The sequence below is a fragment of the Oribacterium sp. FC2011 genome, assembly GCF_000701645.1.
GTDB lineage: Bacteria > Bacillota > Clostridia > Lachnospirales > Lachnospiraceae > Oribacterium.
In genome coordinates, this window is the sequence record NZ_JNJM01000009.1 from 115344 (window position 1) to 173014 (window position 57671).

Sequence of the window (57671 nt, forward strand, 5' to 3'; positions counted from 1 at the left end):
GCAGCTTCCTTTCTTCCTGACAGAGCAGGACTCCAATTACAGATATGCTCTCGAGCAGGATCTGGCCGCAGACCGCATGCAGATCCGTCCTTTCTTCGAAACCGGAAACACTGAGGTCATCATCCGCCTTGTTAAGGAAAACAAAGGCATCACCTTCCTTCCGGCCTTCTCCGTACAGGAATGTATCCACAACGGTGAACTCAAGGAAATCAAACCTACAGATTTCAGCATGACCATGTACCGTCAGATCTTCTACCACAAAGACAAGTGGGTCACAGAAGAAATGAAAGAACTGGAAAAGCTCGTAAAACAGGGACTGCTGTAATAACCTGCAACAGTTCAACCGGAATATAAAGACCAGAGCGGTCAGGCATCCATTTAAAACCGTTGAGCTGAGTCGTGAAAAATCAAAATCGGACCCCTTAGAACCACTTGGCTCACTTTTTCCTTAGCCCCCTCGCCAAGTCAGATGTTGTCATAAAGAGAACTCTGACATTGGCGAGGGCCTAGTGGTTCTTAGGGGTCCGATTTTAGATTTTTCCGACGAAGCGACTCGGCTTTAAATGGATGCTTGACCGCTCGTAATTAGTTCAACGCCTGATAGTAGTACCAGGCCTGCTTCTTTGTTGTAGGTGTCTCGCTGGCTCCGTTTGAGTTCCAGAGACCGAAGGCGTAGCCCTGAACCGCCTCCACAGGAGCGTCCACAAGACGGCTCAGAAGGAATGCCTCAACGTAAGGATTCTCCTTGGCCTTTTCCCAGGCCTGCATGATTGCCCAGCTCTGGGCCTCTTCACCTCTTATGGAACTGAATCCCTGCTCTGAAAGAATCAGATGTCTCACCTTTCCTTCGGGACTCAGCATTTCCTGATTCTGCATGTAATCGGTAAGAACATGGAGATTCTTCAGGTTAACAATCTTTGAATCAGCATCATCTGTTGCCAGTGGTGAAGTATTCATGAAATCAGGATTTGTAAGATCCTGAGGGTAAGGATGCCATGCTATGCCATAGTCTGTATCTGCAAGATACATATTGAGATAACTTAAAAGATCCCTCGAAGCATAGTACATATCTCCTCCGGACATGGTCCAGTTATAATCAAAGGGGATAAAAACTCTCGCATCGGGATTATAGGTCTTTATGGCATTATAGAAAATGCGGAAACCATCCGCATAAGCCTTGGCATATTTATTTATATCCGACACTCCGAGATAGTTCCACTGAACCTGATTGTTGATCTCATTTCCGATGACCCAGTTGGATATCTTATCTTTATATCTGTTTGCCAGGGCATTGGCCACCTCTTCTGTTCTGTGTATTCCCATTTCAGTTAAAGTATTAAACTGATACAGATTTGAAACCGCCATATCAACAGGCAGTAACTCATCATTAGGCTGGAAATCATTCATGACACCTATAGTAACAGTAAGATCTGCTGCATCATATTCATCTACCAGGGCGTCAATGCTTTGCATTTGAAATTCATCTTTCAGGAAGCTTGCATTGAACTGGAAAATAACCTGCTTGCATCCCAGATCCACCATATCATGAACCATTGTTACGTGAGATGAATGTATACCCTTTATACTCTCCGGTGTGTTATAAAATGCCAATGCCTGTATGCTCATGGAGGCAGTCATGATGCTGCTAAGCGCCAATGCCGCTGCTTTCTTTAATATATTGTTTTTCATACATTACCCTTTCTTCATTCTCTAATATAAATACTCTTGTTTTTCCTGTTTATTTCTGAAATACGGATGTAGATCTGATCAGCTCTGATAACAAAAACCAATTATTCGCGTTTTACCTGTTACCCGCTCACCTTCCACTTATGTTTTTTTCATTATACAATATTCTTAACCAAATAAATTTTACTTATTATTACAGATTTATGCAGATTTATACCCTTTAAATACCTTGCTTTTATGCGGTGTCTCGGATATAATGCCTAAGGTTAATGACATTTAAGAGCGGCTACAATGGCCACTCTTTTTTTACATAATATATATCAGAAAAGGAGAAGCGAATGATTGCAGCAAACAATATTACCTTTCGTGTAGGCAAGAAGGCACTGTTTGAGGATGTTAATATCAAGTTCACCGAGGGAAACTGCTACGGTATCATCGGTGCCAACGGTGCAGGTAAGTCAACATTTCTCAAGATCCTGAGCGGCGCTCTGGAGCCCACAAGCGGTGAGATCACCATGACTCCGGGACAGCGTTTAAGCGTTCTCGAGCAGGATCAGTTCAAGTACGATGACTGCACGGTTATCGACACTGTTATCCGCGGAAACCAGCGTCTTTATGACATCATGAAGGAAAAAGATGCCATCTATGCAAAGCCTGATTTTTCAGATGAGGATGGTATGAGAGCAGCCGAGCTTGAGGCAGAGTTCGCTCAGATGGACGGCTGGAATGCTGAGGCTGATGCAGAGACCATGCTTAACGGTCTCGGAATCGGTACAGACCTTCATTACAAGCTTATGAATGAGCTCAAGGGATCAGAGAAGGTTAAGGTTCTCCTTGCCAAGGCACTTTTCGGAAATCCTGACATCCTTCTTTTGGACGAGCCTACCAACCACCTGGATCTCAACTCCATCGAGTGGCTTGAAGAGTTCCTTATCAATTTCGAGAATACCGTCATCGTCGTATCCCACGACCGTTACTTCCTTAATAAGGTATGTACCAACATTGCGGACATCGACTACGGCAAGATCACAGTATTTGCAGGAAACTACGATTTCTGGTTTGAGTCTTCACAGCTTATCGTTCGCCAGCAGAAGGAAGCTAACCGTAAGAAGGAAGAGAAGATCAAGGAGCTGCAGGAATTTATCCAGCGTTTCTCTGCCAATGCTTCCAAGTCAAAGCAGGCAACTTCCCGTAAGCGTGCTCTCGAGAAGATCGAGCTTGATACCATTAAGCCTTCTTCAAGACAGTATCCTTACATCGTATTTAAGCCAAACCGTGAGATCGGTAATGACGTTCTTGAGGTTAAGAATCTTACAAAGACCATTAACGGCGTAAAGGTTCTGGATAATATTTCCTTCATCGTAAACCGTACAGATAAGATCGCACTTGTTGGTCCCAACGAGCTTGCAAAGACAACCCTTATGCAGATTCTTTCCGGTGAGATGGAGGCTGACAGCGGCGACTACAAGTGGGGCGTAACCACAAGCCAGTCCTACTTCCCTAAGGACAACACAGCAGAGTTCAAGTCTGAGGATACCATCGTTGAGTGGCTCACTCAGTACAGCCCTGACAAGGATACTCAGTTTGTCCGCGGCTATCTTGGAAGAATGCTTTTCAAGGGCGACGATGGCTTAAAGAAAGTTAATGTCCTTTCCGGAGGAGAGCGCGTAAGATGTATGCTCAGTAAGATGATGATCTCAGGTTCCAATGTTATCATCCTTGACGAGCCTACCGATCACCTTGACATGGAGTCTATCTCAGCTCTCAATGACGGTCTCAAGAACTTCCCGGGTGTTATCATTTTCTCATCCCGTGATCACCAGGTTGTTGAGACAACCGCAAACCGTATCTTTGAGATCATTGATGGTCATCTCATCGATAAGATGACGACCTATGATGAGTACCTTGCATCCGACGAGGATATCAAGAAGAGATTTACATTCACCCTTTCTGAGGATGATGCTAGCGATAACTAAATTTCAAAAAAATCCCACCTGCCATTTGGCAGATGGGATTTTTTTTACATTCCGAGCTTGGTGAGGGCTGCTCGTTTCATTTCATTTACCCAGTAGATGTAGTACTGGTAGTTGTAGTGTATCTTCTGGTCTATGCTCCAGCTGTCAGGGAGGTTTCCGTTTCCGTCGCTCATTATTTCCTGGACGTCTATGAAGGTCCATCCGTTTTCGGCACATTTCTGTTTCATGGCTGCATTAAGCATGCGGACTGAGTCATTGTTGTAACCGGTCTTCTGGTAGGCTGCAGTCATATAAGTGGTGGAGATGACATTGATATCTATTCCCGGGTTCGCGGCCTGTATCTCTTTTAGGAGAATTTCGTAGTTATTGGCAGCATTGGGATCCGCAAGATCCTTGTAGCCGAAAAAGCTGTAAACGTGCTTGGCTCCGATCATGCCGATGGCTTCGGGAAGTCTGTATCTCTTTCCCTGGATCATGGGATGGATATTCTTTCCGTCATTTGGAAGAAGAGCATTTGCGATACTGTAACCTGCGACTCCAAGGGAAGTGAAACTATCACTTACAACGTCCCCTGCCCCACCGGCCATGTTATATCTTTGGAAATTCTCTGCAACTGAATCACCGATGATGACAGATCCCTGGAAATAGTTCCGAAGAGCTTCTATTTCATCATTTGTAAGATAGGCCACATCTCTCTGCGCCCATTTCTCTGAAACAGAATTAGCTATATTGACCGCGGTTCCGGCAATTTCATTGACAGCAGCTCCCGGGGTCTCGCCTGATACCGTTCCTGCAGCTTCACTGGCAGCAGCTCCCGGGGTCTCGCCTGATACCGTTCCGGCAATTTCATTGGCAGCAGCTCCCGGGGTCTCGCCTGATACCGTTCCTGCAGCTTCACTGGCAGCAGTACCTGTGGTATCACCTGATTCTGTTCCAGAAACTTCATTTACAGCAGTACCTGTGGTCTCTCCGGCCATAGGTCCCGGCCCCATCATATTGCTTTCCATGTTGCTGACATCAATCCCGTAACCGGCAACTCCTGCCCATACGGGAACTGTCATACTTAATGAAAGTACAGCAGATATTCCTGCAATATAAAGTCTGACTTTCTTCATTACATCTCCTTTTCCACATATATCTCATAACACCAATCGGATGGAAACCCTGCTATATGAACATATGCAAATCATAATCTGTTTACAGTGACTTTTATTATATCGGATTTATCTCATAAATTGTAAATCTATTTCCATAAGAGTGCTTACAATTCTTGCCGATAACTTATACATATTTTCGAAAAATTCGATATAATTATTATTATCTGTTAGAATTGTACTAAGCACACATAAAAAAATCATTACCGTTAACAGTAAAGCCGATCCGACATGCTTCTGTATGTCGGATATTCAGGCTTCAAAAAACAGAACTATAAGAAGCACCAATCAGATCTGTTTGTCAGAAATAAACGGCGAAAAACATGCTTTTACAAGGGAGTATTTATGAGAATCAATTTCAAAAAAAGTTTTGCAACACTATTGCTTTTGACCGGCATCATGGTCACACAGAGTCTTTCTGCTTTAGCCCAGGGAACCCTCCTCGCCATGACACCCTCTAAAGCTGTGGGTGACCCTTCCGTAGCTGCTTCTGTGGCTGCTGCCAATCCTTCTGGAGTATATACTTTTACCGGTACTACCACTGAACATCAAAACCAGCTTCTGAAACAATATTTCAAAAATTCCGTTATCATTGGCGATTCCATAGGCTGCGGCTGGGGATATCAGGCCATTAAGTATCCTTCTGATCCTGTAATGGGAAATTTCCTGTATCTGGCATGTCCCGGATTCTGCGTTCATTCTGCTTTTGACGATACTATAGAAGATCCCGGCACTCCTACATATAAAGGTGTAAAACATCCGGTATGGGAGTCCCTTAAGCTCCTGGCCGAAGATTTTCACCCCGGAGAAACCACTCATATTTATCTTCACTTCGGATACAAGGATCAGAAGTGGAATGATACTCCGGAGCTCTACGTTAAGCTTATCCAGACTCTTCAAGAGTATGTTCCTGACTCAGATGTCACTATCATCGGTGCCAGCTACATGTATCCCGGTAAAAGCGGCGGGCCATACACCAGTAAAAATATCAAAAAACTTAATCTTGCAATGCAAAAATATGCCAATACTTATGGCTGGGGTTATGTGAATGTCGGTGATCCTCTCGCCAATAAAAACGGTGATCTGAATCCGGCATACTGCTGTGACGAGTTTATGCACCTTACCGAAGAAGGCTACGATGTCTGGAAGAAGTCCCTTATGGGCTATGCCTTTGCAAGAATGACAGCTGCAGGAATCAGCTGATATTCTGATATAAATATCATCTGGCAATGTTTCCATTACGGAAATCTGAAAACACGGATTAACATCTCCCTGACAGAGATTTGAAAACACGGATTAACATCTCCCTATCGGAAATCTGAAAACACTGAGTAACATCTCTCTGTCGGGGATTTGAAAAAACTAATCATCATCTCCCCGACGGAGTTCTGAAAAAGCACCGATCTTGATCGGTGTTTTTTTAGTATATTACTTCAAACCTGTAATTATCCGGAACAGTCAGTTTCGGATGTTTCCTTATGTACTCCACCAACAGATCCTGAACATTGTCGGGATCCTCGTACACTGCTTTAGCATTGCCAATCATCTCATAGCCTCCGGTTCCGGTGGCTCTGTAATTTGAAGTAACAAGACGGTAGGTTTCACCTTCCTGAAGAGGGGTTCCGTCAAGCTTCCTTAAACGTACTACTCTGCTGCCTACAGGCTTTCTCAGGTCAAAAGCATAATCAAGCCCCGCATAAAAATCATAATTGTAATGCTCGATCTTCGGCTTCATAAAAACATCCGAAATGTATGGCTTTCCTTCCTCGTCAAGCTCCAGATACTGTGCGCATCTTTCCAGAGCTTCCTTAAGTATATCCACTGTAACTTCCTTCACCACTGAGGTATTGGCAAATGTATATGCCGCATAAATATCTCTTATGCTTACATTCTTCTTAAAGCCTATTTCGCCATTTCCAAGACTGGTGCAGGAAAAATCACACTCAACCGATTCCAGCTGCACCTGGTTAAAAAGAGCTGCAACCTTACTTCCGTGAAGAGCTATCTCAAGTTTATTTTCAGGCTCTATTTCTTTATCAAACTCTCCGACTGTCTCATCAAGCCACTTTTCAGTGCTTTCTTCCAAAGGCATTATCTTTTCTTTGGCGACTTCATCAGTTTCAGAACCTGTTTTCAAAAGTTTTGAAGAAAAACTGATTTTTCCGTCTTCGCTGTACTCTGCCTTAAGACTGATAAATTCCTCTGCATTGGCTGAAGGCTGAACGCTCCAGGTTCCGTAAAGATCAAGTCCCGACACAGACATATGCTGATGTCCCGTAAGCATAAGGTCATAATCAAGCTTCCTGCACATTTCACAGGCAATATTCTCCCTGCTGTCAGTAAGACTCCTGCCGGTTTTCAGATCTTCCTCATATCCGCCGTGATATATCAGTATAGTGATGTCGCATCCCGCCTCTTTCATCTCCTTATAGACATTTGAGGCGGATTCAAATGCATCCTTAACCCTGAGCTCCGTAAGGTTTTCCGGCTGTTCCCATACATTTACGTAATCTGTAACAACGCCTGTGATACCAAGTCTGAGGCCATTCGGAAGAGTACATATAACGAATCTTTTATGTCTTATCTCACCCCGGAGATCCTCCACATTGGCAATGAGGAGAGTTGCGTTCATGGCATTAACATAATCACGTATAACATTGTAGCCGAAATTAAAATCGTGATTTCCCAGGGTGTAAAAATCAAGCCCCATGGCGTTAAAAGCCTCAGCCACAGGATGGCAGGAAAACTTCTGTGGATTCTCCAGATAGTTTGTTATAAGCGGAGTTCCCTGAAGACTGTCTCCTCCGTCCATTACCAGTATCTCTTTTTCAACAGTTACTTCCGTTTCTTTAAGAAACCTTTTGTTTTCCTCAATGCTTACGGTTCTGTATGTTTCCGGCGCATTAGTCAACAAACTGCCATTTTCGATGGATACTTCAGCATTTCTTTTCTGTATATCCCGGGCGACATTTAAAAGTCCACAGTCTTTTTTACTACCTGTGGCATAGTCCACCGGCATGACCTTTCCATGAGTATCAGAAGTAAAAAAAATCTCAAAGCTTTTCATTTACAATTCTCCAAAAACATTATCTATATATGTGCCAAATGGATAGTTTCCTATACGGCATAGCCTGAAGGCATAGGAACTGGTCCGGATATCACATAAGATATTTATCTTCGTATCATAAGTCAGCAAAAGGCGGAGAAAACTCTCCGCCCATCTTTATTAACCTCTTGTTAATTTAACACGAATCTTTGTACTGATCCACTCTACGATAAGAACCAGCACCACAAGACCGATCAATATAGAACCCGCTTCATTCCAGCGATATGCATTCATGGCAAAAATAAGCGGTGCACCGATACCACCGGCACCAACAAGACCAAGAACGGTTGCATCTCTGAGGTTTATATCAAAACGATAAATAGCCGTTGATGCAAAGTTCGGCATGAGCTGCGGAAGGATACCGTAAAGTATCTTCTGCCAGGTTGAACATCCCATGGCATCCAGTGATTCCAGGATCTTTGTATCCAGATCCTCGATGGCTTCGATATACATCTTGGAAACCATACCTATGGAGGTCACAGACATTGTCATAAGACCGGCAAAGGGTCCGGGACCTGTAACTCTGATAAACATAAGTCCGTAAACGAATGCAGGCACAGTACGTACTATCATGATGAGTATACGTCCGATAAATGCAACCGGCTTTGGTGTCAGGTTGCTTGCGGATAAAAATGCCAGAGGCACTGAAAAAATGGCACCGACAACCGTTCCCATAAAGGCTATACAGATAGTCTCCACAAGGAGGTACGGAACGCCTTCCTTTGTAAGATTGAACAAAAGCTCCTGATCCGGGTGAATTATACCGTTCAGGATGTTAATGGCCATTTTTCCGCCATTTGCACTGGCGCCTGAGGTTTCCATGGCACCGAGACTCCATATAAGAAGTCCTATAACAATAACAGCTATGGCAAGCTGCCAGATCCAGTCCTTGGGACGGCTCTCATATGCTTTTACAATTCTTTCATCCATACGAGCACCTCCTTAAACAAGCTTCTTACGCGCATAGCGGCTTACAGACTCGATGATAAATACAGTCACAAAGAGTACCAGAAGGATCATTCCGACATTGGGATACTCTCTCCATCCAAGCTGCTCATTTAGAATGAGACCGATACCACCGGCTCCAACGTAACCAAGTACGGCAGCGTAACGAACATTACCCTCAAAATTGTAGAGACTGTTTGAAAGGAATGCCGGCATAACCTGCGGAACTATGGCATGTATAAAGGCTTCGGTTCTGTTAAAGCCCATGGCTTCCATGGCCTCAAATGCTCCCATATCCACAGTCTCAATCTCCTCATACATGATCTTTCCGATGTAAGAAAATGAGAATATCGCAATGGCTGTGGTTCCGGCTATGGTTCCGAGACCAAATATAAATGTAGCTATAAGTGCGCTGACAAGTGTAGGCAGTGTACGGATGATACTGAAGATAAGTCTCATTGTCGCAACTACGAAACGATTTTTGCAAATGTTGGTGGACGCCAGCATTGCAAATGGTAAACATAAAATAGATCCAAGCGCTGAACCGAGAAGAGACATCTTTACTGTATCAAGGATCGGATTAACTATATTTTTGAAATATCCATACTCAGGCGGAAACATACGGTTTAAGATTACAAAAAACTGATTGCCTCTTTTTGCAAGTGTAGCCGGATCAAAGCCTGTTACCCTTATGGAAACGTAACTCATAATAAGTACAAGGATAACGTAAATTGGTGCTCTGGAGCTCTTCTGCTCCACTGATTTTCCGTTGTCCAGAGTATACTTTTTAGGTGGGAAGATTTTATCGTAAATACTCATTCGTTATCCTCCCGTCCTCCCTTGTAGATCTTATCGAGGACTTCCTTATCAACCTCTGATGCAGGTCCGTCATAAATGATCTCACCGGCATTGATACCTATAACTCTTGAGCAGTACTTGAGAGCCAGGTCTACATGGTGGATATTGATAAGGATACTTATGTTCATATCCTTGTTGATACGTGTGAAATCATCCATAACCTGATTTGCAGTTACGGGATCCAGTGCCGCAACCGGCTCATCCGCAAGGATTATCTCAGGATTCTGTGCAAGTGTTCTTGCAAGGGCAACTCTCTGCTGCTGTCCTCCGGAAAGCTGATCCGCACGGACAAAGGCCTTGTCAAGGATTCCTACCTTATCAAGGGCTTCCAGCGCCTTCATCTTTTCATCCTGGTTGTAAATACCGAAAACAGAACGGAACCATGGCATATCAGGAACGAATGCCGTAAGAACATTATTGATAACAGTAGTACGTGTTATCAGGTTGAAAGACTGGAAGATCATACCTATCTTTCTGCGGAAACGACGAAGACTCTTTCCTGAAAGCGTCATAACATCAGTTCCATCCACAGTAAGCTTTCCGCTTGTTACGTCATGCATACGGTTGATGGTACGGATCAATGTTGACTTGCCGGCTCCTGACAAACCGATGATGGCAACAAATTCGCCCTGCTCTATCTCCAGATTGATATGCTTCAGGCCTTCATAGCCATTTGGGTATCTTTTTCCTACATCCTCAAACTTTATCATGGTTATTTCCTTTTCCTGTTATGAAATAAAATTGTTTATTTAACCCAATGTTCCATGTGAATGTTTAAATCGTTAAGCACTCACATCTAATATCGGATAAAAAATAATAAATAATTAGTCGAATTCAGTAATTATCATTATGTCCCGCTAATCCTGATACTCAATTTTACAAAGAAAGAAAGTCCGCATGAATGCAAGCATTCTGCGGACTTTCCGAATCTTTAACGTGTACCGCTTTTATCAGTTCTGACCAAGACGAAGTTCCTTGATAAGATTCTGAGCATCACGAGCAGAATTGTAGTCAGCGTCATTAGCCTCTACATAACCCTTGTGGCTGTAGATAGAGATGATCTCCTTACCCTCTTCTGTGCTTCCGATGTTGATCATAGCCTGCTTGAATGCAGCCTTGAAATCCTCATCCATCATAACGTCAGATACTCTTGAACCTGAGATAGTGTCATTGTAGATTCCTTCTGTAACACCGATAACATTAGTGTCATCCCAGATTGAATTCGGCATTGCATACTCAGCATTCCACTTCTCAACATAATCACGACGTGCATCAGCATATGTGCAAAGTACGTCGATCTGTCCCTGAGCAAGACGTGCAAAAGCTGTACCATATGAATCACACTCTACAGCATGTGCGAGATCTGTGATGTTCTTTCCAAAGTTCTTCTGGATCCAAAGTGCCGGATAAATGTAACCTGCTGAAGATGTAGGTCCCATTACACCCCAGTTAAGACCGTCAAGGTCTTCCCATGTAAGCTCTTCACCGTTGTTTACCTTCTCTGCAACAGCCTTACCGTTATCTGAAGGTCCTGCAATGATAAGTGCGCGGTAGAATGTTACCTGCTTCTCAACTGCCTCTGTAGGCTTCTGATCGTTCCAGTCCTTTGCGCTGTCACTGTCGATTGAAAGACCGTCTCTTGTAGCTGTAAGAAGAACTTCTGCGTCCTGATCATAAAGAACGTAGGTACCGCCGGGGATGAATCCGATATCGATAGTTCCTGCAGCAAGTCCCTCACCAACAGCCTCATAGCTTGTTCCTACTGTGATGTTAACATCCTTGATATTGTAACCAAGAGGAGCCATCTCCTTCTTGATCATCTCCTTAAGGGGTTCTGTAGCTGTAACGATCTCGTCCGGCTCACGTGATGGAACGAATGCTACATTAAGCACGTCTACGTCCTTTGCATCTGCAGGTGCTTCTACAGCTTCCTTCTTCTCTCCCTCTGCTCCTGCAGCAGTTGTCTCCTGTGCTGCCTTTGTTGACTCAGTTGCAGGTGTTGATGATCCACAACCTACAAGTGCTGATGCCGCAATTAAAGCAGCCATAACTAAAGAAATAGATTTCCTCATTCTTCTCCTCCTGGCTTGAAGCGTTTAGCTTCCTATGAATTTTTACAGCGTTTCCGCTGTCTGTCCAAAACTTTAAAGAGTATATCTAAGGTTTTGGAATGTGGCAATACATTACACAACAATTATATATAAAAATTGAAAGTTTGCCATAGTTTTTGGTTATATAATGGTACAGAAAATGCAAGGGACGGGTGACGGGCCACGAAGTTGAAAGAACAACACGGTCGGAATGTTCGTCCCAGCTGCACTGGCGTGCATCTGTGCCGTACATTCCGACCGTGTTGTTCTTTCAGTTCGCAGCCCTAGCCACCCATCCCTTGCATTTTCTTCACGTTTTCTTTTTATTTAAAAAAATAAGTGCAGATGTCAGAGTTTATTATTCTCTGACATCTGCACTTTTTAGGTTTAAATACGTCACTAATCAATTTTTTCTCATTTTCACAATTGATTATATTAACAAATTTTATCCACACATTTTATGCAACATTTTTTATCCACATAGTTGTCCACAATTATGCAAATTATTCCACATTTTATGTGGAATAAACGTAAATTAAACTGAATTACACCTTCATAAAATCTGCATTCATAATGGTTTTCCACATTTCAATTGCTTCCCGTAATAGCGCTTTGACTCATATCAGATAATTCCAAATTTTCAGTCATCAAGAACAGGCACTTTGAGATTTTTGACTTAATTGTGAAGAATATGAATATGCAGTCAATGTGCTAAACATTTAATACGACAACTTTACAGGATATCCTTATATCGGCCGAGGAAGGTCTGCATGCGCTCGTTTTCGGAGTTGAAGACTTCTTCGGCGGAGCCTTGCTCGACGATTACTCCGTCGGCCATGAAGATAACTTTGTCGGAAATGTCTCTGGCGAAGGACATTTCGTGGGTTACTATGACCATAGCGATCTTAAGATCCTTCAGAGATTTAATGACCTTCAGAACTTCGCCGGTAAGTTCGGGGTCCAGTGCACTGGTGGGCTCATCGAAGAAGAGGACTTTTGGATTAAGGGCAAGAGCTCTTGCAATTGCTACTCTCTGCTGCTGTCCTCCGGAAAGCTGAAATGGATAGTAGTTTGCTTTATCACTTAAGCCCATCTTTTCCAGTAGCTCCATTCCGATCTTCTCGGCTTCGGCTTTTGATTTTTTCTGAACATTTATCACTGCATCAGTAACATTCTGCATAACGTTCCAGTGCGGGAACAGATTGAACTGCTGGAAAACGAGTCCGAATACGGAACTTACTTTTCTTATGGTTTTTTTATCTGCATATGCAGCCTTACCGTTGGGATCATTCTCGGCAACTATAGTATCCTCATACTTAAGTGTACCTGAGTCCATTGTTTCCAAAAGGGTTGCACACCTTAAAAGTGTAGACTTTCCCGAACCGGAGGGTCCGATTATGGATACTATCTCACCGTCTTTTACTTCAAGACTGATATCTCTTAATACTTGCAGATTATCGAAGCTTTTTTTCACATGCTCCATTTCCAAAAGATTCATTTTATTATCTCCGTTATTGAGTTCATCGCCCCATAAAATTTTTGTCTACTTAAGGGCCGAGGATGCATATCAGATTTTCACAAAAAATCCGAATTTTTATTTATAGTAGTCAAGTTTCTTTTCTGCCTTATCCATGAGAAACGCCACTACGAAATTGAACACATAATAAAACAATCCCGCAACAATAAGCGGTGTCATGGAGGTCTGACTTGAGGATAATGCCTTTGCCTTTGTGAACATTTCCATTACTGAGATGGAGAAGGCCAGGGAGGTATCCTTGACAAGTGTTATAACTTCATTGGTAACAGACGGAAGGATTCGTTTGATAACCTGCGGAAGGATGATCCTCACAAAGGTCTGGAATTTGCTGTATCCGAGAAGTGTGGCAGCCTCGTACTGTCCGACAGGCATTGACTGTATTCCTGATCTGTAGATTTCAGCGAAGTAGGCAGCGTAATTGATTATGAAGCCTATATAAACAGCAGAATGTCTGTATGTGGGACTAAGCTTTATATTAAAGAGATAGTAAGGTCCGTAATACACAACAAAAAGCTGAAGCATAAGAGGGGTTCCCCTCATTATGGATATATATATCTTTGTTATGCTGCTGATAATGTTATTCTTCGACATCCTTCCAAAGGCTATAACAAGCCCCAGCGGAAGACTGAAAAGAAGTGTTATCAAAAAAATCCTTACCGATACGGCAAGACCTTCCAGTAATTCTATTATTATCTGTGAAAGAACCATGTTTTCCTCCAACGTATTTCCTTTAACGTGTTTCTGTCTGATTATACATAACGCTTTAGCTCAATGCAATGATAAATCGTTAAATCAAGTGTATCACTGAAAGCCGGAAGGGACAGTTCTCGCCGGCGAGAACCATCCCAATGGATTTACGATTTCGCTATCCCTTCTTCCAGCCTACATCTCGCGATGTAAACCTTGGGATTCGGTCCGGGATTCGCTGGCAACTACGTCCCTTGTGGACTTTTACCACAGATTGACGACATGCCCGACATACAAAAAGATGCTGTGGTGTTATCCCACAGCATCTGCGTTATCGTCATCAGCCTGACCATCCGAATCATTCTCAATGAATTCAAGATTGCCCTGCATCCATATTTTTCCTTTAAATCTTCTTCCCACAGCCGGGATGCCCACGAGATCCGACTCATTGATGGCAACATGGAAGATACAGTCGTTGCAGCTGATCTTCATATCCACCACATTTTCATGGGTGTAAACATTCTCCTTTACTCTGAGAGAAACTATCTCTCCAAGGATGGAATATATATCACACTCCACACCCGTCGGCATGAATGTCGTTTCTACTATGCTGTATAAATCTTCTGTAACTATGCGCTGATGGAGCTCGTTAAACATATTGATATCCGTTTCGGTAAGAGTATCAATTGCTTCCTGGTCTCCCTGCCTTGCGGCTTCAAACAGTCTTCTGCGCTCATTGCTTTGTCTTTTTACTGCTTCAGGATCTTCATCCTTCTTCTCTATCGGTAAAAGGATCTTTCCGTCGCTGGCAAGTCCTGTAAGAAATGCCTGTCTTGCTTTTACACGCATATCCATTTTTTGGAGTTCTCTGAGCTGTACTGAGTTGGTCACATAAAAAATCAGTGTGATACCTGACTTAAAGTCTTCAAGTACTCCTGCATAAGTTTCCTTTTCCAGATGTCTCTCCACAGATCCTGCTTCTGTCAATGTTCCATCATAGGATCTCATATACGGAAAATAATACTTCCTGTGAAAAACACCGTCGGGAGTTCTCTCTCCCACAACCGCAATACCCATAGAAGGTGCCACCGGAAGCTGATACTGCTCAATGACTGAACCCTCGTTACCATTGATGATAAGAGTCCGGTACTTGTCATTAACAGCACGCTCCAAAAGCGGCTCAAGCTGCATGTCCGTTTGTATTTTTGAAAATCCGATCGTTTTCAGAAAATTATGCATCTATAACCCCTTTAGACTGCAATCTGAATAATCTTATATTTTCCCGTAAAAATCAATGCTTTTCAACAGAATGAACGTCTACCAATCTGAAACTCAATTGATTTCATTTAGAAATGTAAGATAATTACATTTACGGGAATAACCAATGAAAGCCAGGTGTTAAATACACCTGACTTTCGTATATTACTATATCAGTTTCTTAATTGCAAGCAATCTCAGAATCCCTGCATCAGTCTATCATAATACCTGCTGATACTCCGTTTACGGGATCGGCGGCATTACACAAATCCATCAGCAAAAAGTAATATTATACCAGTCCCTGAGCGAGCATTGCATCAGCAACCTTCTCAAAACCTGCAATGTTGGCACCAACTACGAAGTTGCCCTCATAGCCATACTTCTCAGCTGCAGCTGCAACGTTCTTGTAGATATTTGTCATGATATCCTTAAGCTTTCCGTCAACCTCTTCGAAGGTCCAGCTGAGTCTCTCAGAGTTCTGAGACATCTCAAGAGCTGAAACTGCAACACCACCGGCATTAGCTGCCTTAGCAGGCATGAAGAGGATCTTTGCTGCAAGGTAAGCATCGATGGCATCTGAATCAGATGGCATGTTAGCACCCTCTGCAACTGCCCAGCATCCGTTGGCAAGAAGCTTCTTGGCATCCTCACCGTTGATTTCATTCTGTGTTGCGCAAGGAAGAGCGATATCGCACTTAACGCCCCAAGGTCTCTCACCCTCATGGTACTCTGAACCGGGAACTCTCTTTGCATACTCTCTGATTCTTGCTCTCTCTACCTGCTTGATCTGGCAGAGAACGTCAAAGTTGATTCCGTTAGGATCATAAACGTATCCGTTAGAATCAGAACATGTAACAACCTTTGCTCCAAGTGCGGTTGCCTTCTGGATAGCATACTGTGCAACATTTCCCGAACCGGAAACAACTACTGTTGCTCCGTTAAGAGACTTGCCTGCTGCCTTTACCATTTCGTCTGTGATATATACGAGACCGTATCCTGTAGCCTCAGGTCTTGCAAGTGATCCGCCGAAGCTGAGACCCTTACCTGTGAGAACGCCCTCATAGAGGTTTGAAAGTCTCTTGTACTGTCCGAAGAGGTATCCAACCTCACGTCCGCCTACACCGATGTCTCCTGCAGGAACGTCTGTGTCTTTACCGATATACTTGAAAAGCTCTGTCATGAAGCTCTGGCAGAAACGCATAACCTCTGACTCTGACTTTCCGTGAGGATCAAAATCAGAACCACCCTTGCCGCCACCGATAGGAAGACCTGTAAGAGAATTCTTTAATATCTGCTCGAAGCCAAGGAATTTGAGAATTGACTGTGTAACTGAAGGATGGAAACGAAGACCGCCCTTGTATGGTCCGATAGCAGAGTTAAACTGCACTCTATAGCCAAGATTTACATGGTTTACACCCTTGTCATCTGTCCAAGGTACTCTGAATGTAATGATTCTTTCCGGCTCTACAAATCTCTCAAGGAGAGCATTCTTTCTGTATACATCCTCGTTCTTCTCTACGATAGGATCCAGAGAATCAAGAATTCTCTTTGCAGCCTCAAGAAACTCCGGCTCATTTGAATGTTTAGCCTTTAAATTTTCGTAAACTTCTGTAACATAAGACATAAGATTTTCCTCCTTCAGGAAATACTTCTTAATTTAAAAAAATCCGGTGCCAGGACAGACCACGCCCCCTCTTCCTGAAAGGCGCCCCCATTGGCTCCGAATCGTTTGCTTTACATGAGATACTATATCACGATATAACTTCAGAGTAAATAAAAAATAGCAGACATAACCAAACGGTATGTTTTGAAATGGTACGGAAAATGCAAGGGATGCGCGACGGGCCACGAAGTTGAAAGAACATCCTGCTCCTAATGTTCGCCCCAGCTGCACTGGCGTGCATCTGGTTCGTACATTAGGAGCAGGATGTTCTTTCAGTTCGCAGCCCTAGCCACACATCCCTTGCATTTTCCTCACATATCGATAACAATTTACTGATGAATTATTCACGTATATTAAAAGAAGGCTGTGTGAGATATAGATCTCACACAGCTTCACTTCATGAACTTGTTGCCACAAGATTCAACATGTATTGAATATCAAAGTAAGGTGGCGTGACGCTGAACTTTACTCTGTATACTCCTTTACGCAACCAAGTATCTCTACAGGGGTTTTGTCGTTCTTCTTGTACTTCTTTCCGTAGAAGGCAAGCATGTAGATTTCCTTGAGGTCTGAGATCAGCGGGTAGCGGGGATTAGCGCCGGTACACTGGTCGTCGAAGGCCTTGACACTCATTTCATCGAGGGTCTTTAAGAAATCTTCTTCTGTTACGTTGTAGTCCTGTATTCTTTCCTTAACGCCTACTGTCTTCTTGAGTTCTGTGATCTTCTCGCAGAGCTTCTCAACAGCCTTTGCATCATCCTTCTCGTTAATGCCTACGAAACGTGCACACTCAGCATATCTCTTAAGTGTGTGAGGATACTCATACTGAGGGAATGTTCCCATCTTTGGCGGCTGCTCTGATGCGTTATATCTGATTACAGCATTAAGAAGCAGTGCGTTTGCAAGTCCGTGAGGGATGTGGTGGAATGCGCCAAGCTTGTGAGCCATGGAGTGACAGATTCCAAGGAAAGCATTGGCGAAGGCCATACCTGCCATGCAGGAAGCATTAGCCATCTCATCACGTGCCTTGATGTTTGTAGGCTCGTTGTAGGCTGTAGGAAGGTAATCAAATACTCTCTTCATAGCCTGAAGTGCGAGACCGTCTGTATATGGTGAAGCCATCATACTTGCGTATGCCTCAAGAGCGTGTACAAGTACGTCGATTCCGGATGCAGCTGTAAGTCCTCTTGGCTGTGTCATCATGTTGTCTGTGTCAACGATGGCAATGTTAGGAAGAAGCTCGTAGTCAGTGATAGGATACTTTGTTCCTGTCTCCTCATCTGTTATAACCGCGAACGGTGTAACCTCTGAACCTGTTCCAGAAGATGTAGGGATAGCTATAAACAGAGCCTTCTCGCCCATCTTAGGGAACTGGTAAACCTTCTTACGGATATCTATGTAACGCATAGCCATGTCAGCGAACTTTACTTCAGGGTGCTCATAAAGAACCCACATGATCTTTGCTGCGTCCATTGCTGAACCGCCACCGAATGCGATGATGGTGTCAGGATTGTAACGTGCCATCTGCTCAGCACCTTCAGTTGCATTTGCAAGTGTAGGATCCGGCTGAACATGAGAGAATACTCTGTAGTCGATTCCCATCTCATGAAGCTTATCTGTTATAGGCTTGATGTATCCTGCCTGATCAAGGAAGGAGTCTGTTACCAGGAACACCTTCTTCTTATCGTAAACGTCCTTAAGCTCACTGAGGGCTACAGGCATACAGCCCTTCTTGAAATAAACCTTCTCAGGTGTTCTGAACCAGAGCATATTCTCTCTCCTCTCTGCAACTGTCTTGTAGTTTAAAAGATGCTTGATACCAACGTTCTCAGATACGGAGTTTCCGCCGTAAGAACCGCATCCCAGTGTAAGAGAAGGAGCAACCTTAAAGTTATAGAGATCACCGATTCCACCATGTGAAGACGGCATGTTGAGAAGTATTCTGCAGGCATGCATTGCAACTGCGTGCTTATGAATCTTCTCAGTCTCTCTGGGATCAATAAAGATAGATGCTGTGTGTCCGGGGCCTCCGTCCATGAGAAGGAGCTCTGCATTCTTAATAGCAGCATCGAAATCCTTTGCCTTGTACATTCCGAGAACCGGTGAAAGCTTCTCGTGTGCAAATGGCTCTGCCTTTGTGTTATCTGAAACCTCTCCTATGATAACCTTCTTATCGTGAGGGATCTTTACGCCGGCAAGCTCAGCGATCTTCCATGCAGGCTGTCCAACGATCTTGGCATTGAGTGAGCCGTTGATAATGATGGTCTTTCCAACCTTCTCACGCTCCTCCTTGTTAAGGAAGTATGCGCCTCTGTACTCCAGCTCTTTCTTTACCTTATCGTAAACGTCTGCAACAACGGTTATTGACTGCTCTGATGCACAGATCATACCGTTATCAAATGTCTTTGAATGAAGGATAGAGGAAACTGCCATCTCGATATCGGCTGTAGAATCGATGATACATGGGTTGTTTCCTGCACCAACTCCGAGAGCCGGTGTTCCTGATGAATAAGCTGCGTTAACCATTCCCGGTCCGCCGGTAGCAAGGATGCAGTCAGCATCATGCATGATCTCTGATGTCATCTCCAGTGACGGCTCATCGATCCATCCGATGATGTTCTCAGGTGCACCTGCTGCAACTGCTGCGTCAAGTACGATCTTTGCTGCAAGGCTTGTACACTTCTTAGCTCTTGGGTGCGGGCTGATGATGATACCGTTTCTTGTCTTAAGGCAAAGCAATGTCTTGAAAATAGCTGTTGATGTAGGGTTTGTTGTAGGAATTACAGCAGCGATAAGTCCTAAAGGCTCGGCAACTGTCTTTGTTCCGAACGCAGGATCCTCGTCGATAACTCCACAGGTCTGTACATTCTTGTACTTATTGTAGATATACTCAGCTGCGTAGTTGTTCTTTATAACCTTATCCTCAACCACGCCCATTCCTGTTTCTTCTACAGCCATCTGCGCAAGCTCTATACGCATCTGGTTTGCTGCTGTAGCTGCTGCATTGAAGATCTTGTCAACCTGTTCCTGACTGTAAGTCGCGAACTTCTCCTGAGCCTCACGAACTACCTGGATCTTCTGAAGCAATGAATCCATGTCATTTACAACTTCCGGATTTTTTACTTTACTCATGTGATTTCCTCTTTTCTGTGGCAACAATAGTTTCTGAAAAATAATTTCACGAATCTGTTCTGATTCGTTTGTTATTTTTTTATCAATCTATGGACATAGTATATTTCCTAAATCTCTCCTTGTCAATACAAATTGACATTTTTTTAACATTCTTTTAATAATTTACAGAGCTTCCATATATCCACAATACATCAAAATCATCTGAAATGGTGAAATATTGACCGGCTGTTTCAATGCCAGAAAACCCATATAAAAAGGTAGCCTGTTGTAGCTGCAACCAATGTGAAAGGAAGCCCTATCTTCATAAAATCTCCAAAAGACACTTCATGACCGCCCTTCTTCAGCATACCCACTGCCGTGATATTGGCACTTGCACCTATCGGTGTAATGTTTCCTCCCAGGGTAGCTCCTGTAAGAAGACCAAAATAAAGCACATAGGGCTCTATACCAAGAAGGGATGTTATACCCGTCAGTATAGGAAGCATGGTAGCAACATAAGGAATATTGTCTATAAAGGCAGAGAACACTACGGAACCCCAAACAATGATGGTGTACAGTAAAAACAGATTATCGCCGCCTGCATCTACTATGAGTTTTGCTGCATCATCTATAAGTCCCACATCGGTTATTCCGCGTATAACCACGAAAAGACCGCACAGAACAAATAATGTTTCGAAGTCAACTGACGCAAGGGCACGTCTGAGATTTGTAATGCTTCTCCTGGTAACGTAATCGTAAATCAGACATATAACCGCGATGACCATACATATGGCACCGTTTGTTATTGACGGAGTATCCGGAATGAAAGATGCGATAATGAGACATACAACTATTCCGCAAAGTGCGATAGTGGGAAACTTATCCTCCACAACGGTTTTTTCATTTGCCTCAACCGGCTGGGTGAGCTTATGAAAAAGAAACATCATTACAGGTACTGTCATGATCGCTCCAAGCTCAACAGCCCAGAAAATTCCGGGACGTCCCTTCATCCAGAAGAATTCCATGAAGTTCATGTTTGCGTAATCACCAAGCATTATGGAGGTTGTATCACCTACCAATGTTGCAGCGCCCTGGAGATTGGATGAAACAGCCACCGAAAGGATCATGGATACCGGTGAGATGTCCAGCTTCTTACATATGGCAAGACCCACCGGCGCTATCATGAGAACCGTAGCAACATTATCGATAAATGCCGAAACAGCACCCGAAAAGAGCGACATGAGTATGATCACCCACATTACATTAGGACATTTATCCAGGATGATGTCTGCCATCAGGTTAGGCATCTTCGATTCGATAAAGAAGAAAACCACTAACATGGTTCCGCCTATCATCATGAGAACGTTCCAGTTAACAACGGAAAGAATGTACATAAAATCTCTCCGCATTATTCCAAGGACCACAAAGGCTGCTGCAACCGCCCAGATCGTAAATAACTTCCATTCGGATTTCACGATCATAACCACATACATCAGGATAAATAATGCTAACGCAACATATTTTATTTCCAAAATTAACCCCCTTCAAAAAAATACAAAGAAGGAGACTGTTGATCCTCTCACCAGTCTCCTTCTGCATTATAATATTTTATTCATAGCATGCATGTCTTCAGGAATCTATGAGACCACTATCTTCCCTGTATCATCCGATCTTCAGCCTGAACTTCTGCGCGGCTCTGTCTGAATTTACAAGAGATATCTCTGCACCCAAGGTCTGAAGCTTCTTCTCGAAATGCTCATATCCTCTCTGGATATAACCGATCTCGTTAACTGTTGTTATACCTTCAGCACAAAGTCCCGCAATAACAAGGGCTGCTCCTGCTCTTAAGTCAAGGGCATTGACGCTGGCACCGGTAAATTTCTTCACACCGTCTATAACAGAAACATTACCCTCTACCTTTATGTTTGAACCCATACGGGCAAGCTCATCAACATACTTGAATCTGTTTTCAAAGATAGATTCCGTAACCACAGATGTTCCCTCTGCAAGTGCAAGGGTAACTGACATCTGAGGCTGCATGTCTGTAGGGAATCCCGGATATGGCAGCGTCTTTACATCTGTAGGATGCTGTACCTCCGCACCGATGACACGTACCGCCTCATCGTACTCATAAATGGTATTTCCCATTTCCATAAGCTTTGCTGAAATTGATTCCAGGTGCTTGGGAATAACATTCTTGATAAGTACATCGCCTCTGGTAGCTGCTGCCGCACACATAAAGGTACCGGCTTCTATCTGGTCAGGAATAACCGCATAGGTGGTGCCGTGAAGTCTCTTTACACCCTTGATACGGATAGTATCCGTACCGGCGCCCTTGATATTGGCTCCCATGGAATTCAGGAAGTTTGCAACATCAACTATATGGGGCTCCTTGGCAACATTCTCAATGATAGTTCTGCCTTCGGCAAGAGCCGCTGCAAGCATGATATTGATGGTAGCTCCTACAGACACAACATCCAGGTAAATATGTGACGCCTTAAGTCCATTAGGTGCATCCGCCTGAACGCATCCGTTCTTGATCTCAACATTGGTTCCCAGAGCCCTGAAGCCCTTGATATGCTGATCGATAGGTCTCGAACCTATGGCACAGCCTCCCGGAAGAGGAACTATGGCCTTGTGATATTTTCCAAGCAATGAACCTATAAAATAGTAAGACGCTCTGATCTTACGTATGTATTCATCATCTATGGAAACATCCTGTACCTCTGAAGCATTGATTAGAGCCGTATGCCGGTCTATTCGTTTAACTGTGGCGCCGACTTCCTTCAGTGCCTCCAGCATAACGTTAATATCTCTTACGTCCGGCAGGTTCTCTATCGTAACATCTTCATCTGTTAAAAGCGCTCCGGCAATGATGCCCAATGCAGCATTCTTTGCCCCGCCTATCACGACTTCTCCGTGAAGGGGTTTTCCGCCTTTCATGATAAACTGTTCCATATATCTCCTTAAGTCAGTAGTATAATCAGCAAAAGAGTATACTAAACCTTTATATCCATAATCCCTAGAATTATAAATGAAAGCTTCCTTTTTTGCAACCTACATTAAAATTAAGAAAAAATACTCAAAATCATTCCTGACACTTTTTCCGTAATTGCCTGAACATTATTTAAAAAGATTATATCACTTACACCATGGTCAGTGATAAAGTCAGAAAGGTTACCTTTATAATATCTGTAATCCACCACATAAACATTTTCATAGTGATCCACAAGGAATGGGACAAAGGCATTGCCATAGGACTCCTTCACCAGCACGCAGCTTGAACCATCTGTTATATGTGGATTTGTAATCTGTGTAAATGGGTTATCACCATTGATGAAGCAGTTATACTTTCTTCCCGCATTGGCTTCTGTCACATCATTTATGACCTTGCTGTTCACCACCTCACCACTCTCAAGTGTGATTACAGCATCATTTGTACCTAAAGGTATCCATGCTTCCACATGATCCGGATTGGCCTTTAACTGTTCGGATCTGTTTGTGGCAAAATAGAATGTTCCGTAAAAGCCTTCATAATCCACATACTGATAATCACTTAGTTCATGGGGCTCAATGCCTTTCTCCATGCAAAAATCTCTGTAAGCATAGTAAGCACCCAGGGCAGTCCAGTGATGGTCAGTATTATAATAGATGTACTCGTCCTTGTGGGCTACCATGGTGTCAAACACGGATATCCTGTGTATGGAAGGATCCATCAGACTGTAGATATAGTTAAAGGCATCCGGCATGTTTCCTGATCCAAGCTCCTCCTGAAGAGAAGGATCCAGATCCACTCCGAAGCTGTTGGGTACCAGCATGTCATAGACATTGGCATCCGGGAACAGAGCTTTAACCGTATTTATAACGGATGCATACTTAACGGAACCGCCCTGATTGTAATAAAAGATCTCATAGCCTCTATTGTTGTTGACATAGATATTTCCGGCCTGTTCGCCCGCGATCTCCACCTTTTCCTTTGGAGTAGTGTCAACCTTGAGAGTTCCGTCTTCATTGGTTTCTATAAGCTCATCGAATTCAATGACTGTTTCAGCTGGAGCTTCTTCAGTCTCCTCAGGACTTTCCATAAGAAGCACCGGTGCGAGAGATTCTGCAGTTTCCGGTATGGTATCTTCCACCACCGATGCCTTATTGCCATAATAGGCTTCTCCGCCCACTCCGTAATAGTCCTCTATTCCGGCTTCCAGAGAGAGCAGTTCCTCCCTGTAAGGAAATGTATCAGAAAACCACTTATTGAGATCAGTGAAGAATTTTCCATTCATCACAGTAAGCATCTCCGGAGCAGGCCTTTTTGCAAGAGGTCGTTTCTCTGACTCGGAGTAATCCGGTCTTGAAATCACAGTTCCCACAAAAAAGAGTCCTGCAAAGGCGACCATGGCGACACCTGACATAAGCCTGGCTCCGTTGCTTTTAAAGACCTTCTTCTTTATTTCCCTGCTGATCTTATTCTTTTTTGATTTTGGTTTTGTGTTATCACTCATTTATAAATACTGATTTTCAGCCGTAATATAAGACCTGATGCAGATCCAATCGGCTCATTGGACCTGCCTCACGATATTTAAAACTGGTTATACAAAAATGGTGAATAACTTGCTCCCACCATAGCTAAAATCGAAACGAACAAAAAAATAAGCATTAGAATGGTTCTCATTCCGTAAAACAGGGTTTCCCTCATTACACGCTCGTTTTTTCTTTTTTTGATGCGGTTTTCAAGTCTTGTAACCATTCGTTCATGGCTTTCTATGTCCTGTTTCTTTACTTCATCGATTATGCCGGTACTTTCTGAACTGAATTTTTCAACCAGCTCGTGATCCTTTGCTTCCTGCTCATGAAGCTGTCTTTCATCCTCGAGATTCTGCATTTCCAGAGCCTCTCTGTGCTGGCTGCTGTATAACCTTTTCCTTACTGTCAATGCTATATTCTTCCATAACGGGGTGCAAAAGCTTACGGCAAGAATCACAAAGTAAACATTACCCCTCAGGGTAAGAACTTCGGATGCTGTATAAAGAGCTCTTCCGCTCCTTCCAAACATTACATTTATAACTTCCCATAGCTTATGGAAGTCCGTTATTCTGAAAAGCACCCATCCGAAAAAGACTATCGCCAGGGTATAGAGATGTCCCAATGCTCCCATTATCACACTGAGCCCTCCGGTTTTCTTCTCTTTACCTGCTTTTTTCAGATACAGGTTCTCAATAACTATAAATATAAAATAATACAATCCCCACAGAATGAAATTCCAGCTGGCGCCATGCCATAAACCTGTAAGAGCCCACACGGCAAAAAGATTAAGCATCAGTCTTCCGAAACCCACACGGCTTCCTCCAAGAGGAATGTAGACATAATCCCTGAAAAAGCTGCTTAAGGATATATGCCAGCGTCTCCAGAAATCCCTGACAGAGGCAGCGATATATGGATAGTTAAAGTTTTCCTGATATTCCAGTCCCAGGATTTCTCCGAGACCGATAGCCATATCAGAATATGCTGAGAAATCCAGATACAGCTGCATCATGTAGAACAACGACCCCATATAGGCTCCGAAAACAGAATATGATACATTTTCAGTCAAAGGCAGAAATACATCACACAGCTTTCCGCAATGATCGGCTATCAGAGTCTTTTTTGCCATTCCGATACTGAATCTCCATATACCGTTTGAAATTCCCTCATAGGAAACTTTTCTCTTATCAAACTGTGTACAAAGCTCTCCGTATCTGGAGATAGGTCCCTGAGTAACCTGGTGAAATATCACCGTATACAGAAGCACATGGAAGAAATCTCCCGCTCTGGTCTTCTGATTATAAACATCGGAAACATAACTTATAAGCTTAAAGGTGTAGAAAGACACTCCGAGAGGCATACCGATTCTTAGGATCTCTTCGTCAAGCTTTCCATCAAGTTTATAAGCAAGTACATCCTGTAATATGAATCTTGTGTATTTAAACACCGCAAGGATTATAACCAGAACAACTATACCTGCGATCAGCCAGGTCTTTGCAATCCTTTTATTCTTTTCGATAGATTTCTGGGCCAGAGGACTCATAAATTCCTCATCTCCCTTTTCGTAGTCGGGATTTGAAGCCTTTGCTCTGTCCAGAGCCCCCTGGATCATCCTGCCTGTAAGACACGCGTATGCTGCCAATGCTATGATCAGAACAAGATAATTAAGGCCTCCAAAGGCGTAAAACACAAGGGATGCCAGAAGAAGCCATATATTTTTTTGTTTTATTCCCGGCATAAGGAAATAAATCAAGGTAAACGCCGGAAAGAATATTGTTACGAAAAACAAGCTTGTAAAGCTCATAACTATATTCCTCTCCTTTTAAAACAACAATACTTCCGTGTGTCAGGTGCGGGAAGATTTTTTCCTGTCATGTACCTGAGTCACCGGTTAAGTTCAAAAGATTACTTTCAGACTTCTATTGCCAATTACATCGTTTTCATGTATACTTCAACTTGCTTCGGGGTTGTTTGGGCCCCACGCAATGGGTCCCTCGAACCGTGTCAGGACGGGAACGTAGCAGCACTAAGAGGATCCTCCCATGTGACGTGGATCCACCTACTCAACTCCGGAGCTTTTTATTTGACATAATGCAGCTTTTGCCATATCTCCGATATCGGTATAAGCTGCCTCTTTTTTTATTCTGTCCACGCGGCTCTCAGGAATCCAAAAGAATCCGTGAGGATTTTTTTATCCTATCCTGTAAACCCTTTTTGCATTTTCCGTGGTAATCCGTATAACCTCATCCGAGGTCATATTCTTTAATTCAGCGATCTTATCCGCCACATATATAAGATTTCCCGGATCATTTCTGGTTCCCCTTAAAGGCACCGGTGCCATATAAGGACAGTCCGTCTCCAAAACTATATTTTCAATCGGGATGTTTTCCACAACCTCTTTTATCTTTCTGGAGTTCTTAAAGGTCACAACACCGCCTATTCCCACACACATACCAAGCTTCACATAAAGCTTCGCCATTTCAAGAGAATAACCGAAACAGTGTATTATACCACCGTTTTCATACCCTCCTTCGGAAACGATCATATCGTAGGTGTCCTTCGCAGCATCTCTTGAATGTACATTTATCGGCATTTTAAGCTCTCTTGCAAGCCTAAGCATCTTCCCAAAGGTTTCCCTCTGTATCTCAGGCTCAGGATCTGCACCCTCAAGCTCCTCCGGTGCAGCCTCTTTTCCTGCTTTCAAAGCCCTTTCAGCGATGCCTTCCCTGGTGTAATGATAGTCGAGACCTATTTCACCAATGGCAACTATCTTTCGCTGCCCGGAATCTCCCTTAACTCCTGAGACCCCTACTCTGTCTTCTTCGACCATTTTCCTTAATTGTATAATGTCTTCCTCCCGGCATCTGTCACTGTGGTCGGGATGAAAACCTACTGCCGCGAAAACATTGTCATATCTTCTGGCCAGTTCCACCGCCTTAAGGCTTGATGGCATGTCGAAGCCTATTTCAGTGAAATAACCGATTCCGGAACTCCCAAGATTCTCTATAACAAGGCTTCTGTCTTCCTCAAAGCTCTCATCATTCATATGAGCATGGGAATCAAAAATCATAACATCTTTTATCATATATTAACCATTGCTCCGATATAGATCATTGCATAAAAAGCTGTCAGCATAAGAGGATAGTAAATATAGTAGAACCATTTAAAATCAAACCTTCCTCTTTCTCCGTTATAAAGCATTATGGGGATAAAGCTCAATACCGGAAGGAAACGGGATGATATGCTTCCCACTGCAATAGCCGCAGCACCGCCGAGCATCTGAAATATCTTCTCTCTGTTAAAGTTGTACATGAGAGAAACTGCCAATACCCCGTACCATCCATACTGGAATCGTCCGAGATATGCGATTCCGCATCCCACAGCCACCACCAGCCATTTAAGAAGGGGCCGCTTCCACCATTTTTTCATAAAAAACATTACAAGCAGGGCTGCTGCCAATGTAAACACCGGATTCTGCTGATGAAAGTTGTAGGTCTCGTTGTAAAATGACAGATCGTAAGGAACCTCTGAGATAAGCGCAACAATAAAAACTCTGATGAAATATTTCCGGAAATCGGAAGTATGTATAAAACCTTCTACTAAGAGAAATGCAAAGATAGGGAAACTGAAATGACGGAATATTACCAGAAAATCATATAATCTGAGCCATAAGGCTCCTTCTTCGGTGGCGATGGCCATCTGATAGTACTCATCAACAAAACCGTAAAGTTTTCCGTTATGGATAATGATGACCGCAAAATAATATGCGGTCATCATAAGAGCAGCCAAAAACTTTAGTGTCCCACCTGAAATACCAATATTCTTTTTTGTACTCTTGAGTACACTATGATGTCTTGCCATAATCCTTAAATTTTTCTATCAGCAAATGATAGAGCCCGAAGGCATCTTGCTCATCGGTGTCATAAGAGCGATATTCTCGTCATCATCCTCTGCTGCAATGATCATGCCCTGTGATTCCTCACCTGCGATCATACGTGGAGCAAGGTTTGCAACGATCATAACACGCTTTCCAACCAGATCCTCCGGCTTATAAGCCTTCTTGATACCGCTTAAGATGGTGCGTGTCTCGGATCCCACCTGAACCTTGAATTTGAGAAGCTTCTTTGACTTCTTTACTTCCTCTGCATGAAGGATCTTTCCTACGCGGAACTCGATCTTTGCAAAGTCATCGTAGGTTATCTCTGCCTTCTTTTCAGGATCTGAAACCTTTGTATCGGGAGCACAGTCACCATTCTCATCGATGGTCTCCGGCATTCCGTCGCCTTCCTGAGCTTCCTCTGTAGAAGCCTCCTCTGCCTTTTCCTCCTGAACACCTGCTGCAGCCATCTGCTCAGCTTCGATCTTCTCAACCTCCTGCATAACATCCTCTTCCTTCTTGCGCTCAAAGAGTGTTGCAGGCTCAGCTGTTACCTTTGTACCGGACTTGTAGAGTCCCCACTTATCCATATCGGAAAGAGCACGCTTTTCAGCATTGATCTCCTTAAGGATGGACTCGGCTGTCTCAGGCATAAAGCTTTCGAGAACAGAAGCTCCAATGTTGATAGCCTCTGTAAGGTTATACATAACCGTCTTAAGTCTGTCAGCCTTCTCAGGATCCTTTGAAAGTACCCATGGCTCAGTCTCATCGATATACTTGTTTGATCTTCTGAAGATATCGAAAACAGCTGTGAGTGCGTCGGCTACTCTAAGCTGATCCATCTTCTCTGTTGCTGTCTTAACCGCATTAAGGATAGTAGTCTTCAGATCCTCATCAACAGGCTCTGTGACACCCTTATCCTCAACCACACCATCAAAATACTTATTGCTCATGGAGATGGTTCTCTTAACGAGGTTTCCGAGGATATTGGCAAGCATTGAATTATAACGCTCTACCATAAGCTCCCAGGAGATAACGCCATCGTTCTCGAAAGGCATCTCATGGATAACGAAAAATCTTACGGCATCAACACCGAAAAGCTTTGCCAGATCGTCAGCGTAGATAACATTACCACGGGACTTTGACATCTTGATGCCTTCCTGTGATTTTCCTGCCGCTGTAAGGAGCCATGGATGTCCGAATACCTGCTTTGGAAGAGGTATATCAAGGCTCATAAGGAAGATCGGCCAGTAAAGTGTATGGAAACGGATGATATCCTTTCCGATAAGGTGAAGGTCACAGGGCCAGAACCTGTTGAACAGTTCCTCGTTGTTTCCGTCAACATCATAGCCAAGACCGGTAATATAGTTTGTAAGGGCGTCAAGCCATACGTAAACAACGTGCTTTGGATCGAAATCAACAGGGATTCCCCACTTGAAGGAGGTTCTGGATACGCAAAGATCCTGAAGACCCGGCTTAAGGAAGTTGTTTACCATCTCATTCTTACGGGAAACCGGCTGGATAAACTCGGGGTGCTCCTCGATATGCTTCATGAGACGATCTGCATACTTGCTCATCTTGAAGAAGTAAGCTTCCTCTCTTGCCTTCTCAACATCTCTTCCACAATCGGGACACTTTCCGTCCACAAGCTGTGAATCTGTCCAGAAGGACTCACATGGTGTACAGTACCAGCCTTCATACTCAGACTTATAGATGTCACCCTTGTCATACATTTTCTTGAACATCTTCTGAACCTGTTTCTCATGGTACTCATCTGTTGTTCTGATAAACTTATCATAAGAAGTGTTCATAAGATCCCAAATGGTCTTAATGTCTCCGGCTGTCTTATCAACATACTGCTTTGGTGTTACACCTGCTGCCTCAGCCTTTAACTCTATTTTCTGGCCATGCTCGTCGGTTCCGGTCTGGAATCTTACGTCATAACCCTGAAATCTCTTGAAACGTGCGATAGCATCCGCAAGAACGATCTCGTAAGTATTGCCGATATGCGGCTTTCCTGAAGCATAAGCTATCGCTGTAGTGATATAGTACGGTTTCTTTTCCATGTTTCACTCTTTCCGGTTACCCGAATGAAAGGTAACCTGATTTATTATATATTTGCTTATTTACCCGAAAAACATTGAAAAATCAACATTTTTCTGTGTTTTAACTTAACTAATATAAGATATGAACTCTTAAAAAGCAAGTTTACCGCCATTTTCATGCCCCAAGGAATATTTTCCTTAAGTTTTCCACCTCTGTTATAGCCTTGCCGTCAATAAGATTCTGGTAGGCATAAATTCCGAAGCCCGATACTTTTCCGGTTCCCAGGGCAGTAAGCACTTCTCTTGCCAGAATGTCATTGTATCTCAGCCACTCGGGGATATCATTTCCGTCCCAGCTGTCGGTATTGCACTTATAAAGAGCAAGTCCCACATAAAGCTTTACCTTGCTGTTGTTTTTTTCCATGAGATTTATCCAGTCATTCAGGCATACCTCATAGGCTGCGTCAGATATCGCTCCGCTTCCGGTCTTCTGCTCAAAGCCGAAGTAGATCTGGGGTAATATATAGTCCACGTACTTATCTGATGAAAGCCACTCATCTATATCCACAAAGTAGCTTCTGTTACTCTTAAGGTATTTAAGCTGTGCTACGGGACTCACACCGAACACTGCACCCGGTTTTATCTCATGAACCTTCGCGTAAACCGCTTCGATAAGGGCGGAGACATTATCCCTTCTCCATTCCGATATAGGAAGGGTACTTCCTGATTCAACATACTCCTGATAATCAAAGTTTGTGTCAGCCCCTGTTCCAAGCCCCGGATAGAAATAATCATCAAACTGAACTCCATCCACATCATACTTTGTCATAACTTCCTGAACAGCTGAAACGATAAGGTCACGCACCTCTTTTTTGGAAGGATTCAGGTAATAGCTTCCGTCAAATAAAAGAACGTTTCTGTTGGTTTCCGGATTGTTATACCATCTTTTGGAAATGGAATCCTCTTTCTCTTCTTCCCATTTTTTCATGGACCCGGTGACTCTGTAGGGATTAAGCCAGGCATGGAACTGAATCCCGTGCCTGTGTGCAGAATCCACCATATATCCCAGTGCATCAAATTTATCGGGATTTATGTGGAGAAACTTTGAAACCGGGAATATATCCGATTTATAGTAAGCATCCGTATGGCTGTGGACATGGCAGAAAATGGCATTCAGGCCGTTTGCCGCTATGGTTTCCATCACCTTGTCTGCCTCTTTTTTAAAAGCCTCTTCATCCGATGGCATTTCATCCCAGTTTATATATGAGAACCATACTCCCCGAAGCCCGCCAGTTGCATTGGACAATGCTCCTATTCCGTCTGATACGCCGGCAGCCTTTGAACTTATAACCCCGCACATACATACGCAAAGGATAAGTATTATAACATAGCTTAGAACCAGCTTATGATTTTTGATTCCTGACCTTTTTTTACAATTCATTTTTTCTTTTCCTCTCACCTGAATTTTTAAAATACCTTTCTATTTTACCACATACCCCTTATCACAATCGAGTATTATGGTTTTTTCAATCTTTTGACGGCTGAATCATTTGAACGGACTCAACGCCCGGTGGATAACTTCACATAGTAAAAACGAGGTCTCCCTAAAGGAAGACCTCGTCACATTTTTATAATTTACTGAATAGTAACTTCACACTCTGAAAGCTCATAGTTCAGTGCGTATGTATCTGCAACAGCCTGCTTTGCGGTTTCCTCATCGAAATTCTCGCCTGCTGCAAAATCGCTGAGTACAAGCTTACCCTTCTTGATGGTCATGGTTTGCTGACCTTCTGTAGCTCCGGGACCTGCAGGCTGTGTCTCTCCTGTTTCCTCTGTTTCGAAGCTGACAAGCTTTGTAGTTGCTCCTACAGTTCCAAGCTCGATGAGCTTATCAAGAAGCGCCTGCTCTGTAAGTTCGTCAACTGAATCCATAACCTGTGACATGCTTCCGTTAACCATGGCATAAACAACGACTGTATCTAAAACAGGAGCATTGGGATCAGGCTGCTTTGAAAGAGGAAGTCCGTTTTCAGGGTTTGTTTCCTCTGCTGTAGATTCTTCTATGATACTTCCGTCAGGTGCTGTTTCCTTAGTCTTTTCTTTTGCAGTCTCATCATGTTTTGAATTTGACTTACTGCCACAGCCCACAACTGAAAGCACTGCTATTGCAAGTAAAAGCATCGCAATAAATTTCTTCATAATCTATCTCCTCAAAAACTCTTCTATCCTATAATTTTTTTAAATATAAAACGAAAGACTCTCACGAGCCTCTCGAAAATACAGAGTGTAATATAACAGAGCTAAACTATAATTGCAAGCATAGTGCGTAAATCTTAATCTTTGCGCAAAAAAATCCTAGTTAATGTGCTATGATGGGCATATGAGTCATGACATCAGTAAAAGCTCCTGTCATGCTGATAAAAAATACAGAACATATCGGAGATAACATTATGCCGGGAACCTTATATATATGTGCAACACCCATAGGAAATCTTGATGACATCACCTACAGAGTCATCAACTGTCTTAAATCTGTTGACATCATAGCTGCCGAAGACACCAGAAATTCCATAAAGCTTTTAAATCATTTCGACATTCATACTCCCATGACCGCATATCACGAATTCAATAAATTCGATAAGGCAAAAACTCTGGTTTCGGATATGCTGAACGGAAAAAACATTGCCATCATAACAGATGCAGGTACACCCTGTATTTCAGATCCTGGAGAAGAGCTTGTGAGACAGGCAGCTGAAGCCGGTATTCAGATAACTTCACTTCCGGGGCCTGCTGCTGCCATCACCGCTCTCACCATGTCCGCGCTTCCCACCAGAAGATTCGCGTTTGAAGCATTTTTGCCTACAGAAAAGGCCGATAAGAAAGAACGTTCCAGGATTCTTTCGGAACTTAAGACTGAGACCCGAACCATGATCCTGTATGAAGCACCTCATAAACTTAAGGCAACGCTTAAGGATCTTTGCGATACTTTGGGAGGAGACAGGCACATTTCTCTTTGCCGTGAACTCACAAAGAAGCATGAAGAAGTAATCCGGACCACTCTTTCAGAAGCCATAGCGAAGTATGAGGCCGAGGAACCGAGAGGTGAGTATGTCCTTGTCCTGGAAGGAAGAAATCCCGAAGATATCCAGGCGGAATCAGAAGCCAGATGGAATGAAATGCCTTTAGAGGATCACATGGATCACTACCTGAAGCAGGGGCTTTCGGAGAAAGACGCCATGAAGGCTGTGGCAAAAGACCGCGGCGTTTCAAAGCGTGATATATATAATGAACTTAAGGTGCAGTAAACGTCCAAACCGCCCGCTTAACAAAAATCCTCAGCACGAGGCTCCTTGTTAAGCGGACGGTTATTTTTTCGTACTAATCTCCGTGCCGTCTTCAGCAGTCGGCACAAATTGTGATGAAAAGGATTTTTCAAACTATTTTTTTGGGGTTTTAAAAAACTCCCCGGTCCTGACTATCACTGCACTGGCAGCAAGTGAAAGGATGAACACTGTAGGTACACGTATCAGAATATGTAATATCTCCTTAGGCAGGGTATCGTAGCCATTGTTAAGGTCTATGAGCCCCAAACTCCAGTCCGGTCCCATTCTGAAAAATAACATATGGTATATTCCATAATGAAGCAGATATATATAGAAAGTATACTTTCCGGCTCTTGCCATAGTCTGAATCAGCTTGTTATCTCTAAAATCAAAACTTAGAACAAATATGATGAAACTAATGCTTTCAACTGTGGCAAAAGCACAGTTCCAGTAAATGTAGAAATCCTGAGTACTGTTAAGCCTGAATACTTCCCTCTGCATAACAAATCTCAGTACCAATGTCACAGCAAAGACGACAACCGCACCAATCCTGACTTCCTTAAGCCTCGTGGATTTTTTCAGCACCGGCATCATCATGGACAGCTCAGCCCCCGCCATAAGAAGCATGGCAGGTGTCGTATACAGCATAAAGGGTGATACCTGTACAGGTAAAAGACTGATAAGCCCTGTCATATTGAGATCCATTATTATCTGATTGATAAATATAAAGACCATTATGAACCATCTGTATTTACGGTACCGGTCATCTTTTGTGTATAAAGGTTTTAAAAGCGGATAGGCGAGAACCAGCTGAAGATAAGTAAATATATACCAGAGGTGGCTTGCCAGGCTCTCACGGATACCTCCACCCCAGGAAAAAACATCCGTGATGAATCCCGGGAGATCCAGTTCCGGATAAGTGAGACATTGAATAATGCTTTTCTCCCCCCTGATGAATGGTGAAAACAGATAAGTCAGAAACATTACCACTATTCCGGGAAGCACTATATTTGTTAATGAGCGTTTAAGTGTTTCCTTAAACCCCTTTTTAAAAAAGAAAAATCCGCTGATCACAAAAAACAGCGTTACTCCGTCCGAAAGCAATAATCTTATCAGGAGCTTTGTGGAGTCCCCTGTTCCCATAACGTCCACATGTGTGCCAATGACTATAAGGCAGGCAATCACTCTTATAAAATCTATCCCCGGATCCCTTACCTTCTTAACGCCATCAGATCCTGTCATCAATTACCTCCATAGTTCATGCGCCAATGTCTCTGCCGTGATTATCTTCACAAACTGCCGCGAAGGCTCAAAGCAAACTCATGACTCATCGTTTAAATAAATAATTCCAAAACAAACACCACAACGGAGCAGGCAACAGCCGTGGGAAAAAGTCCTCCTCCAAACCATGCTGTTATGATCCCAACTATAAGTGCAAACAATCCCGCAACCGGTTTTTCCACATCCTCCATAATGGCAGGAAATGTCATAACCGCAAGTGTCACATAGGGCACATAATACAGGAAAGATCGTATGGTTATATTCTTTATCTGTTTACGTATAAGTGTAAGAGGAAGCACTCTGATGATAAAGGATACCGCAAACATGATAAAAATATAAATATAATTACTGCGCATTCTTTACCTCCCCTGCTTCATGAGAAACATCTGCCCCGGTCTCCAGCTTGTCTTCATCCCCTTTTATAGGGAATATCAATGCTGCCGCACCGGAAATCACGATTGTGAGAATAGTTATTCGGATGGCATTACTGATGGATGATAAAACCGGAAGCTTTGAAAAAGCAAAGCTTGAAAACATTGCAATGATGATCAGAAAACGTAAAATCTTGTTTTCTCTGGCCGGAGGAATGATTATGGCCAGGAACATACCATATAAAAGAACCCCCAGGGCGCTTACCACATTATCAGGCACTACATTGCCCACAACGGCTCCAAGACAGGTGCCCAGGGCCCAAAAGCTAAGAGAACTTATGGCAAGGCCATAACTGTAAAAGGGATTAAGTTTACCAGGTACTGAAATTGAAGCTGCAAATATCTCATCAGTTATCCAGAAACCCACAAGAAGTCTGTGAGGAAGGCTTGTTTCCTCAGGCAGCTTCTGGGAAAGTGACGCCGACATAAGGAGATACCTGATATTAACGATAGCTATCATAGCTGCCATAGTCAGATATGAAACCTTTGAAGCTATCCCTACAAATCCCGCATATTCTCCTGCAGAAGCATTGCAAAGAAGACTTGAAAGGGTTGCCTGAAACACTGTAAGTCCTGCGTTACTTGCAAAAAATCCCAGTGCAAAGGATACCGCAAAGTACCCTATAGCTATAGGGATACCATCCTTTAACCCCTTTAAAAACCAATGCCTGTTGTTCTTCATTTTCATAAACTCCCTAATCCGGTGCCATCATATGAATCCCACACAAATGTCCACCATTCGGTAATGCTGATTTTTCACGTCATTATAGTATATCCTTAATCATCAGGAATGTTAACCATTATTCCCATTATAATAAATTATGGCAGAGATACATAATAACTATTCAGTCGAGTATAGGACGGCCAGAGCCGGAGGGCATCCATTTGAATGCCCTCCGGCTCTGACATGACTGATTCTCATCTAGTAATTCAGACAGATTCCGTTATCACCGAAAATGTAGGTTTTGCCGTTAATATCTCGTGTGCCTGTTACCATTACTCCGGTAGAGGATCCGACTTTTGATTCTAGGTAGTATCTTGCGCCGTTCAGCTCAAGCCATCCGGTATGCATGTAGCTGTCAGGGTCAAAATAATACCACTGACCATTTATCTGCTTCCAGCCCTGGTTAAAAGCAACACCATCTGTAATATACTGCCACTTGTAACCGGTTCTCTTCCATGATGCATTGGCACTTCCGGAACCTATGGTCTTCGGATCAGCACTGTTATATGTACCACGGCTCTTTATATTTGTTGCAAAGTTCCCCTCAACGGCAGCCTTATAATCACTTAAGAACTCCCATTTATCGTCTATATCATAGTCACCGGTGTCTGCTGCATAACTCCCGGCATAACTCCAGTCAGAAAAAGCGATATTATAGTACTTTGCATCATTCTTCTTAGGTATTGCCCGGACAGTCACCTTAAATGTTCCTGCCTGGGCGGAATTCATGTAACCCGATACATCATGATAAGTATCCCTGGTACGGAATTTAGTAGTTACCTTCTTTCCGTTTGTACCCGTATAGCTTACCCTCACCTCGTATTCATCTGCAAATGTTGTATCAAAGCCGGTCCAGCTTGCCATACCATTTTGATCCACTGCTGCATCCTGGTATCCCTGCTCATCGGTAGGTATGGCTCTCACTGCAACTCCGAAAGTTCCCAGATAAGCATTGGCTAAAGCAGTACTTATGGAATGATACGTCTTTTCTGTTGTGGCATGGCTCGTCTTTTCATTTCCGTTTTTATCAAGATAAGTGATTACTACCTCATACTTTCCGGCGTAAGGAACCTCACTCCAGCTGACCTGCTGATTTGCTGCGTCTATGGTTAGATTCTGTGGAGCCACCAGCTCATAAAGAGGATAAACCAAAAGTCTCCCCGTTGCCTCTGTATTATCCACAGAAACCATATCCACATAAGTTGACCTTATGCCGGTTCCGGAAATCTTAAGGTCATCGTCCAATGCTCCAGCATCACTTGTTATGGTTATATTAACTGTTGCCGGAATTGTAGGATTGTTGTTTTTAATGCTTGTAGTATCTGCTGCTACATTAACCTCTAAATCATCATCCTCAACTTCGTAATCGGGAAAGAAGCAAATCCCCGCGTCAACTTCATTGATGGAATCAAGGTCCGCATTTATCTCTACATTTTTTATCATAGCCAGGGACGTCATTGAAGTGCTTAGACATGCCGCAGCCAAAGCACTGATTAATTTAATCTTGGTTTTCTTCATTTACTCCCCTTTCTCCACTATATATTCAGGTCTTTCACTGTTTTTCACTTAATTCCAAATATAGAACAGATGGCATCCCACAGCTTTTTAAATACAGCCATAACCCTCTGCATAAATGTTGTGGCAGGTTCACTTACTTCGCTGTCAAGAACCTTTGCCTCATTGTCATCCGCAGAGATCTCTTCGGATCTGCAGACAATGGAAATGGAGGTTGGCTCCTGATTCTTCGTGCTTGTAAGTGAAACCTTGGGAGCATCGGGATCCATATTCAGGAAATTGTTATCAGCTTCTTCTTCATCAAGTTTGTTGTTTATGGTATCCCTTAACTTCCTGCCTGTATTTTTCAGATGCTTTGTGCTGTCCACAATATCCTCTGTGTTTTCAACAGCCTGTCTTCCTATCTCAATTCCCTCGTCGGCAGCATTACTGAAATCCGGCTCTGCAGAACGGAGAGTATCATTCACTCTCTGGAGTGCGGAAGCAGCGTCTGCTGATGTCTTCTCCATCTCAACTATGACATTCTCGGAATCTTCGAAGGTTTTCTGAATGTCTTCGTAGTAGGCATTCATGATACCTATAAGTCCGTCTATATCTCCGATTGTGGTTCTTACGGTATTTACCGTTCTCGCTGTCTGGAATGCCACAGCACCGCCATCATCAAGGATATCATCAAGATCTGAGATTACGGTGTTTATGGAATCAATGAGTTCCTCAGCACCCTCGGAATCAAACAAATTCCCATTTTCAGTCTCAAGATTTGATATTGCATCGGTAAGATCATAGAGACTGTCCGCAAGACTGCTCATCTCCTGATCCGTTGCAACGGTGTCATTTGCCAGTTTTTTGGCACTGTTTTTTAAGGAAAGGAGGGTATCAAGGTGCTTAGCATAATATGAAGCCCGCTTTCCGTATTTAGCTGCGTTACCGTCATCGGTCATAACAGCTGCATAGGCCTGAACCTTTTGGGGATCAAGTCCTGATGCCTGAAGAATCTGCGGAGCTTCAGCAGTCTGAAGCTTACTGCCGTATGCCTTCACAAAGGCGATGTACTTCGCCTTAACTTCATCTGAATCGGAACTTAATATATCTGCATTGGCAACCGCCAGTATCCCCACAAGATCCTTAGTCTCAATACTCTTTAACTTGTCCCCAAGCTCCTCGGAAACTGCAGAAATAAGGCTCCTTTCATTCTCATCCAAATCCTCATCGTAGCCCCTGTAATCACGGGCATTATCAATAGCTGCATCAGTTATTATCTCTGATGCGCTGGCTTTGATCTTGTCTCTGTTTGTCTTATTTGTGGCATTATTCGTAGCCTTATTTATATCGCTGGCTACATCCTCAAGGCTGTCTATAGCATCCTTCGCACTCGGTTTAAGCTCATCAATGTCAAGATTTGAAAGGTTTGTACCACTCAGAGAATTACCAAGCTGCTTTAATCTTGTATTAAGAGTCTTAAGCTTTGAGCTTGCATCCATCAGGTCACTGTCCAGGTAATTAAGATTTGAGTTAATGTCATAGACCATCCACTGTGTGGTCTTCAGATCCTCATTCAAAGGCTCCAATGTGCTCTGCAGATCTCTAAGATCCTGTATTGCCACATCATTGCCATTGAATATAACCTGAGCATTATTATGTATCTTGTCCTTACCTGACTGGAGGTTTTCAAGCATTTGATTTGTAAGATCAAGCTGTGACTGGACATTGGTAACACCGTCCAGAACGTCCTCAAAATCATCAAGCATTGCGTTGGTGTCATCCCTGAAATCATCCTTGATCTTCTTCAGATCCTTTATTTTTGAGAGATCTCCCACGGTTCCCGGGCTCATCATAAAAATGGCTCCAACGGTTTCAAATTTCTCGGTTCCCAAACGAAGGACAAAATGTCCCTCCTGTCCGGGAAGGGCGGCAAACACTATTCCTGAGTACTGTCCAAGATTAGTAGTCTGGGCCCCGGGTGCATCCACCGAATAACACTTCTGCAGATCAACCGGCACCGCAACTATAAGCATCATGTTGTTCTTCATATAGTCCGAAACCTTATCGTTTGGATATGCATCTATATCCATTTCCACAAGTCCGGACTGCCCGCCCATCTTGTCGGCATCCATTGCAACACCGTTTAACTTATAGCTTATATCAAAAGTCCATGGCACCTCCACGGATGACGGTTCCAATGTTCCTTCAAAGTAAAACTTTCCAGCATTGAATTTGTTCCAGGTGACAGAACCGTTATTATAATCCGGCTTCTGACCGTCAGACATATTTATGATATTTGTATATTTTCCGAAGTCGGTATAACTTTCCGTACCGTTAAAGTTTATCCCCTTTACAACATTAACCTTATTTACGGAACCATAGTAATCCAGATTCACATACATGGTTTCATCCACATCTGCATGTGCACCTGCTGCAAAGGCGGTAATGGTCGCTGAAAATATATTCGTGGACAAACAGCTCAAAAGTACTGTATGAGCTATGGCCCTCCTGAATATTTTTTTTGCGGAATGTTTTCTCATTTATCTTCACCCCTCCACCCTGTCAATAGTTCTTCTTTCAGCAATTTTTTCATGTAATCTCTGCCTGAACTGCCTGATCTTTTCTTTTCTTCTTTCATGTCTTGATTTAAAAGTACCTGTTATAAGCCTGTCGGAAAGCTTGAAAAGGAAAGGCATGAGAGTTGTAACAAAGATAACAGAAAAAATAGCTCCTCTTCCAACCAGATGTCCAACCTGTCCGATGGCCGGAATAGCAGAGATAATGCTTATGGCGTAACCACATACAACAAGGATGAAACCCGATGTCAGAATCGAAGGAAAACTTAACTCTGTCATCCTGATGGCAGCCTCCTTCTTTTCAAGGCCCTTTGCCCTGCACTGAATATAGTTCTCCGTCGATGAAATTGCATAGTCTATGGTTGATCCGAGCTGTACACAGGACACAACCGCATAGGCAATAAATATAAGCTCATTCCCGGCAAAATACGGGAATGACATATTCAGGTAAATCGCCATCATTATAGGTACCATTGCCACAAAAGGCAGTACCACCGACTTAAATGATATAGCTACAACCAGGAATATACTGATCATGGCAAGCGTATTGACCAGATTGTAGTCCGGCACAAGTACATTTTCCATGTCCTTTGTGGTAGGTGTATTTCCTGTTATATAAGCTTCTTCCGGATAATACTTTTTAATGATGCCCGATATTTCATCACTACACTTAAATCCGGTGGGAGATTCAGGCTTGGTTTTTATATAGATAAGGAGTCTTGCATAACCCTCCTTATGAAAAAGATCAGTCACAGAACCGGGAAGAAAATCCTCCGGTGTACCTTCAGGAAGATACGAACCCATACCCATTACCTTTTTTACATACGTAAGGTCATCAAGCTCGTCACACAGCTCCTTCTCTTTTATCCTGTCTGTATCGGGAAAAATAGCTACTATAAGATTGGAACGTCCGAATTCATTGTCTATTTCCTGGGAATGCTCATACATTGAGGTTCCCGGCCCCGCTCCTGTTGCATCGGGACCATACTTGAAATCATTCATGCTCTGGGCAAAATATATGGGACCCGCAATAGCAAGGGAAGCGATCAAAACAAACGGACTTACTCGATTTACAAAAACACTGAATTTATGAAAGTCAGGGAAGAAGGATTTATGCTTCATTTTTTCAATCTTATCTGACCAGCTAAGGATCAATGAAGGCATAAGAAAGATAACCATCAAAAGAGAACAGATGATTCCCTTTGACATTACTATTCCCATGTCCCATCCGATACTGAATCTCATAAATATAAGCACTATGAATCCAAAGAATGTGGTAAGGGATGAGGCAAGGATAGTGGTAATGGTGCTCATCAGTCCAAGCTTCAGTGCCGATTCCTTATCCATTCCCTTCTCTCTTTCACGCTCATAGGCATGGAGCAGAAATACGGAGTAGTCCATAGATGTGGCAAGCTGTAATATGTCACAGATGTTATTGGTTATGTAGGATATTTCTCCCAAAAAGATATTGGTTCCTTTATTTATGGCTATGGCACACCCTATGACCGTAAGGAACAGTACCGGTTCAAACCATGAAGTGGTTGTCAGAAGCAGGATCAGGAAGATAAGTACAACTACAATGACCATTATTTCAGCTAATGCAGACTTAACACTCTCTTCTGTGAACTTGTTGGTAGGAGACATTCCCACAAGGTAACCCTTGTCACCTACGATGCTCTCTATCTCATCTATTGCCTTATGAGTGAGTTTTGATGTATCTCCTTCCTTAAAGGTTATATCCATAACGGCATTTCCGTTTTTATAATAATCATCAATCTTATCGTAATCGATAAATTCAGATGATCCATATATCTGGGTAGTCATATCGCACCATACTACCTGATCAACCCCATCCACTTTTTCAATCTGATTTTTATACTGCTTGGCCTCATAGATTGTTACATCCTTCAGCATAAGTCTGCCGGTGCCCGGATAGCCAAAGATATCCCTCATTTTATTAATGGCACTCTTTGATTCAACTGCATCCGGCAGATACTTTGTAAGATCGTAATTGACGGCCACAAAAGGATAACAGCAGGCAAAAACAACAACCAGTACCATGATAAGGTTTCTGATCTTTTTATTATGGTCAACTATGAAATCCGCCAGTCTTGCACTCTTGGATATATTCTGCGGCTTTATCTGATCATTGCTATCAGAACTGTTTTTTTTCTTTTCAAAAAAGCTCATACTAACTGCCCTGTTTATTAAATCTAAAGTATTAATGTTTACACTGTTGTCCGTCTAATGTTTAAGGACTCTCTTTATCGAAACGACCTCATTTATATCATACCACAATATTGAATATCTGACACATTTCTATTTATTGACACGTGTTGATTTATGTGGTAATTTTATTTTAGAAACAAGTTCACTAATTGGCAATAGTCAATTTTTGAATAAGAGTTTGTTTTTAAACAAATCGGCATATTGTGTTGATTAATAATTGTTTTAGAGGTTATACAATGTCAAATCCGGCAACTAATTCAGTATCTGTAGACAGACGGATACGAAAAACCCAGGCTGCATTAAAATCAGCTCTTTCACAATTAATGCATGACAAACGCATAAAAGATATATCCGTAAAAGAACTCACAGAACTTGCGGACGTAAACCGCGGCACCTTTTATCTTCACTATAAAGATGTATTTGATCTGCTTGAACAGTCGGAAAAAGATTTATTGACAGAACTTCATGAAACCATAGGTCGTCTTAATCCCGATGAAGTTTCAAAGGACCCAACCTGTATTTTTGAAGGAGTTTATGGTCTTTGCAAAGAGAATGCAGGACTTGTGCACATACTTATCGGAGAAAACGGTGATATCAAGTTTTTAAACCGTTTAAAAGAACTTGTCCGCGAAAAATGCCTTACCGACTGGTCATTTATAGTGAAAGACCGCGGAATTAATCATTTCGACAGTTACTATTCGTTTGTTGCCGGAGGATGTATAAGTCTACTTCAGTACTGGTTTTCAAGCGGAATGAATGAAACTCCTCACGAACTTGCTGCAATAACCGGAGAATTACTGAGCGGCGGTTTATCAATGAAAACTAAAATGTAGTAATAAAAATAACACACTTCCTGATTCCATAAAAACCGTCACCGGACGCGTGAAGGTTTAATCAAAAATAAACAGAGAAAACCCCGGGCTTTCGGCCCGGGGTTTTTCTCTGAACACTAAGTTTTGTTGAGTCTATTTATTTCAGGAGATTTCCACAGTTACACGCTTATGGTCAGGAGGACGTGTCTGTGGAGTACGTCTCGGTTAGTCTCATCTAACCGATGAACATAATATATCATCGGAATTCCTACCCGTCAAGTATAAATTTAAAAATAGCAAAAAAAATTTCCACTTGTACTTATATAATCCCATCTCCCACATAACGGTTTTAATACAAAAAGACCGGGAATATTTCCCGGTCCTGAAAAATCCATAATCGCTTTAGATAAACATTTTATTTCTGAGCTTCCTCATATTCACGAAGAATATCATTAAGGTCTGCTGTGAGCATATCGCTGTCCAGTCCATGAACCATGCAGGCCTCCTCGAGTGACTCACCTGCTGATGACGGGCAATAAATGCAGCCCATTCCATTCTGCATAAGGAATGGTGCAACCATTTCATTTAACTGAAGAAGCTCTCCGATCTTCATATCCTTTGTTACTGTTACCATAATTACTTATCTCCTTATCGTTTTTTATCAAATGTTTCTTAATTTCTGAATGGCATCAGATTCGATTATCACATCATAATGCTCTCTGAAATATGCTTCATAAAGATCATTATCCTTAAGTTTACTGCCGAACTCATTAAGTAAATTGGAAGCCCTGTTTATAGCTCCGATTTCTTTTTCTTCAGCATGTAAAACAAGATAGAACTTGCCATCTTTGTTATCTTTATACAATGTGTTCTCACCGGTATAAAGATCCGAAACGGCTTCAGCCGCCCTTATAACTCTGTCAAGTGAACTAAAAACATAAATCTTTACAGCATCCAAAGACTGTTCTTCAGACTTATCAGACTCACTGCCGGAAGTTTTCCCTGTTGCAAGCTCTTCTGAACCGAGGAGTTCCTGTCCTCTGCTGCCGGACTGACTGTGAAGTCCGCTTTCCTTGATTTCCTTTATAAGATCCTGAGCACCCTCAAGAATCTCACTTGCAAGCTGAGATATCCATCCGCTTTGAGATGAACTTGCCTGAGAGAATTTTGAAAAACGGGTATCCAGCTCTTCCGGATCATCAACCTTCGATATAACAAGCTGTATGGATCCGCCCTGTAAAGGAACCGCCTCTATCATCAAGGGGCCGTTATCGGCCGAAAATCCCACCTCATTCTGAGCTTTCTGCATCATTTCCGTGAACAGACGCTTTGCAGCATCCGAACCATAGGTCATGTCACGCAGATTTATATTTCGTGAACTAAGATCTAAACTGGTTAAAGTACACCTGATGGAGTTGTCATCTATTCTTTCTATCTTCATAATGGCTCCTCCTTTTTTAATATCTTCTGATAATATATTACAGCTAATCAAAAATCAAACCTGTGGATACGAATTTATAAAAGTTTAATTAATGTCTGCTTTTCGAAAACATATCCACCTACTCATAATATCGGCATTTTATCATCCTTGATAACCATTATCTCTGCCAGAATGATCCTGATTAACAAATCTTGTGTACTGAGGCTGCCATAACAGAGTTACCGTGCCTATAGGACCGTTTCTCTGCTTTGCTATGATGACTTCCGCCTCATTTGGATGCTCTGTATCCTTGTTGTAGTAATCATCTCTGTAAAGGAACATTACTATATCTGCATCCTGCTCTATGGCTCCTGACTCTCTGAGATCAGAAAGCATCGGTCTGTGATCAGGTCTTTGCTCGCAGGCACGTGATAACTGTGACAATGCCAGAACCGGACACTGCATCTCTCTCGCTATAGCTTTAAGGGATCTCGATATCTCAGAAATCTCCTGCTGACGACTGTCACCGCCTTTACCTGATCCTGACATAAGCTGAAGGTAATCTATAACTATCAGTTCAAGACCCTTCTCAAGTTTTACCTTTCGACACTTGGAACGCAATTCGGTAACAGTAATACCCGGAGTGTCATCAATTATGATGTTGGCATCAGAAACCTTATCCACAGCATTGATAAGCTCTCCCCAGTCTCCATCAGTCAGTGATCCCTTTCTGAGCTTGTCCGCATCTACCAGAGACTCCATGGAAAGCATACGGTTTACCAACTGCTCTCTTGACATCTCGAGAGAAAAGATCATACAGGGTTTATGCTGACGGACTCCAACCGTATCCAGAATATTTAATACGAATGCAGTCTTTCCCATTGAAGGTCTGGCTGCCACAAGTATGAGGTCAGACTTCTGAAGACCGGCCGTTTTATAATCAAGATCGTAAAACCCCGTGGAAATGCCGGTGACCTGTCCCCCGTTTTTAGCTGCTGCCTGTATGTTTTCAAGCACCTTCAATGCAACCGATGCAATGGACTCTGAGTCTCCGGTATTTCTGGTCTCAAGAAGTTTAAATATCTTCTGCTCAGTCTGTCCCAGAATATCATCAACTTCTTCATCGCCGGCGTAACACATATTGGCAATCTCTTCATTAACCTTTATGAGTCTCCTGAGGATGGACTTCTCTTTTACGATGTTGCAGTAGGATCTGACATTGGCACTGGTGGGCACTGTCATAACGATATCTCTTATAACAGAAATATCATAAACTTCAGCAGGGACATTATTCGTCTTTAATTTTTCTGATAATGTTACAATGTCTACCGGCTGATCATGATTGTACAGATCCCGCATCGCGTCAAACATCAAACTATACTGTTTCTGATAAAAATCATCCGGTATAAGAATCTCTGCAGCAGTGGAAACTGCCTCTTTATCTCTGAGCATTGCACCTATTACGCTCTGCTCTGCCTCCTGGCTGTGAGGAACGACCCTCATCAGAACATTATCTTTATTCTCTGCCATTTTTTCTTCCTTATAAGACTTAGGTTATGCGCTTATAACCGAAACATGAAGTACAGCTGTCACGTCCTTGTGAAGTTTGACATTTACATCGTAACCACCAAGATTCTTCATAGGAACATCAACAGAGAATTTCTTTTTGTCAACTTCAATTCCTGCCTGAGCCTTAAGTGCCTCCTGAACTTCCTTTGTGGAAACAGACCCAAAGGTTCTTCCGTCACTTCCGGACTTAACCTTTAAAGTAAGCTTCACCTGTTCGATCTTCTCCTTCAGAGCCTGAGCCTCCTCAAGCTTCTCCTGAGCTATCTTCTCTTCATTCTGTTTCTGTAACTTTAATGTATTCAGATTTTTATTATCTGCAATTACACCCGTTTTTGACGGAATAATGAAGTTTCTTCCGTAGCCTTCAGATACCTCAACAATATCACCCTTTTTACCAAGCGCTTTTACATCTTTTAATAAAATAACTTTCATTATGAAACTTCTCCTTCCTTTATCATCTGATCTATAGCGTCTTTAATCGATGCTATGGCCTCAGATACTGTGCCCTCTTTGAACTGCACTCCGGCGATGGTGCGGTGACCGCCTCCTCCAAGCTTTTCCATGAGAACCTGAACGTTCATTTCGTCTATGGAACGTGCAGAGACATATATTATATCATTATACAGCGTAAGCACAATGCTCGCCTTTATACCTCTTATATTCAGGAGTTCATTGGCAGTTTGAGCGCATACTACAGTCGGACTTTCAAGACCCTTTGAATCTATAGTGCTGAAAGCATAGGAATTTCTATAGATTTCAGCACTTGAAATAGCTGCAGCTTTGGCCTGATAGTCTGTAAAGTTCTCTCTGAAAACCTTACGTATTCTTGTGATATCCGCACCGCATCTTCTAAGGTAAGCTGCTGCCTCGAAGGTACGTACACCGGTCTGATTGGTAAATTCCTGAGTATCGATAACTATACCACCATACATAGCATCAGCTTCTGGACCTTTAACCTTTATACCGCCTCCTATGTACTGCATCATCTCTGCTATCATCTCACAGGCACTTGAAGCATAAGGCTCGCAATAACTAAGTACTGCGCCCTGAACAGATTCACTGGCCTGACGATGGTGATCAAATACTACGATGGTCTTGCATACTTTCAGAAGCTCCGGTTCATCAATAATGGATGGTCTGTTACAGTCGACCACCACCAGAACGGTATTGTTATCCACCATCTGGACAGCCTGGGGACCTGTGATAAACATATCCTCAGGATAATCATCACTTTGAAGAAATCTTTCCTTAAGAGGAAGGATTGTTGACGTGATAGTGTTTTCCACAATATAAGCTCTCTTACCGAGGGTAGTGGCCATACGGTATACACCTACAGATGCTCCCAGACAGTCAACATCGCTGTTTGCATGTCCCATTATGATAACCTTGTCCCTGGACTCCAAAAGCTCCTGGAATGCCTGGGCCTTCACACGGGCCTTTACTCTGGTGGTTTTCTCCTGTGTCTGAGCCTTGCCACCGAAATAGGTAATGTTTTCATTGGACTTAACCACAGCCTGGTCGCCTCCGCGTCCAAGGGCCATATCCATTGAGGTTCTGGCAAACTCATAGTTCTGAACATAAGATTCGGCACCATACCCAAGTCCTATACTTAAGGTTATGGCAAGTTCATTTCCGATATTTACCTGCTTAACTTCCTCCAAAATAGAAAATCTGTCATCCAGCATTTTGGATAAGAACTGCTCTTTCATAATGAAAAAGTACTTATCCTTTTCTATCTTTCTTATGAGTCCGCTAACCGTTGAAATATATCTGTTTATCTTTCTGTCGATAAGCGCGGTAAGAAGTGACCTTTTAACATCCTCTGTCTGTTCAAGGACTTCTTCATAGTTATCTATATATATAAGTCCTATAACGATATGTTCTCTGTCCAGAGCGAACCTGAGCTGTGTTTCCTCAGTCTCATCCCTGAGATATACAGCAATAGTCTTCATCTCCGGATTGTACAATGAAGGCATACTGCCGTCTTCTGTAGTAACCTTGGTTCTTATAAGATCCACAAGATACTTTCTGCCCTGATAGTCCGAGTGTAATTCCAGTGTGACATCATCTTCCAGAAACATATCTTCATGAATATTAGGAAACATCTGCATGATATTCCCTGCTGCAGCTTTGTCATCTCCGACTATTTCCTCAAAGCGCCTGTTGCCCCAAAGGACATAACCCTTTTCATCAACCATACAATAAGGAGTAGGCATTTCATTAAACAGTTCTGAATGAATCGCACTTGCACCCATGGCGTAAGCCTGTAATGCAGCATGAAGCCTTGTCTTGCTGGTAATGTATATATACAATGCAAGAGCAATATAAATCATGAGAAAAGGCGCAAGTATCAAAGCTGCATGCGGTTCAAGAAAAGCCAATATAATGTTGGCGACCACAAGGATCATTGCCAGTATAAATGGCCATGAGAAATATTTTTCTATTACAAACTGTGGGTTTTTCATCTTCATTTTATATCTCCAAAAAAGCTAACGCTTTGGGAGGTATTATATCATAAACATTTTGATATGAAAATAAGACCGCGATGCAGGCGTATGCCTGCACAACGGTCTTATTATATCGCTCTTTTAAATCAGGTATAACCGGTCTGCACCGGTATATAACTACTGATTAGTCAACCTGATATGGAAGAAGTGCTACGTGTCTTGCTCTCTTAACTGCAAGTGTGATAGCTCTCTGGTGTGTTGCACATGTTCCGGTAATTCTTCTTGGAAGAATCTTACCTCTCTCAGAGATATACTTTCTTAATGTAGCTACATCCTTATAATCAATAGGCTTTGACTTCTCGCTGCAGAATACACATACTTTTCTTCTGCTGCGGAAACCGCCGGCTCTTCTGGGTCTTGAGCCACTTCTATCTGACTTCTGAAATGCCATGGTTAATCCTCCTTGTATAATACCACAAGGGTTTCCCTACGATCAATTAAATGGGAGTCCCTCGTCCTCTACCCCATCAGGTATATTCATAAAACCATCACCGATCGAGCTCATGTCCTGCTGTGAAGACATCTGGTTTCCGGAGCCAAAACTCCTTCCACCTGAAAAGCTTCCACCATTTCCTGATGAAGCATTCTTACTCTCTGCAAATTCCTGATTCTCTACAACGATATCTGTAGTATAGACCTTCTGACCATCCTTGTTTGTATATGAACCGGTCTGAATACGGCCTTCGATGCAGATCTTGGTCCCCTGATGAAAATACTTCTCTGCAAACTCTGCAGACTTACCAAAAGCAACACAACCGATAAAATCAGCTGTCTGCTGGTCCTGAGCACCTCTATCGGTTCTACGTACGCGACGATCAACTGCTAATGTATATCTCGCAATCGCCATAGAGTTTTCACCCTGTGAATATCTCACATCCGGATCTCTGGTTAATCTACCCATTAGGATAACTTTGTTCATTTTTTGTTCTCGCTTTCCGCTTGCTTACTCAGCTTTCTCTTCTGCAGCAGCTTCTGGAGCTACAGCCTCTGTCTCAGCTTCAGGCTTAACAACAAGATATCTGATAACTGGTTCCATAATGCGAAGACGGCTCTCAAGCTCATTTGGAGTTGTAGAATCACCTGTAAATGGAATGAAATAGTAGAAGCCTTCCTTCATATGCTGAATCTCATATGCAAGTCTCTTCTTGCCCCACTCCTGGATGTTCTCTCCAACAGTGCCACCGAAACGGGTGATATATCCCTTAATCTTTTCGAGAGCAGCTGTTCTCTCCTCATCTTCGAGCTTCGCACTCAGAACAACACATAACTCATATTTGTTCATCTGCTTTTACCTCCTTTTGGTCTCTGGCTTCCGCATCACGCAGAAACAAGGATTTTTATAGATACGGTAATGTATCGTAACAAAAAAGCTCTTAGTTTGCAAGCATTTTATTTAAATTTTTGTTTTACTGCTTATTAGTTTCTGCTTTTATTAATTTTTTAATCATGGAGTTAACTTTGGATCTTGGCAGCATCAAAATATGTCCGCATCCTATACATTTTATACGAACATCAGCCCCTGTCCTCATGATCTCCCATTCTGAGGATCCGCAGGGATGCTGTTTTTTTACTGTTATGATATCGCCTTTCTCAAGATTATCCATTGCTTTCCCCTTTTTTATTTGATTCTCAACTATAATAACCGAAACAGGTATGAAAATCTATATGGCTGATTAATCCATGCCATTTTCTTCTATCTCGCTGGCAGTACTTATATATTCCCCGGATATTCTGTTCAGTGTACTTTCAGTTGCCATATCAATGGATTCAGCTGTCTTTTCATAATTATCCGCTGTACTCTCAGTTGTCACATCAAAAGATTCATGTATTTCTTTATCATTATCTGTTGTATTATCTTTCACCATGGCATATTCTTCAGAATTATCCGAATACAGTTTTAAATCTTCGATGTTAATGTTTACCGTTTCAGGCTCCGTAACAAACCCGAAACTTCCATCGGGACTTGTGGATGCCGTATATTTAATACTTCCATTTATACTTATTGATCCTTCCGGTATTTCCTGAACGCCTGAAAATCTTATCCTGTATAATATATCCGTTGTTTCCTTACTTCCTAACATATCATCGGAATCCAATGTTTCTGATCCGGTTTCACTCACGGCCTTTTCTATTATTATATTTGCAGAATCAAATCTGTGGTTTATCTCATAAGTTATATTCTCTGACAGATATACAGGTACAGATCCTGTATTTTCAACATTTACAGAAAAATCAATTTCACTGTCATTACTGATTTCTTCAGGAAAGCTGTAAAAAACAGGTTCCGATACCTTTAATCCAATGTTGGCAGAATTTACTTTTATCTCCTCCTGCTTTTTATCAACATATACAGCGCCTGTACCACATATCATCATGAGAAATATTGTAAGGATCAATAGAGTACTTTTTATACTCTGTCTCAGCATTACAATCCTTCACTCTCTTCGTTCACCAATGCCGTTTCTTTAATAAACTCCCATGAGAGTGTATCATCTATATTTTTTGTCTGTATTCCATATACATCAGCTGTAACCAGGCAGGTACTGTCCATAAATTTGTTTCCGGCATTTAACCCGAGCATCAGCATTAAATCAACTGTACTTGTCTTATCTGAATTTGCTTCCAGAACACCGTTATTAACAACAAATTTTGCCTCCGTATTCTTTTTGGTCAAAGAAACAAACTTTATGTTATTCTCCTGAAGTTCCTGTATGCTTACATCATCAACAAAGTTCTTTCCGACAAATTCCGGATCAACCCTTCTGTCTTCTTCGTTTACGCTTCCGTCAGGATCCTGTATGAACCACTCAACCGTATCTGACATAGGTACTGAAGAAATAAGTGTGATTTCCGTAAATACCATTACATCTGCATCTCCGGTATTGCTGATCGTATAGCTTAACTCTTTACTGTCCCCCGGAAGCATATTATAAACCAGTTCTTCATTAAAATTTGTGGCATCAACTGTTATACCTAAATTCGCCGCAGTTGCCATAACAGAAACAGATTTCAAATCTGTAAAATATGCATATGTCCCTGTTATTGCTGAGATTATTGCCATTATCCCGACGGCTGCTGCAATTCTTTTCTTTTTCATATTAATAATTAACTCCTTTACAATGATAAAAAAATTTATAATCTGATATCCATTGTTTTATGCCCTCATCAATAACCTTCCGCTTTATGTCAGCTAATGAAAGGACTATTCATGACCGGCATTTTCAGGATCAGAACAGAATAATTTTCACTGTTCCAAAAATATCATTTTCCTGAAGCCTTCCCGGATCCTCACAATTGTTGGCATCGCCTTTTGTTATATATCCACCTTCGTCTTTACCAACGATCCGGTGAGTAACGTATTCATTCAATCCGAATTTATTTTGCCTGAACATAACGATGTCATTCACCTCCGGTGATCCTTCCTTCTCCTTGATCAATATTATCTTTCCTGAAGTAAATGTGGGCTCCATAGAATTTGATAAAACGACCACCGGTTTCCATCCGAACAGAAAAAATGGTTTACCCTGACCGGTTTCACGATAGGAGCAAACAATAACATATAGAGCCGTTAAAATCAGGAACACTGAAAAGCCCGATGACAATATAGACAATATCCTGCAAATATTTACTTTTAATACTCCTGAATTCATTTGATTAAACTCCTTTTATCTATTACTGAAGATTCCATAAATCGTGATCCTGTATGCAGGTGTACCTTTATCCGGATATTAACTCCTGTTTTCGTACACCCGTGAATATTATTAAGAACGATTTCGATCCGGAAATCACAAGATCGATCATTTTATTTTTCTTACTATTGATATCTGTATAATCCTGCTTTAAGCGATCTCCTTTCTTTATTACCGCTTTAACCCTTAAAGCTTAAACCATCACTATTACGAGAGTGTCAGAAGTCGACATCAAATCATTCCGCACCCCAGGGCCGCTAAAGCTTCCTTACTTATGTCACTTATTTAACACACTTCCTTCTACAGACTCGCGCTTATAATCTGCAAAGTAGAATCATTTTTACAGTTAACATCCATCTTCCGATGAACAAGTAAATTAAACCTGTGCCTTGTTATAGTTTTGTTTTAGGGATTATCCGCCTCTGTTCGATCGTCAGGAATCAGATTTCCTGTTTCAGAGACATTAAGACTATATTGAAATACATTCTTCTCAATATAGATATGAGATCTTACAAATACCTCGTAAGAAAAAAGCACGAGAAACTCAATAAAACAAAAAGTTTATTGATACTTCTCATGCTTGAAGATTATCACATTATATGTTTTTTTAAAATTGTCTAAAAAACGACCATAGTTCTTTTTCAGACTACATTTTTGTCAGTAAACCGCATAAATACGTAGTATTTCATCTGTATAAATATTTTTATCTTTATATACGATAAGCGGTTTTTCCACAATCAATTGGGTTTTTCCACCCTTTACAGCTTCCAGCAATACCATATTGGCTTCACTGTTTTCATAGGGATATACCAGTCTCATCCTCTTAGGTTCAAGCTGAACCTTCCTTAGCTCATTAAAGATATCCACCAGACGGTTAGGTCTGTGCACCATGTAGAACCTGCCGTTTGACTTCAGGGTCAATGCTGCTGCCGAACAAACATCAGCCAGCGTGCACATAACTTCATGCCTTGAAATAAGCTTTCTGTCTGTGGTATTCCGAAGTCCTGCGTTCATATAAGGAGGATTACAGGTTACAACATTCATACTGGAATTCATCCCCAGCTTACGTATCTCCCTGAGATCACCCTGTATTATCTTCATGCGTCCTTCCTGCTTATTCAGCTTCACGGATCTTTCAGCCATATCCGCAACATCCTTCTGCAGTTCAAGACCTGTTATATCTTTACAACCTGTTTTTGCTGCAAGTAAAAGCGGTACTATACCGGTACCGCTGCATAGATCAAGGAGCTTTGCGTCCTCATTAACCGATTGAAGTGCATAATTTGCCAGAAGGACAGCGTCCATTCCAAAGCAAAAACCATCGGTATCCTGGATTATCTTATAACCGTTACATTGAAGATCATCTATTCGTTCAGCCATTATTAATCATCCAGTCCTGATTTGGGATCACTTTTCTCAAGTTTCTCCAATGCCTCTATATCTTCATCTTCCTTTGTTTTCTGGGCATTTCTGTTCCCTTTACCGGATCCGTTTTTGGTATCCGGTTTTTTATCATTTCCGTTGCCGCCTTTTCTGCGCGGCTTAAACTTAAGCTCAGAAACCTTGTATTCCCTTAATTCCTTTTCATCCTCTTTTTCAAGATTTACTATTACCTTAACCTTCTGGTTAAGAACGGATACGGACGTAACCTCACCCTTCAGACCATCGGGAGTAGTAACCGTATCTCCCATCAAAGGGAGTCTGGAATTTAAAAATTCATATACTTCTTCTTCATTTTTCAAGCAGCACATGAGTCTTCCACAGACACCGGAAATATTTGTTGGATTCAGGCTGAGACCCTGCTCCTTTGCCATACGTATGGAAACCGGAGCGAAATCAGAAAGGAATGTATGGCAGCATAAGGGTCTTCCGCAGGAACCATATCCACCGAGTATTTTTGTTTCATCCCTGACGCCTACCTGCCTAAGCTCGATTCGTGTTCTGAATATAGAGGCAAGATCCTTTACCAAAGCCCTGAAATCCACTCTGCCATCTGAGGTGAAATAGAAAAGTACCTTACCTCTGTCAAAAGTATATTCCACATCAATAAGCTTCATATCAAGGTTATGTTTTCTGATCTTTTCCAGACAAACTTTAAAAGCTTCTTTTTCTTTTTCGCGATTTTCCTCGTGGTGCAGATCATCTTCTTTATCAGCTTTTCTGATAACAGGTTTTAACGGCTGAATGATCTTTTCATCTTCAGCATCACTGTTCCCCATTACCACAAATCCATACTCAACACCTCTCGCGGTTTCGACGATGGCGTGATCGCCTCTGTTAAACTTTATTGTTCCGGGGGCAAAATAATAAACCTTCCCCGCTGTTCTGAATCGTACTCCTATAACTTCTGTCATATATTCTCCCGGAATATTCCAATATTCCTTACTTTCTTAATCTATTTTCAATTTCAGCTGTACATCTGAGGCTCATCTAAAAATAAAGTTTTCGAGCTTAATACACTCATACACATATCTTATTGGATCTAAGCATTTTTCTGTCTGAGACTGAGCAAGAAATCTTCCAATAGTAACTCTCTGTTAACGTTAATAGATAAATCTCTTATGGCTTTTTCTACCAAATCTGTAGCCATGCCAATTTTTTCATAGCTCATAGAAAGAGACATTCTTATAATATCCTGTGATATCTCCTGTCCATACAAAAGCTCAATTTTTGACGTGCTTTTATAGCATAACACATCCCTTAAAAAAATTTCAATAAAGTGAAGGAATGTGTTCATGGGTACTTTCCACTCCTTACATACCTTATCAACAAAATCCAGTATCTCTTTGCCGTTTTTGAAAGTGATCTCAGATAGAAAATGAGCTGTATCCCTTGACCAGTCTTCCTTAATCATCTCTCCGAAAGTCTCTTTGATATCCTTTTCTCCGGCTTTTATCTCTATAACTCTGGAAAGAATAGTTTCAAGAAATGCATCCGAGTTTGTGGCCAGAAGCATTATCACCACATATTGAGGAGGTTCCTCCAATGTCTTCAGTAATGCATTCTGAGCCTGTTGATTCATACCTTCAGCATGTTCGATGATATATATCTTATAACTTGCCTCATAAGGTCTTATTTCAACTGTGCCGTTAACATTATTCCTTATGTTTCCTACCGATATCATTGTAGGATTATCCTCAGGTCTGTCAGGAATTATCTTTATAAGATCCGGATGCTCGTTATTCTGAACCCTTTTTTTTACACTGCTCTCCCATTCCTCTCGTGAAGAAAAATTTCTATCCTTAAAAATCGGTACTGAATCATTGTTATCTTCTAATGCCGGGTCCGTCAGCAGAAGTTTTTCAGCAAAAGCAATGGCATCGGCTTTCACCATTGCCATGTCTTCACCCTCTATCAGGTAAGCATTATATATTTGGTTTTCCGGTATCCTTAATGATTTCATCTATACAATCTTCCAGCACTATATTCACGTATCTTCTGGTAATATCTGCCTCTTTTAGTTTTTCTTCGGAAAAATCCTCATTATCAGCATTAAAACGTCTCATCATTTCATCAAGTTTTGGTTGATCTTCACGAAGCTCTCGTTGTTTTGCCCTCTCAAGCCTTATATCATCCGGAACCTCAATATATATAGGCATCACATTTTCTTTTCCAAAATAATCACGGGTGCTGATGTAGCTTTGAAGAACACCTATCATTAAATAATCGTTTCCGGATCCCAAATCAATCTGACCGTCATCCATGGTTCCATAGGTCCAGGGTCCGTACACAGTATTATAGGTTCTTTTTTCTATGATCTTACCGGCTTTTCTGAATTCTTCTATCCTGGCATCATTTACAAAATGATACTCTACTCCCTCAGATTCACCCTCACGTATAGGTCTTGTGGTATATGGCGTAACTTCTTTCCATGAGGGATTTAATTCCTTAAGACGTTTATATATTGTATCTTTGCCACTGGCTGATTTTCCAAATAAATAGTAGATCATTTTACCTCATAAATGCATTCTTTTCGCAGTTTATTTCTGACATACAGGTGTTAATCTGAATGGCTCCAAAAAATATCCAGATTAACATATAATTATGATCCTGGTTTTATACGTTGATACCTGACAGCTTCATTTTCAAACACGATAAATGAAGCATGATACTATTACAATGTTATGCCGTCGGTCCGTTATTGCTTATCTCTACATTATCACCGATAACTGCTATTGGACTTTCATTAATATTATTGTCTCCGGCTACCGGACCATCTCCTATAACACCATTTCCGGTATTTTCAGGCATAACTCTTGGTTTTTCAGCCTCATCAGTATAATCAGATTCTTCATAATCTCTGTCTTCAATAGTCTCAGTCTTTTCTTCCTTTTTCGAAGGCTTTGATGAATCCGGTTTTTTTTCTGATTCAGATATCTCTTCTTTCTTCTCGTTTTCGGATTTTTCAGGATTATCTTCTTCCTTCTCGGTGCCTGGTTTTTCAGGACCATCTTCTTTAATTTCTTCTTTATTTTTAGATTCTATTTCCTCGATTGAAGCCTCTACTGACTCAATTAATTCTTCCACCTCATCAGCAGTAGTTTCCACAGCCTGAGTCTCTGTAACCTTAACTCTCACACTTGTTGTCTCAGTCACAGTTTCTGATTTTGTATCCGCAACAGTTACTGTGATAGGTTCATTAGATTCTGTTTCAGATAAAGTAACTCTTAAATCCGGAAGGGAAAAACCATCAACATTCTTGAATACAAAAAATGCTATCAATATTGCGACTATCAACATAGAAACTGCAAATAATATCTTAAACAAATCTCCAACTAAAGTCGCTTCCTGTTTTTTCTTTCTTTTTGTAACTCTTTTATTGCTGCTCATTTCTTTCCTCAACTATTATTCATATGAAAATAAAATGACAGAATATTGGTAAACCATAGTATTTGCAGGAGCCATCCCATATTATAGAACAACCGATTCATCCAGTCTTACCGAAACCTCACCAAATACTAATGTATTTACACTTCCATCTGCTTCAGTTATTTCCAAAGTTCCATCTTTTCTTATACCTGTCGCTCGCGCCTTTCTGATATTCTGACCATCTATAACAAGAATATCTTTACCCGGGACGATATTTTTCTCGATATATTCACC

General features: G+C 42.1%; 49 protein-coding genes, 1 other RNA gene and 1 pseudogene (2 of these 51 cut by a window edge). 6 read left to right on the forward strand and 45 right to left on the reverse strand.

The genetic code is table 11. The features are described from left to right. On the forward strand, positions 1–325 hold the final stretch of the coding sequence (locus tag T357_RS0108980; protein ID WP_031551265.1) for a LysR family transcriptional regulator. It extends 572 nt beyond the left edge of the window; 325 of the gene's 897 nt are visible here — the last part of the coding sequence; its start codon lies beyond the left edge, outside the window; the stop codon is at positions 323–325. Positions 326–585: 260 nt separating this feature from the next. On the opposite strand, the gene T357_RS0108985 is transcribed toward T357_RS0108980, so the two are convergent. Next, positions 586–1689 (reverse strand): DUF5722 domain-containing protein, encoded by a 1104-nt coding sequence (locus tag T357_RS0108985; protein ID WP_049962359.1) that lies wholly within the window; start codon positions 1687–1689, stop codon positions 586–588. Positions 1690–2024: 335 nt separating this feature from the next. On the opposite strand from T357_RS0108985, the gene T357_RS0108990 reads away from it, so the two are divergent. Beyond that, a complete protein-coding gene (locus tag T357_RS0108990) occupies positions 2025–3662 on the forward strand; it encodes an ABC-F family ATP-binding cassette domain-containing protein (RefSeq protein WP_031551271.1) in 1638 nt (545 codons plus the stop codon). Between the two features lie 44 nt (positions 3663–3706). Here the strand turns inward: T357_RS0108990 and T357_RS20245 are convergent, their stop codons facing one another. Continuing rightward, positions 3707–4777: a GDSL-type esterase/lipase family protein gene (locus T357_RS20245; protein WP_031551274.1), complete on the reverse strand. Its 1071-nt coding sequence runs from the start codon at positions 4775–4777 to the stop codon at positions 3707–3709. Between the two features lie 384 nt (positions 4778–5161). On the opposite strand from T357_RS20245, the gene T357_RS0109000 reads away from it, so the two are divergent. Continuing rightward, the gene (locus T357_RS0109000; protein WP_031551276.1) at positions 5162–6019 is read left to right on the forward strand and encodes a GDSL-type esterase/lipase family protein; all 858 of its coding nucleotides are present in this window, start codon (positions 5162–5164) and stop codon (positions 6017–6019) included. Between the two features lie 217 nt (positions 6020–6236). Here the strand turns inward: T357_RS0109000 and T357_RS0109005 are convergent, their stop codons facing one another. The 14 genes and pseudogenes from T357_RS0109005 to T357_RS0109070 all read right to left on the reverse strand — a co-directional run bounded on the left by T357_RS0109005 (position 6237) and on the right by T357_RS0109070 (position 26392). Continuing rightward, entirely contained in the window at positions 6237–7883 is a 1647-nt protein-coding gene (locus tag T357_RS0109005; RefSeq protein WP_031551280.1) for a bifunctional metallophosphatase/5'-nucleotidase, read from the reverse strand. A gap of 159 nt (positions 7884–8042) precedes the next feature. Beyond that, positions 8043–8852 (reverse strand): phosphonate ABC transporter, permease protein PhnE, encoded by an 810-nt coding sequence (gene phnE, locus T357_RS0109010; protein ID WP_031551283.1) that lies wholly within the window; start codon positions 8850–8852, stop codon positions 8043–8045. Between the two features lie 12 nt (positions 8853–8864). Beyond that, the gene (gene phnE / locus T357_RS0109015; RefSeq protein WP_031551291.1) at positions 8865–9686 is read right to left on the reverse strand and encodes a phosphonate ABC transporter, permease protein PhnE; all 822 of its coding nucleotides are present in this window, start codon (positions 9684–9686) and stop codon (positions 8865–8867) included. Beyond that, positions 9683–10435 carry a phosphonate ABC transporter ATP-binding protein gene (gene phnC / locus T357_RS0109020; RefSeq protein ID WP_031551294.1) on the reverse strand — a complete coding sequence of 251 codons (753 nt, stop codon included), beginning with the start codon at positions 10433–10435 and terminating at the stop codon, positions 9683–9685. Before phnC ends, phnE (T357_RS0109015) begins: the two co-directional genes overlap by 4 nt. Positions 10436–10675: 240 nt before the next feature. Beyond that, positions 10676–11797 (reverse strand): phosphate/phosphite/phosphonate ABC transporter substrate-binding protein, encoded by a 1122-nt coding sequence (locus T357_RS0109025; protein WP_031551297.1) that lies wholly within the window; start codon positions 11795–11797, stop codon positions 10676–10678. A 751-nt stretch (positions 11798–12548) separates the two neighbouring features. Next, a complete protein-coding gene (locus tag T357_RS0109030) occupies positions 12549–13313 on the reverse strand; it encodes an amino acid ABC transporter ATP-binding protein (RefSeq protein WP_031551300.1) in 765 nt (254 codons plus the stop codon). Positions 13314–13409: 96 nt separating this feature from the next. After that, positions 13410–14060 carry an amino acid ABC transporter permease gene (locus tag T357_RS0109035; protein ID WP_031551303.1) on the reverse strand — a complete coding sequence of 217 codons (651 nt, stop codon included), beginning with the start codon at positions 14058–14060 and terminating at the stop codon, positions 13410–13412. A gap of 291 nt (positions 14061–14351) precedes the next feature. Beyond that, positions 14352–15278 carry a DUF3881 family protein gene (locus tag T357_RS0109040; RefSeq protein ID WP_044916604.1) on the reverse strand — a complete coding sequence of 309 codons (927 nt, stop codon included), beginning with the start codon at positions 15276–15278 and terminating at the stop codon, positions 14352–14354. Between the two features lie 307 nt (positions 15279–15585). After that, positions 15586–16920 carry an NADP-specific glutamate dehydrogenase gene (gdhA, locus tag T357_RS0109045; RefSeq protein WP_031551309.1) on the reverse strand — a complete coding sequence of 445 codons (1335 nt, stop codon included), beginning with the start codon at positions 16918–16920 and terminating at the stop codon, positions 15586–15588. 570 nt (positions 16921–17490) lie between these two features. Then, positions 17491–20091 (reverse strand): annotated as a pseudogene (gene adhE, locus T357_RS0109050) (bifunctional acetaldehyde-CoA/alcohol dehydrogenase); the annotation flags it as partial. Between the two features lie 230 nt (positions 20092–20321). Beyond that, positions 20322–21563 carry an ArsB/NhaD family transporter gene (locus tag T357_RS0109055; RefSeq protein ID WP_442944864.1) on the reverse strand — a complete coding sequence of 414 codons (1242 nt, stop codon included), beginning with the start codon at positions 21561–21563 and terminating at the stop codon, positions 20322–20324. A 169-nt stretch (positions 21564–21732) separates the two neighbouring features. Then, complete coding sequence (locus tag T357_RS0109060; protein WP_031551317.1) at positions 21733–23028, reverse strand: UDP-N-acetylglucosamine 1-carboxyvinyltransferase; 1296 nt, start codon at positions 23026–23028, stop codon at positions 21733–21735. A gap of 110 nt (positions 23029–23138) precedes the next feature. Next, positions 23139–24569, reverse strand: a complete 1431-nt coding sequence (locus T357_RS0109065; protein WP_049962360.1) for a DHHW family protein — start codon at positions 24567–24569, stop codon at positions 23139–23141. A gap of 77 nt (positions 24570–24646) precedes the next feature. Further along, on the reverse strand, positions 24647–26392 hold the full coding sequence (locus tag T357_RS0109070; protein WP_049962361.1) for an MBOAT family O-acyltransferase: 1746 nt from the start codon (positions 26390–26392) through the stop codon (positions 24647–24649). A gap of 165 nt (positions 26393–26557) precedes the next feature. Between T357_RS0109070 and ffs the strand changes: the two genes are divergently transcribed. After that, positions 26558–26656: signal recognition particle sRNA small type (gene ffs / locus T357_RS20840), an RNA gene on the forward strand. 123 nt (positions 26657–26779) lie between these two features. Here the strand turns inward: ffs and T357_RS0109080 are convergent. The 5 genes from T357_RS0109080 to T357_RS0109100 all read right to left on the reverse strand — a co-directional run bounded on the left by T357_RS0109080 (position 26780) and on the right by T357_RS0109100 (position 32709). Then, positions 26780–27673 (reverse strand): TatD family hydrolase, encoded by an 894-nt coding sequence (locus T357_RS0109080; protein WP_242840088.1) that lies wholly within the window; start codon positions 27671–27673, stop codon positions 26780–26782. Next, complete coding sequence (locus T357_RS0109085; protein WP_031551328.1) at positions 27670–28449, reverse strand: TraX family protein; 780 nt, start codon at positions 28447–28449, stop codon at positions 27670–27672. Before T357_RS0109085 ends, T357_RS0109080 begins: the two co-directional genes overlap by 4 nt. A gap of 18 nt (positions 28450–28467) precedes the next feature. Continuing rightward, a complete protein-coding gene (gene metG / locus T357_RS0109090; protein ID WP_031551331.1) occupies positions 28468–30531 on the reverse strand; it encodes a methionine--tRNA ligase in 2064 nt (687 codons plus the stop codon). Positions 30532–30685: 154 nt separating this feature from the next. Beyond that, complete coding sequence (locus T357_RS0109095) at positions 30686–31951, reverse strand: glycoside hydrolase family 10-like protein (protein WP_044916609.1); 1266 nt, start codon at positions 31949–31951, stop codon at positions 30686–30688. Between the two features lie 194 nt (positions 31952–32145). Beyond that, entirely contained in the window at positions 32146–32709 is a 564-nt protein-coding gene (locus T357_RS0109100; protein WP_031551338.1) for a hypothetical protein, read from the reverse strand. A gap of 251 nt (positions 32710–32960) precedes the next feature. On the opposite strand from T357_RS0109100, the gene rsmI reads away from it, so the two are divergent. Beyond that, complete coding sequence (gene rsmI, locus T357_RS0109105; RefSeq protein WP_031551341.1) at positions 32961–33815, forward strand: 16S rRNA (cytidine(1402)-2'-O)-methyltransferase; 855 nt, start codon at positions 32961–32963, stop codon at positions 33813–33815. Between the two features lie 132 nt (positions 33816–33947). Here the strand turns inward: rsmI and T357_RS0109110 are convergent, their stop codons facing one another. The 6 genes from T357_RS0109110 to T357_RS0109135 form a co-directional block, all read right to left on the reverse strand. After that, positions 33948–35075: an acyltransferase family protein gene (locus tag T357_RS0109110; protein ID WP_031551344.1), complete on the reverse strand. Its 1128-nt coding sequence runs from the start codon at positions 35073–35075 to the stop codon at positions 33948–33950. Positions 35076–35167: 92 nt separating this feature from the next. Then, positions 35168–35470 carry an AzlD domain-containing protein gene (locus T357_RS0109115; RefSeq protein WP_031551347.1) on the reverse strand — a complete coding sequence of 101 codons (303 nt, stop codon included), beginning with the start codon at positions 35468–35470 and terminating at the stop codon, positions 35168–35170. Further along, positions 35460–36227, reverse strand: a complete 768-nt coding sequence (locus T357_RS0109120; RefSeq protein WP_049962362.1) for an AzlC family ABC transporter permease — start codon at positions 36225–36227, stop codon at positions 35460–35462. The genes T357_RS0109115 and T357_RS0109120 overlap by 11 nt, the downstream gene beginning before the upstream one ends. 240 nt (positions 36228–36467) lie before the next feature. Further along, the gene (locus T357_RS0109125) at positions 36468–37787 is read right to left on the reverse strand and encodes an N-acetylmuramoyl-L-alanine amidase family protein (protein WP_031551354.1); all 1320 of its coding nucleotides are present in this window, start codon (positions 37785–37787) and stop codon (positions 36468–36470) included. Positions 37788–37831: 44 nt separating this feature from the next. After that, positions 37832–40306 carry a hypothetical protein gene (locus T357_RS0109130; RefSeq protein WP_031551357.1) on the reverse strand — a complete coding sequence of 825 codons (2475 nt, stop codon included), beginning with the start codon at positions 40304–40306 and terminating at the stop codon, positions 37832–37834. Positions 40307–40312: 6 nt separating this feature from the next. Then, positions 40313–42532, reverse strand: coding sequence for an efflux RND transporter permease subunit (locus tag T357_RS0109135; protein ID WP_044916613.1), 2220 nt, complete (start codon positions 42530–42532; stop codon positions 40313–40315). Between the two features lie 275 nt (positions 42533–42807). Between T357_RS0109135 and T357_RS0109140 the strand changes: the two genes are divergently transcribed. Next, positions 42808–43404 carry a TetR/AcrR family transcriptional regulator gene (locus T357_RS0109140; RefSeq protein WP_031551362.1) on the forward strand — a complete coding sequence of 199 codons (597 nt, stop codon included), beginning with the start codon at positions 42808–42810 and terminating at the stop codon, positions 43402–43404. A 394-nt stretch (positions 43405–43798) separates the two neighbouring features. Here the strand turns inward: T357_RS0109140 and T357_RS0109145 are convergent, their stop codons facing one another. The 18 genes from T357_RS0109145 to T357_RS0109230 form a co-directional block, all read right to left on the reverse strand. Next, complete coding sequence (locus tag T357_RS0109145) at positions 43799–44017, reverse strand: DUF1858 domain-containing protein (protein ID WP_029200774.1); 219 nt, start codon at positions 44015–44017, stop codon at positions 43799–43801. 27 nt (positions 44018–44044) lie between these two features. Next, positions 44045–44824, reverse strand: coding sequence for an adaptor protein MecA (locus T357_RS0109150; RefSeq protein WP_031551366.1), 780 nt, complete (start codon positions 44822–44824; stop codon positions 44045–44047). 141 nt (positions 44825–44965) lie between these two features. Beyond that, entirely contained in the window at positions 44966–46333 is a 1368-nt protein-coding gene (dnaB, locus tag T357_RS0109155) for a replicative DNA helicase (protein WP_031551369.1), read from the reverse strand. Between the two features lie 24 nt (positions 46334–46357). Beyond that, on the reverse strand, positions 46358–46804 hold the full coding sequence (gene rplI / locus T357_RS0109160) for a 50S ribosomal protein L9 (protein ID WP_031551371.1): 447 nt from the start codon (positions 46802–46804) through the stop codon (positions 46358–46360). Continuing rightward, complete coding sequence (locus tag T357_RS0109165) at positions 46804–48843, reverse strand: DHH family phosphoesterase (RefSeq protein ID WP_031551374.1); 2040 nt, start codon at positions 48841–48843, stop codon at positions 46804–46806. The genes rplI and T357_RS0109165 overlap by 1 nt, the downstream gene beginning before the upstream one ends. Before the next feature lie 160 nt (positions 48844–49003). Beyond that, complete coding sequence (rpsR, locus tag T357_RS0109170; protein WP_031551376.1) at positions 49004–49270, reverse strand: 30S ribosomal protein S18; 267 nt, start codon at positions 49268–49270, stop codon at positions 49004–49006. A gap of 42 nt (positions 49271–49312) precedes the next feature. Further along, positions 49313–49798, reverse strand: a complete 486-nt coding sequence (locus T357_RS0109175) for a single-stranded DNA-binding protein (RefSeq protein ID WP_031551380.1) — start codon at positions 49796–49798, stop codon at positions 49313–49315. A gap of 24 nt (positions 49799–49822) precedes the next feature. Then, a complete protein-coding gene (gene rpsF, locus T357_RS0109180; RefSeq protein ID WP_031551383.1) occupies positions 49823–50161 on the reverse strand; it encodes a 30S ribosomal protein S6 in 339 nt (112 codons plus the stop codon). A gap of 124 nt (positions 50162–50285) precedes the next feature. Next, on the reverse strand, positions 50286–50483 hold the full coding sequence (locus T357_RS0109185) for a DUF951 domain-containing protein (RefSeq protein ID WP_031551387.1): 198 nt from the start codon (positions 50481–50483) through the stop codon (positions 50286–50288). Positions 50484–50552: 69 nt separating this feature from the next. Further along, positions 50553–51305: a hypothetical protein gene (locus tag T357_RS0109190; RefSeq protein ID WP_031551390.1), complete on the reverse strand. Its 753-nt coding sequence runs from the start codon at positions 51303–51305 to the stop codon at positions 50553–50555. After that, positions 51305–51976 carry a TasA family protein gene (locus T357_RS0109195; protein ID WP_031551393.1) on the reverse strand — a complete coding sequence of 224 codons (672 nt, stop codon included), beginning with the start codon at positions 51974–51976 and terminating at the stop codon, positions 51305–51307. The genes T357_RS0109190 and T357_RS0109195 overlap by 1 nt, the downstream gene beginning before the upstream one ends. 130 nt (positions 51977–52106) lie before the next feature. Then, a complete protein-coding gene (locus T357_RS0109200) occupies positions 52107–52529 on the reverse strand; it encodes a signal peptidase I (RefSeq protein ID WP_049962363.1) in 423 nt (140 codons plus the stop codon). A gap of 696 nt (positions 52530–53225) precedes the next feature. Then, positions 53226–53948, reverse strand: a complete 723-nt coding sequence (locus T357_RS0109205) for a tRNA1(Val) (adenine(37)-N6)-methyltransferase (protein WP_031551399.1) — start codon at positions 53946–53948, stop codon at positions 53226–53228. A 2-nt stretch (positions 53949–53950) separates the two neighbouring features. Next, complete coding sequence (locus tag T357_RS0109210; RefSeq protein WP_031551402.1) at positions 53951–54922, reverse strand: PSP1 domain-containing protein; 972 nt, start codon at positions 54920–54922, stop codon at positions 53951–53953. Positions 54923–55050: 128 nt separating this feature from the next. Next, positions 55051–55971 (reverse strand): DNA polymerase III subunit delta' C-terminal domain-containing protein, encoded by a 921-nt coding sequence (locus tag T357_RS0109215; protein ID WP_031551404.1) that lies wholly within the window; start codon positions 55969–55971, stop codon positions 55051–55053. Further along, positions 55934–56518 (reverse strand): nucleoside/nucleotide kinase family protein, encoded by a 585-nt coding sequence (locus T357_RS0109220; RefSeq protein ID WP_031551407.1) that lies wholly within the window; start codon positions 56516–56518, stop codon positions 55934–55936. The genes T357_RS0109215 and T357_RS0109220 overlap by 38 nt, the downstream gene beginning before the upstream one ends. Before the next feature lie 172 nt (positions 56519–56690). Then, positions 56691–57398, reverse strand: a complete 708-nt coding sequence (locus T357_RS0109225; protein WP_031551408.1) for a hypothetical protein — start codon at positions 57396–57398, stop codon at positions 56691–56693. 81 nt (positions 57399–57479) lie between these two features. Next, positions 57480–57671 carry the end of a biotin--[acetyl-CoA-carboxylase] ligase gene (locus tag T357_RS0109230; RefSeq protein ID WP_031551411.1) on the reverse strand. 795 nt of this gene lie beyond the right edge of the window, so only the last 192 of its 987 coding nucleotides appear in the window; its start codon lies beyond the right edge, outside the window; it ends in the stop codon at positions 57480–57482.

Coding starts and splice junctions, on each gene's coding strand:
- T357_RS0109200 (WP_049962363.1), bottom strand. CDS start 52,529: ATGAATTCAGGAGTATTAAAAGTAAATATTTGCAGGATATTGTCTATA.
- T357_RS0109080 (WP_242840088.1), bottom strand. CDS start 27,673: ATGATAAAAGATGTTATGATTTTTGATTCCCATGCTCATATGAATGAT.
- T357_RS0109130 (WP_031551357.1), bottom strand. CDS start 40,306: ATGAGAAAACATTCCGCAAAAAAAATATTCAGGAGGGCCATAGCTCAT.
- T357_RS0109000 (WP_031551276.1), top strand. CDS start 5,162: ATGAGAATCAATTTCAAAAAAAGTTTTGCAACACTATTGCTTTTGACC.
- rpsR (WP_031551376.1), bottom strand. CDS start 49,270: ATGGCATTTCAGAAGTCAGATAGAAGTGGCTCAAGACCCAGAAGAGCC.
- T357_RS0109120 (WP_049962362.1), bottom strand. CDS start 36,227: ATGAAGAACAACAGGCATTGGTTTTTAAAGGGGTTAAAGGATGGTATC.
- T357_RS0108990 (WP_031551271.1), top strand. CDS start 2,025: ATGATTGCAGCAAACAATATTACCTTTCGTGTAGGCAAGAAGGCACTG.
- dnaB (WP_031551369.1), bottom strand. CDS start 46,333: ATGGCAGAGAATAAAGATAATGTTCTGATGAGGGTCGTTCCTCACAGC.
- rpsF (WP_031551383.1), bottom strand. CDS start 50,161: ATGAACAAATATGAGTTATGTGTTGTTCTGAGTGCGAAGCTCGAAGAT.
- T357_RS0109060 (WP_031551317.1), bottom strand. CDS start 23,028: ATGGAACAGTTTATCATGAAAGGCGGAAAACCCCTTCACGGAGAAGTC.
- T357_RS0109185 (WP_031551387.1), bottom strand. CDS start 50,483: ATGGATAATCTTGAGAAAGGCGATATCATAACAGTAAAAAAACAGCAT.
- T357_RS0109135 (WP_044916613.1), bottom strand. CDS start 42,532: ATGAGCTTTTTTGAAAAGAAAAAAAACAGTTCTGATAGCAATGATCAG.
- T357_RS0109205 (WP_031551399.1), bottom strand. CDS start 53,948: ATGGCTGAACGAATAGATGATCTTCAATGTAACGGTTATAAGATAATC.
- T357_RS0109030 (WP_031551300.1), bottom strand. CDS start 13,313: ATGAATCTTTTGGAAATGGAGCATGTGAAAAAAAGCTTCGATAATCTG.
- T357_RS0109110 (WP_031551344.1), bottom strand. CDS start 35,075: ATGACAGGATCTGATGGCGTTAAGAAGGTAAGGGATCCGGGGATAGAT.
- T357_RS0109220 (WP_031551407.1), bottom strand. CDS start 56,518: ATGATCTACTATTTATTTGGAAAATCAGCCAGTGGCAAAGATACAATA.
- T357_RS0109140 (WP_031551362.1), top strand. CDS start 42,808: ATGTCAAATCCGGCAACTAATTCAGTATCTGTAGACAGACGGATACGA.
- T357_RS0109055 (WP_442944864.1), bottom strand. CDS start 21,563: ATGTATGTGGTTATGATCGTGAAATCCGAATGGAAGTTATTTACGATC.
- gdhA (WP_031551309.1), bottom strand. CDS start 16,920: ATGTCTTATGTTACAGAAGTTTACGAAAATTTAAAGGCTAAACATTCA.
- T357_RS0109040 (WP_044916604.1), bottom strand. CDS start 15,278: ATGCATAATTTTCTGAAAACGATCGGATTTTCAAAAATACAAACGGAC.
- phnE (WP_031551291.1), bottom strand. CDS start 9,686: ATGAGTATTTACGATAAAATCTTCCCACCTAAAAAGTATACTCTGGAC.
- rsmI (WP_031551341.1), top strand. CDS start 32,961: ATGCCGGGAACCTTATATATATGTGCAACACCCATAGGAAATCTTGAT.
- T357_RS20245 (WP_031551274.1), bottom strand. CDS start 4,777: ATGAAGAAAGTCAGACTTTATATTGCAGGAATATCTGCTGTACTTTCA.
- T357_RS0109125 (WP_031551354.1), bottom strand. CDS start 37,787: ATGAAGAAAACCAAGATTAAATTAATCAGTGCTTTGGCTGCGGCATGT.
- T357_RS0109095 (WP_044916609.1), bottom strand. CDS start 31,951: ATGAATTGTAAAAAAAGGTCAGGAATCAAAAATCATAAGCTGGTTCTA.
- T357_RS0108985 (WP_049962359.1), bottom strand. CDS start 1,689: ATGAAAAACAATATATTAAAGAAAGCAGCGGCATTGGCGCTTAGCAGC.
- T357_RS0109115 (WP_031551347.1), bottom strand. CDS start 35,470: ATGCGCAGTAATTATATTTATATTTTTATCATGTTTGCGGTATCCTTT.
- T357_RS0109215 (WP_031551404.1), bottom strand. CDS start 55,971: ATGAAATCATTAAGGATACCGGAAAACCAAATATATAATGCTTACCTG.
- metG (WP_031551331.1), bottom strand. CDS start 30,531: ATGGAAAAGAAACCGTACTATATCACTACAGCGATAGCTTATGCTTCA.
- T357_RS0109070 (WP_049962361.1), bottom strand. CDS start 26,392: ATGAGCTTTACAAGCTTGTTTTTCGTAACAATATTCTTTCCGGCGTTT.
- T357_RS0109100 (WP_031551338.1), bottom strand. CDS start 32,709: ATGAAGAAATTTATTGCGATGCTTTTACTTGCAATAGCAGTGCTTTCA.
- T357_RS0109145 (WP_029200774.1), bottom strand. CDS start 44,017: ATGGTAACAGTAACAAAGGATATGAAGATCGGAGAGCTTCTTCAGTTA.
- T357_RS0109210 (WP_031551402.1), bottom strand. CDS start 54,922: ATGACAGAAGTTATAGGAGTACGATTCAGAACAGCGGGGAAGGTTTAT.
- phnE (WP_031551283.1), bottom strand. CDS start 8,852: ATGGATGAAAGAATTGTAAAAGCATATGAGAGCCGTCCCAAGGACTGG.
- T357_RS0109005 (WP_031551280.1), bottom strand. CDS start 7,883: ATGAAAAGCTTTGAGATTTTTTTTACTTCTGATACTCATGGAAAGGTC.
- T357_RS0109195 (WP_031551393.1), bottom strand. CDS start 51,976: ATGAAAAAGAAAAGAATTGCAGCAGCCGTCGGGATAATGGCAATAATC.
- rplI (WP_031551371.1), bottom strand. CDS start 46,804: ATGAAAGTTATTTTATTAAAAGATGTAAAAGCGCTTGGTAAAAAGGGT.
- T357_RS0109190 (WP_031551390.1), bottom strand. CDS start 51,305: ATGCTGAGACAGAGTATAAAAAGTACTCTATTGATCCTTACAATATTT.
- T357_RS0109150 (WP_031551366.1), bottom strand. CDS start 44,824: ATGAAGATAGAAAGAATAGATGACAACTCCATCAGGTGTACTTTAACC.
- T357_RS0109065 (WP_049962360.1), bottom strand. CDS start 24,569: ATGAGTGATAACACAAAACCAAAATCAAAAAAGAATAAGATCAGCAGG.
- T357_RS0109225 (WP_031551408.1), bottom strand. CDS start 57,398: ATGAGCAGCAATAAAAGAGTTACAAAAAGAAAGAAAAAACAGGAAGCG.
- T357_RS0109035 (WP_031551303.1), bottom strand. CDS start 14,060: ATGGTTCTTTCACAGATAATAATAGAATTACTGGAAGGTCTTGCCGTA.
- T357_RS0109175 (WP_031551380.1), bottom strand. CDS start 49,798: ATGAACAAAGTTATCCTAATGGGTAGATTAACCAGAGATCCGGATGTG.
- T357_RS0109085 (WP_031551328.1), bottom strand. CDS start 28,449: ATGGCAAGACATCATAGTGTACTCAAGAGTACAAAAAAGAATATTGGT.
- T357_RS0109025 (WP_031551297.1), bottom strand. CDS start 11,797: ATGAGGAAATCTATTTCTTTAGTTATGGCTGCTTTAATTGCGGCATCA.
- T357_RS0109165 (WP_031551374.1), bottom strand. CDS start 48,843: ATGAAGATGAAAAACCCACAGTTTGTAATAGAAAAATATTTCTCATGG.
- phnC (WP_031551294.1), bottom strand. CDS start 10,435: ATGATAAAGTTTGAGGATGTAGGAAAAAGATACCCAAATGGCTATGAA.